The sequence below is a fragment of the Salinisphaera sp. genome, from assembly GCF_002729955.1.
GTDB lineage: Bacteria > Pseudomonadota > Gammaproteobacteria > Nevskiales > Salinisphaeraceae > Salinisphaera.
On the sequence record NZ_PBYA01000032.1, the window covers coordinates 1 to 57,671 of the forward strand.

A 57,671-nucleotide genomic window follows, 5' to 3' on the forward strand; every position below is an offset into this window, starting at 1 on the left:
AATTCGATAAGCAGCTTCCTAGGTGAAAAGCATGGCTCTCGATCCGGAAATCCTGTCGCGAATACAGTTCGCGTTCGTGGTGTCGTTTCATATCCTGTTTCCCGCATTCACCATCGGTCTGGCGAGCTGGCTGGCGATGTGCGAGGGCATGCACCTGTTCACCGGCCGCGATGTCTTTCGTCGGCTCTACCAGTTCTGGGTGAAGATCTTCGCCGTGTCGTTCGGCATGGGCGTGGTCTCCGGCATCGTGATGAGCTTCCAGTTCGGCACCAACTGGTCGGTGTTCGCGGAAGCCACGGCGCCGGTGCTCGGGCCGCTGTTCTCCTACGAGGTGCTCACCGCCTTTTTCCTGGAGGCGACCTTCCTCGGCATCATGCTGTTCGGCTGGAACAAGGTCGGCCCCAGGCTGCATTTCTTCGCCACGGCCATGGTCGCGATCGGCACCATGCTTTCGGCGTTCTGGATTCTTTCCGCGAACTCCTGGATGCACACGCCCGACGGTTACGAACTGCGCGACGGCATCTTCTACCCGGTGGACTGGTGGAAGATCGTGTTCAACCCGTCGTTTCCGTACCGGCTGGTGCATATGGTGCTGGCGGCCTACCTGACCACCGCGTTCGTGATTCTCGGCGTCGGTGCCTGGTATCGGTTGAAGGGCACGGCCCACGAGGCCTCGCGGGTGATGCTGGTCATGGGGGTGGCGTTCGTGTCGATCGTCACGCCGCTACAGATCGTCGCCGGTGATTTTCACGGCCTGAAGACGCTGGAATACCAGCCGGCGAAGATCGCGGCCATGGAAGCCCACTGGGAGACCGAAGAGGGCGCGGCGCTGGCGCTGTTCGCCTGGCCGGATGCTGCCAACGAAACCAACCACTACGAGATCGCGGTGCCGAACCTGGCCAGTCTCATTCTGACTCATGAGTGGAACGGCGAGCTGGTCGGTTTGAAGGACTTCCCGGAAAGTGAGCGCCCGCCGGTCGCGCCGATTTTCTTCTCGTTCCGCATAATGGTCGGGCTGGGCATTCTCATGCTCATCGCCGGCATGCTAGGCCTGTGGCTGGCGTTTCGCGGCCGGCTGTTCGATGCGCGCGCCTATCACCGCTATCTGGTGGCGATGATTCCCTCGGGCTTCATCGCGGTGCTGGCCGGCTGGATCACCACCGAGATCGGCCGCCAGCCCTATACCGTCTATGGCCTGCTGCGCACGTCGGATTCGCTGTCGCCGGTCGCAGCACCCAGTGTCGCGGCGACGCTGAGCACATTCGTGATCGTCTACGGCATTGTCTTCGGCGCCGGGCTCTACTACATCGTGCGCGTGGTGCGTACCGGGCCCGAAAAGGCGCCCGCGCATCCCGTGCCCGATCCCTATGCGACCTCGGCCCGGCCATTGTCGTACCCGAACGAGCCGGTGGGAGAGAAGTCATGAGCCTGGTCGAAATCCTGCCGCTGATCTGGTTCGGCATCATCGGCTTCGGCGTGATCATGTACGTACTGCTGGACGGCTTCGTGCTGGGTATCGGCATCCTCTCCGGCGTAGCCTACGGCGAGGCCGAGCGCGACATCATGATGAACTCGGTCGCGCCAATCTGGGACGGCAACGAGACCTGGCTGGTGCTGGGCGGTGTGGCGCTGCTCGCGGCCTTCCCGCCGGCCTATACGGTGCTGCTGCCTGCGCTGTATCTGCCGCTGACGGCCATGCTGATCGCCCTGATCTTTCGCGGCGTGGCGTTCGAGTTCCGATTCAAGGCACGGCGCAAGTTCGGCTGGAACACGGCGTTCTTTCTCGGCTCGGTGGTGGCCACCTTCTGTCAGGGCGTGACCCTGGGCGCGATCGTGCAAGGCATCGAGGCCGACGGCGCGCAGTATGTCGGCGGTGCCTTTGACTGGTTGTCACCGTTCAGTCTGCTTACCGGGGCCGCACTGGTCGCCGGCTACGCGCTGCTCGGGGCCACGTGGGTGGTCATGAAAACGGCGGGGCTGCTGCAGCAGCGGGCCTACGGCTGGAGCCGCATGTTGCTCACCGCCGTCATCGTGTTCATGGCGCTGGTCAGCATCTATGTGCCGTTTCTGGACGGCAACTATGCCGAGCGCTGGTTCGGCTTTCCGCATGCCTTGTTGCTTGTGCCGTTCCCGATCGCGGCGGCCGGGGTCTCCTATTTTCTGTATTGGAGCGTGATCAAACGTCACGAGTACTGGCCGTTTCTGCTCTCGCTGGCGATGTTCGTGGTCGGCTACGGCGGGCTGGCGGCGAGTTTCTGGCCGCATATCATTCCGCCGCATTTGACCATCTGGAACGCGGCCTCACCGCCGGAGACCCAGACGTTTCTGATCGTGGGCCTGGCGTTTCTGATGCCCTTCATCCTGTTCTATACGGCCTGGTCGTATTGGATCTTTCGCGGCAAGGTGGCCCGCGATATGGGCTATCACTAGCTGCCGGGAGAGACGATGCGCGAAACCGGACGCCGTCTGCTGTGGTTCGTGGGGCTCGGGGTCGCGAGCCTGCTGGTCTGTGCCAGCGCGGCCTTCGTCTTTCGCGAGGTGATCTTTTTCGTGCTCGAGCACTAGAACTACTGCCAGACTAGGAGGCCCAGCCTACTATTTCATGAGACCTAATTAGGTCCGCTATTGGCCGGATTCGGACATAACGGGCAAGTCAAAATAATGCGGTGGTTAGTCGCAGTGAGGCCAATCTTGATTACGGCGTCAACCAACGCAGGTACCTTTGAACATCAAGAGTCGCTAAAGCCTACAACGCACGAGACATATAGCTTTCAAAAATGCATGGGGTGCCATGCCAAGTAGGTTGATCGCGCCTATAGGCTGTATAAACTCCGCGTTTTCAGTTCTTTCGCATATCCCAAGCGGTCCGCTGTGCACGCTCGGGTCTGGCGGGTAGGTCGAAAACTAGCGTTTTGAGGTTTCGGCGCAGCACTCCATGGAATATCTCGTCAGAAGCGGCGGCCCGGAAAAGCAGCGTGTGGGCTGCGTGGTCGTGGGTATCTTCATCGGCGCAAGCCTTCAACGCAAGTTGAGGCGCTGGACGGCGTCAGCCTCAAGCCGGGCGCGGCCATGGACGAGATGAAATACGACATGGGCGGCGCTGCCAGCGTGTTCGGCGCCGTGCAGGCCGCCGCCGAACTGGGCAGCCGATAAACGTGGTCGGCGTGGCGCCCTCCACTGAAAACCTGCCGGACGGCAATGCCTACAAGCCGGGCGATATCCTCACTAACATTTCCGGTCAGACGATCGAAATCCTCAACACCGACGCCGAAGGCCGTCTGACCCTGGCCGATGCGCTGACTTATGTCGAGAAAAGGCGCGGCCGGAAGCCCGGTGGGTCTGCTGGTGCAGTATCTGGTCGATCGCGCAGAACGCATTGACGATAGATACCTAATTTAGTCGCGAATTCCGTGCCGTATAGGCGACGGTTACACGAATGCGCTGACTGTCTATTTACAGCTGCGTCCGGAGCCTATAGTTGCTCATATCTTTTCAACGACAAATTTCCTACATACTCAACATGACTTAGAGCGCGACTCGTCCGCGCGGACTCCATCGGATAAATTATCTATTATCGGGCAGTCGGGCCGTTCATCACCTTGACAGTTTTCCGCAAGGTGTCGAAGTGTTTCGTGCATAGCCTGCAATGCCTCAATTTTTTCTTTTAAAGCCTCTATGTGCTCTACGGCTAGGGCTTTAACGTCAGCGCTCGTGCGCCCGCGATCGCGCCATAAAGATAGAAGTTCATGCATTTTTTCGACTGAGAAGCCCAGATCCCGCGCTTTCTGGATGAATCTCAAGGTATAAACATCTTTTTCCGTGTAAACGCGATAACCAGAGTGCGTACGCGTGGCCTCTGGAATGAGGCCCACGCGCTCGTAATAGCGGATCATCTTAGCCGAGATGCCCGAGGCTTTCGCGGCTTGTCCTATATTCATGGTCGCCTCCTAACGTGGCTCGGCGCGACGGCTTACGCCCGAACTGCCGCCTCCGATTCGGGCATAAAAAGCATATCGGCGTTCAGGCCGCGCTGCGTCAGCGTATCTTGCGCCGCGTCGACCATGGCGGGCGGCCCGGCGACGTAGGCTTTCCAGCCGTCGAGATCGTTCAGGTCCTCACCGATGGCGTCCGTCACCCAGCTGGTTCGCCAGCCATACATACCGCTCGCCTCGGAAAGCACTGGTGTAAGGGTTACATTAGCGTAGCGTTCACCGAAGGCTTCGAAGTGTGCTTTGAAATACATATCCCGCGGTGTGCGCACGCCGTGATAGACATGGATCGGCTGGCGCAGTCCGCGCACGAGCGCTGTGTCCACGATCGACTTGATAGGCGTCAAGCCCGAGCCGCCGGCGATTACCACGATCGGCCCGGCATATTTCTCGCGTAGAAACGAGGCGCCGTACGGGCCGTCTACCGTCACCTCGTCGCCCAGCGAGAGTGCCATGGCCACCCGCTGGCTGGTCGCCCCGCCGCTGGTCCGGCGCACGTGAAATTCCAGCACGCCGCTGTTGGGGCACGCGGCCATCGAGTAATCGCGGGTGGGCGCCTCAGGAAACGTGACCCGAACATACTGACCGGCGGAATACGCTAGCGGCGGGCCGTCGACCACCTCAAGAACGACGCTCTTGATATCGCGCGTTGCGTCCTCGAGCTGCGCGACCCGGCATCGCAGTGTCTGGCGCGGGTGTTCGGCGCTCTCGTCATCGCCGCCCAACCAGGCCACGCAGGCATCGGCTTGTCGTTGTGCCCGGCAGGCCAGAATCAAGCCGTTCGTCCGTTCTTCCGGCGACGGCGCGAACTTCGTGTGTTCGAGTAGTGCCACATCGCCGGGAATCAAGCGCGGCTTGCAGGCCTCGCACCGCCCGGAGCGACGGCCTTGCGGGTAATCGATGCCGGCATCCAAAGCCGTTCACAGGATGGTGTCGCCGGCCGGGACCGTGATTTCGGCGTCGGCAGATTGGATGGTGACGGTTCTCGACATGATAATCGCTCCCGATCGATCGCGGTTATCGTGCCGCGGCGGCGGCTTCGGGCGCATGCTGCGGGGTTTCGTTTCCCAAGCCCATGAGCGGGGCGAACCGGCGCAGCCGCAGCGCGTTGCCCAGCACGAACACGCTGGACAGCGCCATCGCGGCTGCCGCGAAGATCGGCGATAGCAGCAGCCCGTAGAACGGGTATAGCAGGCCGGCTGCCACCGGAATCAGGCTGGCGTTGTAAGCAAACGCCCAGAACAAGTTCTCCTTGATATTGCGGATGGTGGCCCGCGACAAGCCGATGGCGTTGGGCACGTTGCGCAAGTCGCCGGACATCAGCACCACGTCGGCGCTTTCGATCGCCACATCGGTACCCGTGCCGATAGCCAGGCCGACATCGGCCTCGGCGAGCGCCGGCGCATCGTTGATGCCGTCGCCGACGAAGGCCAGCCGGCGGCCGCCCTCGCGCAGACGCTTGACCGCCTTGACCTTGCCATAGGGCAACACCTCGGCAATGACCTCGTCGATCCCCAGCCGCCGGGCGATAGCCTCGGCCGTACGCTGGTTGTCGCCGGTGATCATGGCCACGCGCAGACCCAGGCGGTGCAGCGCCTCGATGGCGCTCGGCGTCGAGTCCTTGATCGGATCGGCCACGGCGATAATCGCCGCCAGGCGGCCGTCGATCGCGGCATAAAGCGGTGTCTTGCCTTCGTCGGCCAGACGGCTCGCACTCTCGGCGAAGACGGTTACATCCAGCCCGAGCTGGCGCATGAAACGGTCCGCGCCGATCCCGACGGTTCGGCCGTCGACGGCGGCCGACACGCCATATCCGGGGATCGCCTCGAAGTTTACGGCCTTCAGGCGCGATGCGCCGGATGCGCGCGCGGCGTCGACGATCGCCCCGGCTACCGGATGCTCGGAGTGCGCCTCGACCGCGGCGACAGTTTGCAGCACGTCGTCGCGTGCGAAGCCGTCGGCGGCCACCAGATCAGTCAATTCGGGGCGCCCCTTGGTAAGGGTGCCGGTCTTGTCGAGCGCGATGGTGTCGATATCGCGCAGGCTCTGCAGCGCCTCGCCCTTTCGGAACAGCACGCCCATCTCCGCGGCGCGGCCAGTGCCAACCATGATCGAGGTCGGCGTGGCCAGCCCCATGGCGCACGGGCAGGCGATGATGAGCACGGCCACCGCGTTGACCAGCGCAAAGGTCAGCGCGGGCGTGGGCCCGAAAGCGAGCCACACCGCGAACGTCAACGCGGCCGCCGCGAGCACGGTCGGCACGAACACGCCCGTCACGCGATCAACCAGCGCCTGGATCGGCAGCTTGGCGCCCTGCGCGGCTTCCACCATCTTGATGATCTGCGCCAGCATGGTGTCACCGCCAACCTTGGTGGCGCGGAAACTGAAACTGCCGGTCTTGTTGATAGTGCCGCCCACGACCTCGGCCCCGGAATGCTTCTGCACCGGCACCGGTTCGCCCGTGATCATGGATTCGTCGACGTAAGACGTGCCTTCGGTCAACTCACCGTCCACCGGCACTCTCTCGCCCGGGCGCACCTGCACGATGTCGTCGACCTGAACGTCCTCGAGCGCGACCTCGACGGGCTCGCCGTCACGAATGACTCGCGCGGTTTTCGCCTGCAAGGTCATCAGACGTTTGATCGCCTCGCTGGTGCGGCCCTTGCTGAGCGCCTCCATGTAGCGCCCGATCAGGATCAGGGTCACGATCATGGCCGAGGCCTCGTAGTAGACGTTGACCGTGCCCTGGGGCAATACACTCGGTAGGAAGGTCGCGACCAGCGAGTAGCCGTAGGCGGCACTGGTGCCCAGCATGACCAGCGAGTTCATGTCGGGCCCGCCGCGCACCAAGGCCGGCCAGCCTTTCTTGTAGAATCTCAGACCCGGGCCGAACTGCACCAGACTCGCGAGCACGAAGAACAGATAGAATTTGCTCTGCTGGCCGAGTGTGGCCATCAGCCATTCGTGCAGGCCCACGAAGACATGACCGCCCATCTCGAGCACGAAGATCGGCAGGGTTGCCGCGCCGGCCAGCAGGATGCTGCGCTTGAGCGCGCTGATTTCCTCGGTTCGCGCCCGGGCCTGTTGATCGCCACTGGCGCTGTCCGCAACCGCTCGGGCTGCATAGCCGGCATCGGCGACCGCGCCCGTCAGTCGATCGGCGTCGACCAGGCCGGCGACATGGCGCACCTGCGCTTTCTCGGTGGCGAGATTTACGTGCACTGCCAACACCCCCGGCACGGCAGCCAGCGCTTTTTCGATGCGCGCCACGCAGGACGCGCAACTCATGCCTTCGATCGTCAGCTCGGTTGTCTCGTCGACGACCGTGTAACCGGCACCCTCCACAGCGTTCTGGATGGCTGTGGTGTCAGGCGCGGACGAGAAGGTGAGCTCGGCGCGCTCGGTCGCGAGGTTTACGTTCGCGGCCTCGACGTAATCGACACCGCGCAGCGCTTTTTCCACACGCCCGACACAGGACGCGCAGCTCATGCCGGCAATGCTGATGCTCAGCGTGCCACTGCTTGCGGGCGCGGCCGACACATCCCGATCATTCAACGGTTGGGTCGATGCCATGGTCGTTTCTCCGCTACTGGGACTGTACGTATGCGGATTTTCAACCTTCCAACAATTGGAATGTCAAGCGCCGGGTTTTGTTTCGTACTCGAGACGAACCCAAGAGGGTTTCAAGGGTTTTCGTCGAGCGTGTCCCACGAATGAGCGTACAGTGGCCTGCAGCTGCATTGACGCGTTGGCTGGCATAGCATCACGAACCGTTTTTTTAAACGTTCGGTGCAAGCTGATCGTCGCTGGGGCGCTGCAGCCGCTTAAATCGGCACCCGAGGCACGCACACCCTGGCAGCGACTGGTTGCCAAGCGCGAGTCGTAACCCAGTTGTCTGAATCATCAGATCGCGTCAAAGCACCAGCGAGTGCCGGACGCTTGCATGTCGCTGATCACGGCTCGTGTCTGGCGCTTTGACCGGAGCCCATGGCACCCGCTTGACCTTACAATGGTGGTAACGCGTAGCGTTGAGTCACTGAATATCTAATCATCGGGGCTTCGCGATGCACCACTTGTACTGGCGTTTTGGCAACGTCGGCCTTCGTTGGTCGACGGGCTGACTATCATGGATTCGGGTTTGACCGACGGGGGTGTCACGAAGCCGCAGCGACGACCTCCGCCTGGTCGCTGCGCTCCAGCGATGGAAAGTTTTGTGCACGCGCGTGCCAACGACGTCACCAAGCCCGAGGGTATCGACTCAGACGATCCGGCGTTCTACACAAGGTTCCACGGGTACGACAGCGCCTGCGTGACCGGCCACACGGCTCGAGGAAAAAGACCGACCCTGGATGGTGAACGCCCCCTGCGCCCCGAAGCTTGCAGTCCCGAATGTAGTGGACCGACAAGGGCCTGTTCTGGATCATCAAGAGCGGCATCAAGGGGACGGCCATGATCGGCCTGGTTCCACGCATACCGACAGAGACGTTTGCGGCGTTGCGGCATTCCTCCGGCAAGTGCCATCCATGAACCCACAGCGCCATCAGGAACTCGAGCACGGTGAAAAGACAAAGAAAGATCCCGCGGTGAACGATTGATATCGGCCTCGTTTGCCCGTTAGCAGAACCCAACTACTCGCGCCGCGCCACCGTTCTCAGCGAGGACTACCATGGAAACAAAACTACCCATTCCCCCGTTCACCCTGGATGCGGCAAAGAAAAAAGTTCGGGCCGCCGAGAACGCTTGGAACACATGCGATCCGGAAAAAGTGTCCCTGGCCTATACGCCGGACAGCGTCTGGCACAACCGCTCGGATTTTTTCGCCGGCCGCGAGGCCATCGTTCGATTTCTGACACAGAAATGGGAGCGCGAGCGCGGGTACCGGCTGATCAAGGAGCTCTGGGCCTACGGCGAGCGCCGCATCGCCGTACGGTTCCAGTACGAGTGCCAGGACGCGTCGGGTCAGTGGTTTCGCAGCTACGGCAACGAACAGTGGGAGTTCGACGACAACGGCCTGATGCGCCGCCGCGAGGCCAGCATCAACGACGTGCCGATCAAAGACGGCGATCGCCGCTTTCTTTGGCCACAAGGGCCACGCCCCGGGGGCCATCCAGGCCTGACGGACCTGGGCCTGTAGCCGAACGTCGTCGAAATATGTATGCACGTAGCGACGATGGCATCATCGATGCTTGGTCAGACCATGCGGACTGGTGGTCGCGCCTGGTTCGTGAGCGCAGGATCGAAAGTCGCCGGCTGGTCACGGATCAGGCGGTGTTACACACCGTACTCCGTCATCATCCCGCGCACGTGCTCGATGTGGGTTGTGGCGAGGGCTGGCTGGCGCGCCAGCTCGCCTCCGCTGGCGTAACGGTTACCGGCACTGATGCTAGTCCGACGCTTATTCGCCATGCCCGAGAACTTGGCGGCGGAGAATTCCACATCGTAGCGCACGAGACGCTCGTAAACTTCACGTGCCCAAGTCCGCCGGATGTGATCGTCTGCAATTTCTCCCTACTCGGCGAAACGTCAGTCGAAACCGTTTTCGCCGCAGCCAGATCTCTTTTGGCCTCGAAGAGCCATTTTATCGTGCAAACACTGCACCCGGTTGCCCTATGTGCGAGCGGCCAAACCTACGAGGACGGCTGGCGCGCGAGCGGCCAAATCGCACCGGAGCGTAACCCACTGGAAGGTGCACCTTGGTATTTCCGCACCCTGGCCAACTGGTTAAACCTGTTTCGCGACCATCAACTAAAGCTACAAGAAGTGATAGAACCGATAGACACGCGCCACAACCGACCCGCCTCAATTATATTCGTCGCAAAACCGTTGCTTTCCGATCCTTGAGCACGCTAGAGCGTATCCCCGACGGTAGGCGGCAAAATGACCGTAGGTCGAACATAGTACGACCATCAAGCTAGCGACATACTTGACATTCCAACCGTGGGAACCCAGACCTTAGACGCCTGTCTGTAAATCGGGAGTAACAAATGAAACGTTTTTCAGTTGAAGACATGTCCTGTGAACACTGCGTCGGAACGATCACTCGCGTGATCGAAGACACTGACCCGGACGCGACTGTGAGCGTCGATCTGGCAGGCAAGGTGGTTGCAATCCAGAGTACCGTAAGTAACGAGCAACTGCGTCAGGCTATGGGTTCAGCCGGTTATGAAGCTGAGCCCCTCGCTTAACGTGTGACCTGTTGACGCGGCGTCTCGCCCCGGCGTTTTTCCCTCCGACGTGGGGCGAGCTTTTTGCGGCGTTTCCACGAATCGATGACGTCAACGCCACAACGAATAGATAGCGCTTAGTCGTAGCCATGGCCGACGTGACGATCGAGCCACCATCAAATGGTGTTATCAATATCAATCCGAGCCGTATGCGTGACGGCCCTACCATCCGCCGGGCGTTTAGACCACAGGCAGCGTCGTGAACACATCCGCAGGCCCAACGATCAACCCGGCGATTTGTCGATCCTCGTGGATGCTTCGAAAGGCGGCAGCCAACGCGCCAACAGCAAGCCCAATAGCAATACAGCGAAATCGGTCAGCCAGACCTGTTCACCGACCCAGAGCACGAAGCCGATGCAGCGGGCCAATCCAAGCCACGAAAACACGCTCGCATGAAGTCGAGCGGGCGCAATGTCCTCCGAATCGTGGTCTCGTAGAAGATCAGGCTGGTTCGGCAGCCTGCAGCATCAGTAGAAATGAGGGATTCCCAACAACGGACTGCATTTCGCCCCGGCGACGCATTCGGGCCGAATGAGCCCATGCTGGCAACAACTTTACAAAACTACATAGCGCGCAGTGCCTGATGAGCTACGCTTAGTATCTAATCAGGTCGGCTGCTTGCGGAGTGGCAAACGAAGGCACTTCCCCCATATCATCAAGCTCTTGATCTTTCGCGTGATCGACTCTAGTTTTAACGGCATGCGCGTCCTGTTCGCTATATCTATTCTACTGGTCACATTTGCCGCTCAGGCTAGCGGACTCACGCCGCCACCTGCTTCGACTCAGTTCGCCGGGACTCATGCGCAACTCACAACCGATCGAACCTCGTCAAGCACGCTACATGCTACCAATGAGGAGCTTCATGGCAGTAGTGAGAGCCACAAGCACCACAAGTGCGCATCTGTAGGCCATTGCGCAGCCAGCGCGATAGGCGTTAGCAGCTTCTTATTTAAAACAAACTATTACTCGTCGCAAAGCCTCGCTGCCCTTTATCGGGCCGAGGTTGGCAGCGGATTTACATCACCGCCATATCGCCCTCCCGCCGCGGCACCCTAATCTCAATGTAGTTACAGCGACTACACGCTGAGGCCAGTTAAGGTTCTATTTAAACCTGATTGGGCCTTGCGCTCGCGTCGCACCCGCGCTCCTATGAACGTAGTTCGTGGCCCAAAGCTATCCAGGCTGGCCAACGCACGTTACGTTCCAGCCGATAGTCTGTATAGATCATAGGAATCAGAATTATGCGTATCTCAAAAGCCAAATCGCGCGTGTTTATTGCTGCCTCTCTAGTCCTGGGTAGCTCGATATTTGCTTCAGCCAACGCTAGCCCAGGGCATGAAACTGAATCGAGTAGCTCTGCAGCTTCTGGGAAATCACACGGCGCTTCAGCGATCAATAGCGAGGCTAAGACAAGTAATCCTCCACGCTCGACAAGCTCCGGTCCTAGAAGTGCCGACGACTATGACGTGATCGACCACTCCACCAAAAGTGGGCACACGGTGAATAAAGGCTCTTCAAGTGAATCACAAAAGAAAAGCCTCGAAGGCCAGGATCACACTGATCCGCAGGCGCATATTCACGCCGGGCCTCATAATCGCGACTGACTCTAGGTATTGAGACACCTATAAGGTCGCTTAATAAAAGGGGGCGGCTTTTGCCCGCCCCCTTCTCTACCTTCTCGCGCATCGCACACCAGCTGTCGGGTTAAGGCGGACATCCCCAGTGCGTTCAGAATTCAGTCTTGATTTCTGTCAAAACCCGAAAATCTAGACCGGAAGCATCACCCTCCCATCCTGTGAACACATATAGGCGGCGCGTTCGTTGGGTCGCCTCTGATCAATAAGGGGTATTCCTATCTCCACCATTGGCAAAACCGCACGCATACTCGGCATGTCTGTCGACACGCTGCGCTATTACGAAAAAATTGGTCTGCTACCCCCTGTTGCACGGGATAGTCAAGGACGACGACATTTTGCAGCGCGAGACCTGCGGCGTCTGCGTTTCATCCAACGCGCCCAACGCTGTGATTTCTCTCTAGACGAAATCAGGGTCTTGCTCGAATCACGAAGCTGCCGCGACGCTGCCCGGCCTGAGGTTGCGCGTTTGACCCAGCAAAAACTAAGGGATGTCCAAGCTCGGATAGCCGAGTTGAATCTGCTTCAACAGGAACTCGGAAACCTATTGCAACGATGCGAAGCCAGCGATCAGGGTTGCCCAATAATTGATCGGTTCGACGCTCCGACCAAGTAATCCCAATAACAATAATTTTGAGGCGCTAAATAATTCTTGACCTGGAGTCAACTCCAGGTCCTACGCTCTTTCGCAATGGTTCTCTATGCACAGCCCACAACAGGCTGAGGGCCAAAGACAAGGAGCCGCCTATGCAAACCACTACGCTTAACATCATTGGCATGCATTGCGATGGTTGTGTGCAAATTGTGAAGACCGTTATCGAGCAGCAACCCGGCGTCAGAGGCTGCTCGGTTTCATTAGAAGTACACGAGGCGCGCGTGGCACACGACGCAGCGGAATCATCCTCCGATGCCATTGTGGAGGCCATACGAAAAGCTGGCTACACCGCCATATTGAATCACCCCGGGATTACCGGAGGCTCGTGGTTTTGAGTCACGCCGCTTTGGCGGACTCGGAAAGTGTGGCATAGAAGTCTTCTTCAGCCTCGGCCGGCGGGATATCGCCGATCGGCCCGAACAGGCGCTGCTGATTGAACCAGTCGATCCAGTCCAGTGTTGCGAACTCGACCGCTTCGAGATGACGCCACGGGCCCATCCGGCGGATGACTTCCGTCTTGAACAGCCCGATTACGGTCTCGGCCAGGGCGTTGTCATACGAGCTACCAACGCGCCCGACCGAGGGCTTGATGCCGACCTCAGTCAGCCGCTCGCTGTAGCGAATCGACAGATATTGGACACCGCGGTCGGTATGTTGAATCAGGCCCTTGGCGGGTTGCCGATCATGGATGGCTTGCTCGAGCGCATCGAGTACGAGACTCGTGTTGGGCGCGCTCGATGCACGCCAGCCGACGATGCGTCGGGCGTACGCGTCGATGACAAAGGCGACGTAGACAAAGCCGCGCCACGTCGCAACGTACGTGAAATCCGCCACCCAGAGCTGGTTGGGCGCATCCGCCGTGAAGTCCCGACGGACGTGATCCTCGGGGACGGCCTGGCGCGGGTCAGCGCGCGTCGTGCGAGGCGCACACCCGCGGGTGACGCCCTGTAGGCCCATATCCTGCATCAGACGCTCGACCGTGCAGCGGGCGACCTGCCATTGGTCTCGCTGTAGCTGGCGCCAGACCTTGCGCGCCCCGTAAACGCACTTGTTGGCCTCCCAGGTCTGCTGAATCGCCTCACGCATTCGGGCGTCGCGCTGTTGGCGAGCGGATCGGCGCTCCGGATTCGCTTGTCTCAATTTGGCGTCGTGGTACGTCGACGATGCGATCGGCAACACCGTGCAGATCGGCCCGACACCGTAGACGTTGCGGTGATCATCGATGAAATCGATCATCACTTGCCTCGGCGGTCGAGCTCCGCCTGGGCAAAATATGCGGATGCCTTGCGCAGGATCTCGTTGGCACGCTTGAGCTCGCGATTCTCGCGCTCGAGCGCCTTGACGCGCTCGCGCTCTTCGGTGGTCTGGCCATCGCGCAGACCGCGATCACGTTCGGCCTGGCGAACCCAATGGCGCAGCGTCTCAGGTGTGCAGCCGAACTTGCCGGCGATCGAGCCGATTGCGGCCCACTGCGAGGCGTACTCGCCCTGATGATCGAAGACCATCCGGATCGCGCGATGACGGACTTCCGGGGAATAACGTTTGCTCTGTTTCATGGCTCCAGTTTCTCAAGAGTTGGAGCCTCCGACGAACCCGGGGCGATTCAATATCCTCGACGTCATAAGCGATGGCAGACCTGTCATTTCTCGCACTCGCTGCGAGCTTGGGCCTGCTTGGCTTCGTAGAGCCCTGCTCGGTTGGAAGCCATCTCCTTTTTTTAAAGTATTTAGATCGGCTACCAGTCCGCGAACAGCTGTATCAAACACTCCTATTCGCTCTGGTACGTGCCGCGTTAATGGCTGGACTCGGCGTACTCGCGGCGACGATCGGCGCGCAACTAGTAGCCTTTCAGCACGGCTTATGGATGGCTCTAGGTAGCCTTTACTTCCTACTAGGGCTAACTTACTTGGCTGGCGGTACGCCGTGGCTTACCCGCCAAAGCGACCGACTGCTGCCGCGCGTACCGACGACATCCAGTGGCGCCGCGCTCGGCGTGTTGTTCGGCTTCAATATCCCTGCTTGTGCTGCCCCGTTGCTCGCAGTCTTAATCGGCGGCGCCGCAGCTCAAGTCGCCTCCGGGGGCGGAATAGCCTATGGCGGCGTGTCCCTGTTCATCTTTGGACTCGCGTTGTCCAGCCCGCTTGTGCTCGCGGTGCTCACCCGACGTGGACGTCGGTTGTTGAATACGATCGCGCGATTCGCTGCACGGATGCCCCGCATCACGGGCGCAGTGCTCGTTCTGCTCGGGGTCTGGTCTATCGGACTGGCGTTGTAAGGACGTGTGTTGCGAGCGCCCATCGATACGGCCCTCATTTCGACACGAAAATCGCCCGTGAAGCGCATATGCATACCGTGATTCTGGAAACCTCGTTGGTTAGTCCGGCCTGCGGACATCAGGCCCAGGAAACCGTGCCAGCCGCCGCCAGTCAGTACTTTTACGAGTGCGGCGGCTGTGCAGTGCATTGCTGCGTCCCGGAGCTGATAACTGTTGCGTGTACTGCTCTTACGGACCGATGCCCTGTCTTACTAGTACGGCAGGCCGGCAACTGCTCACGCTGGGACGAACACGCGTCGGACCGCGCCATCTCCCTGAAGAGGTGATGCCATGAACGAGGCAACCGCAAAATCCGACCAATTCCACCCACGGAGCGAGGAAACCGCCGGTGATTCCGGCATCCGCCGCGTACGCGCCCACATCGGCGGGCTGCATTGCTCGTTGTGTACCGGCACCATCGAGCGAGCGCTGAGGGCCAAGCGCGGCGTGCAACGGGTGGCTGTTAGCCTGACCCACGAGCAGGCGCTCGTGGAATACGACAGCGGCGAGACCGACGCCGCCACCCTTATGGGCACCCTCCAGCAGATCGGCTATACCCTGAGTGACCCGCGCAAGGTGGAACCCTTCGAGCGCCAAGAACAGGCGTTGGCGCTCGAACGCAACCGCTTCTTGGCAGCGCTGACACTGAGTCTGGCTGCGGTGGGTCTGATCGTCGATACCACCAGCGCTTGGACTCTGGGCCTGTCAGCGCTGGTCTACATCAGTTTGATCGGCTTTGGCTATGCCGTGCTGCGAGGCCGCGGCCACGCGATCGCGCTGGCCGGCAGCGCCGTTCTCGCCGCCGGCGGAATGATCCTGTTTGCGCTGCGCGTGAGCGGCATGCTGGCCGACTACGAGCCGATGCTGGTCGCGGCGCTCGCACTCGTCCTCATGTTCGGGCTGGCCCGGCATATGTTGGTCATGGCTGTTCAGGCGCTGCGCCGTGGCATCCTCAATCAGCACGTCCTCGTCGAAATCGGTGCTTTCGCTGGCTTAATAGGCGGCGCGATAGGGCTGGTAACACAACCGCCGGGTTATCCGACCGCAGCGTTTTTCGCGGTTTCGGTGATGGTGCTGACCTACCATTTGTTTTCCGAATGGCTATCGCTGATCGTCAAAACGCGTAGCGCGCAGTCGGTCAAACGACTGCTGGATCTGCAGCCGGAAACCGCACAAGTGGTAACCGAAGATGGCGAGCAAGAGCGACCGATCACGCAGGTTGAAGCGAACATGCAGGTCCGCGTGCGCCCAGGCGAGCGCATTCCGGTCGACGGCGAGGTAATCGACGGCAGTTCTGCAGTGGACGAATCGTTGATTACCGGCGAGCCGATGCCCGTGGAAAAAGCCGCCGGCGATCAAATCGTCGGGGGCGCCATCAACAATAATGGAACCTTGCTGATCCGGGTTACTGCAGTCGGGGACGAGAGCTTTCTCCATCAAGTGATATCCAGCGTGGAAGACGCCCGTGCGCTCAAGCCGGGGTTGCTGCATATCGTCGATCGGGTGCTACAAGTTTATACGCCTACGGTACTCATGATTTCCGCACTCGCGTTTCTGGGCTGGATCCTCGGCCCGCTAGCCTTCGGCGTCGATGCCGAACTCCAGCGAGCTATATTCGCAGCACTCACAGTGCTGGTAATGGGCTACCCCTGCGCGGTCGGCATATCTGCGCCCCTGTCGATCGTGCGTGGCGCCGGTGAGGCCGCAGACAAGGGTGTCTTGATGCGTACCGGGGAGGCCTTCCAGGCCTTGCGCAAGATCGATACCGTGGTGTTCGACAAGACCGGCACCCTAACCGAAGGCCGGCCGGCAGTGCGTTCGATTCACGGCATCAACGGCAATGACGACACCCTGCTGGCCTTCGCCGCTGCGGTGGAAGCTGCCTCGGAGCATCCGCTGGGCCGGGCAGTCGTGGAGGCCGCGCTCGAACGTGGGCTGGATTTTCCGGACGTCGAGGACTTCCACGCCGAGTCCGGCCGCGGTGTGACGGCGTGGGTTGACGGCGAGTCCGTGCGAGTCGGCAGCCCGGCCTTTCTAAGCAGCGCCGGGATTGCCTTGGACGTTTTGCAGGAACGTATCGACGCTGCCGAACAACAGGGCCACACAGTGGTCGTCGTAGCCCGCGGCGATCGGTTGCTTGGTGCAATCGCGCTCGGTGACGCGTTGCGCGCCGATACTGTCGATACCATAGCCCGGCTGCATGGCGTGGGCATTCGCACTGCGATGCTTACGGGCGACAATGAACGAACCGCACGGCATATCGGCCAGCGCGCCGGCATCGACGACGTGTATGCAGGGGTCCTCCCCGATCAGAAGGCCGAGCGCTTACGCGCCATGCAGCGCAACGCACGTCTTGCGATGGTCGGCGATGGCATCAACGATGCACCGGCGCTCATGCAGGCCGATATCGGTATCGCCATGGGCTCAGGCACCGACATCGCCATCGATGCGGCTGATATCATCATTTTGAACGGTCAGCTCGGGGCAGTGATCACCGCCTGGGAAATAAGCCGGTGGGGTTATCGCAAAATGCTGCAGAACGTGAGCTTGGCCTTTTTGTTCAATGGCATCGGCATTCCATTGGCCGCCACGGGCTTGATCTATCCAGTCTGGGCCATGGTGGCCATGGCTGCCAGTGTAACCGCGATCTTCGTCAATTCGCTTTGGCAGCGGCCGGCAATGTTCTTCGATGCCGTTGCGAGCGTAGACGCTTAGCGACATCTGAACTCAGTAATGGGTCTCTATAAAAACGTAATATTAACCGGGCTTTGTCATATAGCTATGCGCAACCGCTAACTGACCTTCTATCGACGGCGGTTGGTGTCGGGCGCGCAAGGCGCGGAGTTCTGCAGGTTGGTATCGGCTGGTCGCGCTGATCACGGGCTTAGCGGCGACTGTCATCTGGATCGCCCGATCCAAGCTTTGATCACCCAGGCGAGCTTTGACTGCACACATCTGGAAACCGGCCACATAAAAGGATCGAAGCCATGAGTTACATGTACGAGGGTCGGGCCATTTCCAATAGACGCCGTATTGCTCGCGCCGCTCGTCGCAAAAAATAATGACCCCGTACCCCACTCCGGGTATTGTTTGCGGAAGAAGTGTGGCTTATATTCGCATTGTGAAAGTCCACTTGCTCCACGTGCTGATCGTGATGCTGGTATTCACCAGCGTGCTGGCCAGTCCAGCAGTTATGGCGTGGACAATGCCGGCTGAGGCTGCGGCAAGTGACTGCACGTTGTGTAAGGCTGACACCACCAATTCGCAGCATTCCACAGCAGCGACTTCTACTTGCGCAATCGCCATCTGCGGCATGATGGCTGATGTCGGGCATGATCCTGCTGGGGTTACACCTCAGCCATCTGCGTTCCCCACGTTTCATATCGAAACGCATCTGGGGCGCCAACTCGAAGGGCCCGACCCTTTCCCGCCTCGAGCTTTCCACGTTTGATCTGATCGACGCCTGAGGGCGTCACGAATCTCGGCTGAGCCTGTACATTCCGCGCTCCTGCGGTCTGTTCTGGCGCGTCATGCGACCAACCCATTCTGTCGTATGCGCGCCAAACGGCTCTCCGGCTCTCTAGATCCCGTGGAGTTATCCCATGATCCAATCACGCAAAGCGAGCATGGCGCGCCTGACGCTTATGCTTGTCCTTTTTGTCTCGACCGGCGTGGCTATAGCAGCGCCTGTAACGGCCCGCCTCTACCACAACCCCGGCTGCATGTGCTGTGAGCAGTACGCCGACTATCTCGGTAACAAGGGGTATGACGTGGAAGTGCTCGACACCGACGATATGGCGGCCCTGAACAGAAAGCACGACGTAGAACCAGCGTTGTCGTCCTGTCATACCACCCTCATCGGCGACTACGTCGTCGTCGGTCACGTGCCCGAGCCGATCGTCGCCAAATTGCTGCGCGAAAAACCCGATATCCGCGGTATTACGCTGCCGGGGATGCCAAGCGGCTCGCCGGGCATGCCTGGCAAGAAGAGCGAACCGTTCGTCATCAAAACACTGGATGGAGACGTTTACACGACGTATTGAACCTGTGTGCACAAATTACCGAGGTAAACAACGATGAAAAGCTGTCATTCCGAAGAATCGACTTCGTCATCCGACTCCCGTCATTTGGCCAGACGATGGCTTGAGCCACGCAGCATCCTTGTGGGCGGCCTCGCCGCCGCGGCGCTCGGCCTCTTATTCAACTGGAACTGGGTGGTGGCTGTCGGAATCGCGCCGCTGCTGTTCACCCTGCCCTGCATGCTAATGATGGGCTGGATGATGTGGAGCATGCGGCCGAAGCCTACTGACGATGCAACGGCCCGGCAGGAGCCAAACAAGCAGACCCGTTATTTAGAGCAGACCGCGCCGTCGAGCGCCCCTTCTGCACAATCCAAAGAGGACTAACCCATGCATACAAAAGTAAAAATAATTATCGCCGCCGCCCTGGTCGCGGCCGTACCAGCCGTATTCGCTGCCGCGCAAAGCGACGACAGCCAATCGGCGTCCGGGAACCATATGGGGCACATGATGCAAGGCCAGGACGGCAAGGGCCATGGCATGGGCATGATGGGGGATGGCGGCATGCCCATGATGAAAATGATGGGTCAGATGAACGACATGATGGAAACCTGCAACAAGATGATGCAGAGCAAAATGGAGAACATGGACGGCCCGGACGGCTCGGCCGAGAAGGGCTAAACACCAACACGCCGGCGGCCATCCGCTGTGAGGTCGCCGGCCTCTTCTTCATCGAACAGGAGTACGAAAATGAGCCTACGCCTAGGCGATACCGCACCGAATTTCACCGCTGATACCACTGATGGCGAGATCGATTTCCACGAATGGCTGGGGGACGGCTGGGGCATGCTGATGTCACATCCGGCCGATTTCACGCCGGTGTGCACCACCGAGTTGGGTGCCGTCGGCGGCCTCAAGGAAAAGTTCGCCAAGCGCAACGTGAAAGCCATCGTGGTGTCGGTGGATTCGGTGGCGGACCACAAGCGCTGGTCATCGGATATCGAGGAGACTCAGGGTCAGGCCGTGAATTTTCCGATCATCGGCGATTCCAACCGCCAAGTCGCGGAACTTTACGACATGATCCACCCGAACGCGGGCGACACCTCCACGGTGCGCAGCGTCTTCGTCATCGATCCGAACAAGAAGATCCGCATGACGCTGACCTACCCGAAGAGCGCGGGCCGCAACTTCAACGAGATCCTGCGCGTGATCGATTCGCTGCAGCTGACCGACAACTACAAGGTCACCACGCCGGCGAACTGGCAGGACGGCGACGACGTGATCGTCTCGCCCGCGCTGTCCAACGAGGAAGCCGAAAAGCACTTCCCGGACGGCTGGAACGAGCTCAAGCCCTACCTGCGCATGACCAAGCAGCCGAACAAGTAAGCGGCTAGCCCACCTCGCTGCCCCGGATACGCACGATTCGCCGTGTTCGGGGCTTTATCAGCCTGTCGGATGCAACCCGCAATATGCGCAAAGAAACTACGCAAACGCGCGCGTGGCCCGGTAATTGGCTAGATATTAGCGGTGGTTGCCAGGAGACAGAATTGTGAAAATATTCGCGACTTTTTCGTCAATGCTGCTAGCGGTTTTCTTCTTCAACATCGCGAGTGCAGCGCAACAGTCCGGCCCCGGCCGAATGGGTGAGGGTGGAATGATGAGCAGCGGCTCAATGATGCAGTGCAGCATGATGGGCGGACCCATGATGATTTTCGGGTTGCTCTTCCTACTGCTCATCTTCGTGATGCTCGTGCTCGCTACCCTGTCACTTGTGAAATACCTGCGCAGCACACGCAATTAGACCGGAAGTCCTTTGTTATTTGCCGCAGTGAATCATTGAATGGCCACTTCCCATGTTTATAAACCCGTCGATAAATCCGGTCGCGTTTTCCATCGGGCCTCTGGAAGTGCACTGGTACGGCCTGATGTATCTGCTGAGCTTTCACGTCGGCTGGGCTTTGGCTGTTCGCCGAACGAAAATGGCGCATATAAACTGGTCAAGCGAAGAGGTCGGTGACTTCCTAGTTTATGTTGTGCTCGGCGTCGTGCTGGGCGGTCGCCTCGGTTATGCGTTGTTTTATCAGCCAGGCTATTTTTTCGTCCATCCGCTACATGTGCTCTATGTCTGGGACGGCGGCATGTCGTTCCACGGCGGCATGCTCGGCGTGTTTGTTGCGTCTGGCTGGTTCGCTTGGCGTACCCAAAAGCATTTCTTCGATGTTACTGACTTCATCGCACCGATCGTGCCCATTGGGCTGTTCTTTGGGCGCATCGGCAACTTCATCAACGGCGAGCTGTACGGACGCGTCACAGATGTGCCGTGGGCGATGATTTATCCGTACGTCGACAGGTTGCCGCGTCACCCGTCGGAGCTTTACGAGGCGTCTCTTGAGGGGCTGGCGCTGTTCGTCATTCTTTGGATAGTTGCGCGCAAGCCACGCCCGCGCATGGCGATCTCAGGCGCGTTCCTACTGGGTTATGGCTGTTTTCGGTTCTTCAGCGAGTTCTTCCGGCAGCCGGATCCGTTTGCGGGCTTCGTGGCGTTCGGCTGGATGACGCTCGGACAGGTCTATTCAGCGCCAATGATCGTTGCAGGTCTGATCCTGATTTCACTGCCTTATTTGCGACCCAGACGCGATTCGCACCACATGCCAGTTTCTAGCCCTCGGGGTATCGGCCAAGTCAGCACGACACATCATGATGAATAGCCGAAACCGCGACCGATGAGGAATCGCATGAAGCGTATCGATCAATCACGCCGAAGGCTTCTCGGCCGTATCGGCGGCCTCGCAGGCGTTTCGGCTCTATCACCCACGTTCTTGCTTGCCGGCTGCGACAATGAAACGATCGCAGGCAGCGACGTGCCTGCGTCGGCCCATCCTAACGTTGAACAGGGTCCGTTTGACGTCGACTTTCGGCTGAGCGCCCAATCGGGCACGGTGCCCATACTGCCCGGGACGCCCAGCGAGGTCTGGCATTACAGAGGGGCCTTGGCCAAAGGCCCGCCAGATACGCTCGCGTCCCTCGGCGAAAGCTATCCCGGACCGCTGATTCGGCTGCGCCGTGGCCAGCGTATTCGCGCCCGGCTGGAAAACCGACTTCCCGAAGACACCACAGTCCACTGGCACGGCCTGCACGTACCGCCGAATGTCGACGGCCAGCCGCGCCTGCCGATCAAGCCGGGCGAATCCGCGACCGTCGCCTTCGACGTGGACGACCGGGCGGGGTTGTACTGGTATCATCCGCACCCGCACGGACCCAACGGCGGGCGCGTCGGCTTTCAGAGCTATGCCGGGCTTGCCGGCCCCTTGATCATCGAGGACGAGACCGAACGCGCGCTCGATTTGCCCGTCGGCGAGCAGGAAATGGTTCTGGTACTGCAGGACCGCAGTTTCGCCGGCGACAACGAACTGACCTTTGTTGGCGGCATGGGGTCGATGATGCGCGGTTTTTTAGGCAATCGTGTTCTCGTCAATGGCCGCCCGCCGGAAACCCGCGAAATCGGCCCCCAGCCTTATCGCCTGCGAATTCTCAATGGCTCAAACGCGCGTATCTACAAGCTGGCCTGGAGCGACGGCCGGCCGGTGACCGTCATCGGCACCGGCGGCGGGCTACTCGCTGCGCCGCAACGATACCCTTACGTGACCCTGGCCCCGGCGCAGCGGGTCGATCTGTGGGTGGACCTGTCCGAAGCCAGAGTCGGCGATCAACTCGCCCTTGTCAGCGATCAGTATCGCTCCGGGATGATGGGCGGCATGGGTGGCATGGGCGGATCCGGGTTACCCGCCGGTGCTCGATTCGAACTGTTGCCCCTGCGAGTCACGCATCGCGCGCACGGTGGGCAGCCGCTGCCCGAGGTCTTGGACAGCGGCCTGAAAACGCCGCCCGTCACCCCGGATACACCGATACGAACCTTTGATCTGACGATGAAAATGATGCGCGGCTTCGCCATCAACGGCCGCCAATTCGAAGGCACGACCGTGGCCGATGAGGAAGTCGTAGCCTTGGGCGACACCGAAATCTGGGAGTTCGTCAACGCCAGCATGATGCCGCACCCCATGCATGTGCACGGTCTGCAATTCGCGGTTATCGAACGCAAACGGATCGACCGTCAGCGCGGCTGGTCGGGACTCGAGGCGGGGCTGGTGGACGCCGGCCAGCACGATACCGTGCTGGTGCTCCCCGGCGAGCGGGTACGCATCGCGCTCACCTTCACCGATTTCGACGGTCTCTATCTCTATCACTGCCACAACATGGAGCACGAGGACAACGGCATGATGCGCTATTACCGAGTGCGCGCGTGACGGATTGCTCGCGAAACCCCGTCGTCGCCGAGTACGCTCGCCTCGCCGGCGGCTACGATGCGAAGTGGTCGTTCTATATTCAGGCGACTACGCGCGAGACACTCGCGCGTCTGGTTTTGCGTCCACAGGATCGCGTGCTCGATATCGGCTGCGGTACCGGCGCCCTGCTCCAGCGTCTTTGCGCGATCCACCCGGCCCCGCAACTCTGTGGCGTCGATCCGGTGTTCGAGATGCTGGCTATGGCGCGCCGCAAGCTATCGTCTGCCGTCGATTTACGTCAGGGGTGGGCCGAACGACTCCCCTTTGCCGATGCGCAATTCGACGTCGTCGTATCGTGCAGCGTGTTTCACTATCTCTACCGCCCTGACAAGGCACTGGCCGAGATCCACCGGGTTCTTCGGCCCGGTGGTCGACTGGTCATCACGGATTGGTGTGGCGACTACGTCATGTGTCGTTTGCTCGACCGATACCTGAAACTGACCGGCCGTACCCACGGCCAGGTTTATCGAGCGCAGGAGCACTTAGAACGGGTTGAAAGCGCCGGCTTCGCTACGGCCGACGTGCACCAATACAAAATCAACTGGTTATGGGGACTTATAACCGCTCGCTTTGCTCGAACGCGAGTTCAGTCCATATGACATGTCTCTATCGGATCATATGAATATGGAAATGACCCAAAGTCTGCTCTGGCTTTGTCTGGCGCTGGCGGCGATCGGTCTGCTCGTGCTGGCCTTTGCGTTGCGGCGATTGGTGGCAGCCGCAAACAACCGTTCAGCATCGGGCGCTTGGCTGCTGGCGGCCGGCGGCGTACTGACCGCCGGCCTCTTCGTCATCGATAGTGTCATTCTGTGGTGTCTTATCGAATATAGCTTACTGGGGATCGATTTCAGCAGCGAGGGACTGCGCGCTCTGATGGCTCAGGCCGGGTTCTGGGCGCCGTTAGCCTCTATCGGCTTGATGGTACTTCATTCCTTTGTTCCGTTTCCGGCCGAAGTGATCGCTATCGCCAACGGCATCGCTTTCGGCCCTTGGCTCGGCGTGGCGATTACCTGGATTGGTGCAATGCTCGGCGCGATCGCGAGCTACGAACTCGCACGCGGTTTGGGCCCTGCCGCGCGGCAACGTCTTATCCCTATTCGTTACAGCGCTCGCCTGGATACGTTTGCATTGAACATCGGTATCGCGCCGCTGCTCATAGCGCGTGTTTTGCCTATCGTGTCGTTCAATCTGATCAACTACGCGGCAGGACTCGCCGGCGTGCCACGCTTGTTATTCATCGGGACGACCGGGCTCGGCATATTGCCGTTGACCGTGCTCAGCGTATTGGTTGGCAGTCAAGCGCTGGAGCTGCCTCTTTATATATGGATTGTTGGCAGTGTCGTCTTGCTGCTTTTGCTGGTAGCAGTCCGCTTTGCCCGGCGCGCGATTAAAAGGCACAACCCGAAACGACGGACCGGGACCTCAGCGCGATATGACGCGCGCAGCGACGCACCGCAATGACGATCTGGACGAATATACTGCTCGCCACGGCAGCCGGCGTGCTTCTCAATCTCACACCGTGCGTACTGCCAGCGCTGCCCATCAAGATACGCAGCATCGCGCGCGTGGTCGGCAACGGCGCTCGCCAACGCGCTTTGGCCGGCGCGGCATTGCTGGCCGGGACGCTGACGTTCTTTGGCGGTCTGGCGCTGGCGACGGCGTGGCTGAATTGGACTTGGGGCACGCTGTTCCAAGCCACCTGGTTTCGTGCGGCCATGGCGTTCCTGCTCGCTTGCCTCGGGGTTTACAGCCTCGCGGGACGTGGCGTACAGCCGCCGCAATGGGTTTATCGACTCCAGGGCAACGGCTACGCAGAACCTTACTTTGCCGGTTTCCTGGCTGCGGTCTTGTCTGCGCCCTGCACAGGGCCTTTCCTGGGCGGCGTCATGGCGTTTGCTCTCACTCAGGCGCCGAGCACGATTTTTGTGTTGTTCATCGCGGTGGGCGTTGGATTGGCCCTGCCCTATCTCGTTCTGTTGACACATCCTGGACTGCTTACACGAATACCGCGCGGCGGCGCGTGGTTATTGCGCGTGCAGCAGGTTATGGGTTTGATTCTTCTGGCCGGCGCAACTTTTTTCGCGACTACCGTGCTCGCGGAGCGTGTTAGCACCCTGCTATGGACGGCTTGGCTCGGTGCCGTGGCTTTCTGGTTGATCCGGTCATTGGTTGTTGGACCCGGATTTGGCGCGCGTTTGGTATCGGCGTTGGTCTTGGTGGCGGGCGTGGCCGGCGGCGTCACGCTCGGCCTTGAGGAAGAGGCCGGCGCGCGCCATGAGTTGCCTTGGCAGCCGCTAACAGAGCGCGCATTGATCGAGGCCCGCACGGCCGGCGCGCCGGTGCTTGTCGAGTTTACGGCGGACTGGTGCATCAACTGCAAGGTTCTGGAACAAACCGTGTACGCGGACATCGCGATCGCGCGAGCCGTCGATACAGCCGGCATGCACGTCCTCCGTGCCGATCTGACGCGGCCGGACGCTGCGCTGGACGCTTACCTGCGCTCCTTCGGTGGGGCCGGGCTGCCCTTCGCCGTCATCTTGGCCCCGGATGGCACCGTGCACCGACGCCTACCGGATTTATTTACCGTAAACACCTTGAAAACAGCCATTGAAACCAGTGGGGAGCAGACGCGTGTCGACTAGCAAGACTTTCGTACTAACTTGGCTGTTGCCAACATTCATCGCGATCGTGATAAGCGGGTCTTTTCTTTTCTGGCAATGGACTGTGCCGACGACGGAATCCGATGAGCAGTCACTGACCAGCCCTTCGGCTGCTGATAAACGGGATAGCAAACGAGACGTCGTTGACTTTTATGCCGCATCAGAATCATCGGTGGCCGCGCAATCGGACCCCGCTCGAACACGGCAATTTAGCGCGGCTCACGTGAATCTACAGGCATCACGCGAAGCCGATACGATCAAAATAGAACTCGAAATCGATTCGGGATGGCACATCAACGCCAATCCTGCGTCTTTTGATTTCCTCATACCGACCGAGATTGAAGTACTTGCGGGTCGCAGGATGTTATCTACTAAGTTTGCATACCCATCTGGCGATGAACTCGACGTTGGCCTTGAAGAACCGATTCGGGTGTATTCAGGCGACGTCGACTTGACAACCACTCTGGAGGAAGCAGCGTCCGGATATAAACATACCGTTCAAGCCGTGGTACAAGCTTGTAATGACTCGGGGCTTTGCCTCCCACCCTCAACAATCACTACATCAATTCCTGACACAATGGATTCATCGCTACCTTGAGTCGGCTAGACAGCTCAAAAGCCATTGATGCTGGCAGCGCCAGCAACACGAGCCAAGATAGGCGCAAACCGGCATAAATCGTCTTGCGCCCTAGCGCCGCCTGAGTTGGCTGATATCGAAAACCAATATTTGCGCGAACAAAAATGTCAGCCAAAAACTGTTGTCAACGTAGGCTATTTTGATATAGTTCAATACATGCGTGCTTTCCTAGTTCTGGTTTTGCTGCTGCAGGCTCTGGTCGCCCAGGCGGGCGTGCCAGGTATATCCTGTCTGCACAACTCTGAGCACGCGAGCGCGGGAAAATCCGCGTCTATTTCTACGAGCCCAGGTGTTACGGTCAGCGAGCACTCGCACGCGACAAAGCACCAAACGGGCAGTGGCGACTCCCCATCCCATGATCGGTGCTGCTGCACCTTTATGGGTCACTGCTCGTCAAGTGCGGTTGACACCAGCTTCCCAACTGATGCGCTGTCCCCCCCTGCGGCGCTCTTGGTAAGCCGTGCGCCTGTTTCGGCCACACCTGGGTTCGAATATCCCCCCTATCGCCCGCCGTCTATTAGCGTCTAATTGAAGCTTCCGGTGCATTGGCCGTGCATCGAACATCAATAAAGACGGTGGTTGCAGCTTCTGCGAAGTTATCCACAAGGGTTTGTCGAGCGGCATTTAGAATGTTGCTGGGTCCGATATACACGCCCTAGGATATGTCGCTGCGTCACCGTTCCGACGGAGACGCAAAGTGCGAACTTTCAAAATTGTCGCCGCGACATTAGCCGTGAGCTTGCTTATTGCAGGCGGCGCTGCGGCCGGAATCATTTATTCCGGCGCCTACAACGTCGCGGCCACCAGCGAACACTGGCCCATAACGCGCTGGGCATTAAGCCAAACAGTTCATCGATCGATTGAACAGCAAGCGACTGGTATCGACGTCCCCGAGTTGGGCTCTGAAGAACAGCTGCTGGCCGGCGCGGCCAACTTCGACGCCATGTGCAGCGAGTGCCATGCCCCGCCCGGGCGTCGGCAATCCGTGGCGGCGCGAGGAATGTATCCCCGGCCGCCGGGGCTCACCCATGCGGCCGAGGAAAAGAGTCCTGGCGAAATATTCTGGGTGATCAAGCACGGCATCAAGGCATCCGGCATGCCGGCCTGGGGTGGATCGCATAGCGACGAAGACATGTGGGCCATGACCGCGTTCGTCGAGAAATTACCCGACCTGTCGGCATCCGACTACGACCGCCTTCTGGCCCGCGCCGAAGCCAGCGGCGTGGGGCATCACGCCGGCGGTGGCGGGCACGGTCACGATGACGGGCATCAGACGCACGAACTTGACGCAACCACCGGTTCTTCGAGCAAAGGTCACGACAACGCTAATGGCCATGGCTCGCGCGACGGTCATCACGACGGTGACCACGCGCCGGCCGAAGACGGCGTTGACACAACCGCCCATCGCGACGATGGACACGCACACTAGCCGCGAAACCGTAAACATCGCTTACAAACGACTCCAGACAAACTGGATCAATGAGGCTATAGACAATGACTCAGCATACATATGACAAAGACCGCCGCCGGCTGCTGCGCGCCATGGGCGCGACCGGCCTGCTGGCGGGCTTCAATGCGCTACTTCCCGCCTATGCCCGCGACGGCATGACACGCCACCTCAATAGCGCCGCCGCTCAGGTCCCGGGCGGGGCGGCCCGCGATGTCCTCATGGACGTGCATGTGCGCCGCGAGATGATCGATATCGCCGGCGGCCGTGCATCGGCCATCACGCTGAACCACACCACGCCGGGCCCGATCGTGGAGCTTTGGGAAGGCCAGAACGCCCATCTGCGCGTGCATAACCACCTGGACGAGTCCACTTCGATCCACTGGCACGGCATTCTGTTGCCGTTCCAGATGGACGGCGTACCCGGCGTGGCGTTTCCCGGCATCGACCCGGGCGAAACGTTCGAAGTCGATTTTCCCGTCCGCCAGGCCGGCACCTACTGGTATCACAGCCATTCCGGGCTGCAGGAGCAGGTCGGCCAAACCGGGCCGATCGTCATCCACTCGGCCGAGGACGACGGCATCAACGCCGATCGCGAGTACGTGATCGTGCTCAACGACTGGACCTTCGAAGACCCGCACCGGCTGTTGGCAAAGCTCAAGGAGATGAGCGACTACTACAACTTCAGCGAGCGCACGCTCGGCGATCTGGCCGAGGATTTCCGCAAGTCGGGCGTGGCCACCACGCTGAAAGATCGGCTGGCCTGGGGCGACATGCGCATGAGCCCGCGCGATATCGCCGACGTGACCGGCTATACCTACAGCTATCTCATGAACGGCGTACACCCGGACGCCAACTGGACCGGTCTATTCACGCCGGGCGAGCGGATCCGCCTGCGCGTGATCAATGCCTCCGCCATGACCTACTTCAACGTGCGCGTACCAGGTCTGCCCATGCAGGTGGTCGCGGCCGACGGCAAGGAGGTCCAGCCGGTCGAGACCGACGAATTCCAGATCGGCGTGGCCGAGACCTTCGACGTGGTGGTCCAGCCCAGGGCCGATCAGGCCTACACGATCATGGCCGAAACCATGGACCGCAGCGGCTATGCCCGCGGCACCCTCGCGCCGCGCGCGGGCATGGTCGCGCCCGTGCCGGCGCTGCGCGAACAGCCGCAGCGCACGATGGTGGATATGGGCATGGACATGAGCGAAATGGACATGGGCGGCATGACGATGCCGCACGAGAACGGCGCGAAGCCGATGGGTCATGGCCAGATGGCGATGGACCACGGCTCGATGAAGACGACGGACATGTCCAAAAAGGATGCCGGTATGGCCGGCATGTCGCATCAGGGCCACAAGATGGATGGCGCGAAGATGTCGGACAAGATGGCCGGCATGGACCATGGCCACAAGAAGATGGCCCACGGCACCGGCCCGAACGCCGGCACCATGGGCACGGGCGCGATGATGGAACAGTCCGGCCCGGTCATCGCCAAGCATGGTCCCGACATGCACGGGGCGGGCAATATCAACGTTGCCAACGTCCAGCGCGATCGCCTGGGTGAACGTGGTACCGGGCTCGAGGACGTGAACCATCGCGTGCTCACCTACAGCCAGCTGCGCAATGTCGTGCCGATGCAGGATCGTCGCGAACCCTCGCGCACGATCGAGGTGCACCTGACCGGCAACATGGACCGCTACATGTGGTCGTTCGACGGCGTGAAGTACTCGGACGCCACGCCGATCGAGTTTCCCTACGGCGAACGCATCCGGCTGGTGCTCGTCAACGACACCATGATGGAGCACCCGATCCATCTGCACGGCATGTTCATGGAGCTGGAGAACGGCCAGGGCGAGCATCTGCCGTTCAAGCACACCCTGAGCGTGCTGCCCGGCTCACGGGCGTCGCTACTGATCACGGCAGACGAACCGGGCCGCTGGGCCTTTCACTGCCATCTGCTCTATCACATGGAAATGGGCATGTTCCGCGTCGTGCGTGTGAGCGATCAATCGGGAGACCAGAATGCTTAAACAGTCGATGACCACAACGATCGGTGTGACGGCCCTCGCCCTCGGGATGACCCTGCCGGCGCATGCCGGCTCAAACGGCAAGGCCGATCTGGATTCCGTCATACCGCAGGGGCCGGCGGATCCGAACAGCGGCGCGCCGCTGGCCTGGAAAAAGCCGATCCACGACCAGCAGATCCACAAGTTCTTTTTGATCGACCGGCTCGAATACGGGGACGTGGACGGCACCAACAACTATCTCTGGGACGCCCAGGGCTGGATCGGCGGCGATTACAACAAGCTGTGGCTCAAGACCGAAGGCGAGGGTCCGATGCGCGGCGGCTCGCCCGAAGATACCGAGTTCCAGGCGCTCTATACCCGCACGATCGCGCCGTTCTGGAGTGCCCAGGCCGGTGTGCGCTACGACGTCAATCCCAACCCGGACCGCGGCTTTGCCGTACTCGGCCTGCAGGGGCTGGCGCCGTACTGGTTCGAATCCGACACGGCGCTGTTCGTCAGCGAGGACGGGGACGTGAGTTTTCGCGGCGAATTCGAGTACGAGCTGCTGCTTACCCAGCGGCTGATCCTTCAGCCTCGGGCCGAGATCAATGCCTCGGCTCAGGAGGTGCCGGAATATGGCCTCGGCCAAGGTCTCAACAACACCGAAATGGGCATCCGGTTGCGCTATGAGATGCAGCGCGAGTTCGCCCCCTACGTCGGGGTCCGCTGGGAGCAAACCTATGGCGAAACCAGGGATATCGCCCAGGCTGAAGGCGAAGAGACGTCGTCGACCGCCTTCGTGGTCGGTATCCGCGCCTGGTATTGATTAGGCCTGCGCTGTAACTACTTCATCTAAAAGGAGGAAATTTATTAAATTCTATCAATCCTTAGCCACTTTAATTGACACGAATTCTTAAGTGGGCGTTATTCGGCTATACCTTTGTCATCTAGTGAGAATTATTGGTTCTTGTAATTCTGAACTAGAAAGTTAGCAAGGCAACGATTCAGCCAATAACGCCCATAATTCAGCGACGTTACAGTTAGGTATCATTATGCAGAAGAACACTATTAAACAAAGCTTGCTTCTTTTACTTTTAGCCTCGGGCTCCTCCGCAGCCTTGGCTGAAGCGGACACTGCCATGGCCCCTGGGTTGCCAGACGGCGCTGTAGTAATAGCTCAAGCAAAAGCAGTCGATACTTTGAAAGAATATCAATCAATGTATGAAGGTCAGATGATGGATCGGCACACAATGCAGATGCTAGACGTGGATGATAACGGTGAAATCTCACGTGAGGAGTTCATGCATGTGCATGAACTTATATTCGACACTGCCGATCAAAACAAAGATGGCAAACTCGAAAAAAGCGAAATGAAAAAGGGCAGTCTGCCGAAAATGGAAACCAGCTAGCATTTTATTTATACGTCACCCTAGCTAGTTGTTATAGGGTGACGTATTTTCCGACTCAACACGTCGCACAAACTGGTCGCCTACTTGCAAGCGGCCGGGATAAAGTGCTAGCACTTGCAGCAAGATTGAATTCTGGTTCTAAAAGATAAATCGGCGCCAAGCGAGACCGAAAAATGTTCTCAAAAACACTTTTATCTTACATGGCTATTTTCTACTAAAAATATGGCGTTAACTGGGCTTGTAATCATTTTCATAACTTTCTTCGCCGGGGCACTCATTGTCCAGAAGCTGCCCACTCGCGCCGATCACCATCAATTAGCCGAATCTCAAAAGGTGCCGTTTCTTGGTGGCTCGAGCCCCAACACCCATGCCTGGCAGCGATACCACATACGCTACTACTCGATGACTCTCCTATTCATCGCGTTCGAAATGGAGATGATGTTTATGTACCCGTGGGCCGTCGTGTATGTCACCGAAGGCGTCAAGGCCCTCGCTGAAATGGGCATGTTCCTCGCCATCCTCACGGTAGGCATTCTCTATGGGTGGCGCGAAGGTATCTTTAGATGGCAGTAACCATACTCGGGCGTCTTGCAGCGCGAGCTCCGGTTCCCGTTTTCGTGGCTATGGGGCGCGACGGCGCGCCTGCGATCGAGCACTTGCTCAAGAGTGGTGATATCGACTTCACCGCAACGCCCCGACACGCCAACATTTTATTGGTCGCGGGCCGCACTCGAGAGAGTGACCAACCCTATCTAGATCGCCTCCACGACCAAATGCCGCACCCACGTGCGACATTCTGGTGGGGAGACGCGCATTCGGACGACATAGATGAAGCACGGCGCTCCGCCTCAGCTGACGATCCAGTCGCGCCACTGCGTGCGCTTTATCGCAAACTGATTGGCGGCTCCTATGCATCGGAAACCCACCGTCTGTCCGACGAGCCACCCGCCCCTTGGCGTGGCAGGGGCGATCACGGTCAAGGTGGAGAAGGGATGATGGGCGGCGTGCCTTACGGGCGCATGATGCCTATGCCCCCGACGCCAGACATTCGCGACGGGCTCGCGTTAGATGTCTACCGTACTCAGGTTGGCCCCTTCATGCCTTACTGGCCCGCTGGATTGATACTAGAGGTGACTTTTCAAGGCGACGTAATTCAATCAGCCGAAGTCGTTCAGCCACCCTATCCACCACGCGACATTGATCGTGAACCATTCGATCGCTTGCTGCACGAGCAGACGCCCCTGGCACAAATCGAGCGCACACGCGCAACGCATCACTTGGCATGTATCGCCCGGGTATTGTCGCTTGTCGAATTACCGACGCTCAGCCGGCGGGCTCAGATCGTGGCAGCACGCATACGCGCGAACGAAACTGTTGCTATCGGTCCGCTGCGCAAAGCCGCCGCCCGCGCAGGTTTGATGGCCGCGATCAAGCCGGGGCTCGGTCGGATCGATGACGATCTAGCGTGTGAACTCGGCGGCCCGGTGCGACGCGCTGCTGGACACGTGCTCGACAGTCGCAACGATGATCCGACCTACACGCGACTGGGCTTCACCCCTGTCACGCAAAAGCAAAGCGACTGTCAAGCGCGCGTGGCGCAGTGGTTCGACGAGGCCGAACAAGCGCTAGCTCTCGCGTCGGCCGCACCCCACATCCTGATCGCCCAAGGCCAACTGGCCGAGCCACCCTGGGCTCTTCGGGCACCGCCGCTTGATTATCGCGTGACCGAGCTGCTCCCAGGACTCGAATGGAGTGAAGCGCTACTCGTGCTCAACAGTTTCGATAGCGCCGCGTTATGCCGAATGGCGCCATTGGAGACGCCGTGACCCAGATCGCTCTAAGCACTGCCTGGCTTGCTTTCTTGCTTGGCATGGCATGGTATGTCGCTGTACTTGATGGGCTGTGGACCGCCGCTCGAGAACGGCGTTTACCACGCGCGCCTCTGGCCAATCCAATCTACCGATGCGCCGCAGTTCTGCGTCAACAGTCCAACCTAACCGAAACGCCGGATTTGCTAAATTGGAGGTTGGCACCTGCGTTGTATGCTGCGCTCGCGGGTAGCGGTGTCGCGATCGTGCCATTCTCCAGCGCGAGCGTTCTTGCGGATCTCGAAGTGGGCATTGTCTGGTGGGGCGCAGTCGAGGCGCTAACAGTAGTGGTTGTATTCCTGCACGGTTGGTCAGCCAATGCTCAGTTCGGCCTGATCGGTGCCTACCGCTATGTCGCCATCGGGCTGCCGGTAATGCTGATCAGCATGTTCATGCTGATCGCGGCAGCATTGCCCGCCGAGTCTTTGGCCCTCCCACAAATAGTCGAATCCCAGCGTGGCCTTTGGAACGTCATCCGCCAACCGTTAGGGCTACCGCTGTTTCTACTCCTCGGTCTGTCTCTAAGCTTCAGAGGTCCGTTCAACTACGCGGACTCGGCTGATATCGCAGGGGGAACCGCCGCTGAGGTATCCGGCGCGCCAAGGTTGGTCTGGGAGTTCGCGAGGCTCGCAATGCTTACGGCGGTGGCCGCAATGGCGGCCAGCGTCTTTCTAGGTGGCTACCTTGGCCCGTGGCTGCCCGGGCCGGCATGGTTGGTGCTCAAGACGGCTACCTTGCTTCTAGTCCTGGTATGCCTCACCGAGCAGCTGGCACGGATCTCCCCGAGCCGAATGATGACGCTGATCTGGACAACGCTCCTGCCGCTATCGTTTTTGCATTTGGTATGGGCAGGAGTACTGGCACTATGAACGTAATCGATATCGCATTCTGGATCTTCGCCGCTATCGCGGTGATAAGCGGTTGGCGTGTCTTCTGCACCGACTCGATGGTTCGCGCTTCGTTCCTCCTGTTGCTGTCATTTATCGCAGTTGGCTTGATCATGGTGTTGCTCAACGCGCCCTATCTCGGCATCGCGACCGTCTTCATGATGGCAGTGGAAATGATGGTAATGGCGCTGTTCATGGTCATGTTCATGATGAATCCGGCGGGCCTGAACCCGATGATGATGGTGCACCAGCACCGTTTTTCGATCGCGGCGGGCGTGTTTGTCTTCGCCACACTCACCGGCCTGATCTGCGTTACACGCTTTACCTCCAACCCGGTCGATCCGGGCCTCGATTCCGTTGCGAGCCTAGGCAAGGAACTGCTCGGCAATTCAATGCTGATCTTTGAAACCGCTGGGGTCACGCTGCTGGCGACCATGGTGGCCAGCGTCATTCTATCGAGCCGCAGCGGACGCTTTGGCACGGCCGATACCGGCGCCGTACCGCCGCCACTCGAACCCGGCGGTGAGCCAGCAGGGCGGCAGCCCGAGCAGCACAGTGGACATGCTCATCACCATCATTGATCGAGAAATAGCCATGACACTCCCAGCGATATTGATCGTCGCCGCCGCCCTCATCGGCATTGGGCTCTACGGCACGTTGTCGCAGCAGTCATTCGTGATGCTGATGATGGGCCTCGAGTTGATGCTCAACGGCGTGATGCTGGCGGCTGTTGGCTTTTGGTCGCTTACGGCAGGTGGCCTGCCAACAGGGCAGCTGTTGGCCATCATCGTGATGGCGGTGATGGCAGTAGAGATGGCCGTCGGCTTCGCATTGATCACTGCGGTCTATCGCAGTCGCCAGGCGGATGTCACCGAAAGCCTGACAACACTGAAACATTGATAATGCTCTGGCTTGTTGCCCTGTTCCCACTGCTCGCGGCTGTGATCGTTCACGCATCGCCGATGCGGAACCGCGCCACTCTAGGCGCTTCAGGCTGTGGTGTATTGCTGGTCACACTCGTGCTCACGGTTTTCGCCGGCCTAGAGGGTTGGGTCGGACGAATTGCCTGGAGCATACCGCTGCAGTTCGAGGTGGCGTTGACAACAAGCTCTGTCGTTATGGCTTTGCTGGTGTCGGTCATCGCCCTGCCCGTGCTCGCCTATGCCGCGGTCCACGAACGCCGGCGCGACTTGAACCGCTTGGTATCGCTGCTCTTACTGTTCGTCGGCGCCATGCTGTTACTAGTAATCGCGGCGGACCTCATTACGCTGCTTATCGGCTGGGAACTGGTCGGCGCCTGCTCATGGGCGCTGATCGGGCACGAACGACAACACGCATCCCGTGCGGCCTCGGCGCGCTATGCGTTCGTGATGACCCGTTTGGGCGATCTCGGGCTTTTCGTGGCGGCCATGGTTGCCTTCAGCGATCGCGGCACTTTCGCGTTCGCCGCGATCGAAACTCTCGGCGCACCGCAAAAGACTATTCTGGTGGCCGGATTATTGTTAAGCGCGGCCTCGAAATCCGGCCAGATTCCGTTCGCGCCATGGCTTTTCCGCGCCATGGACGGGCCAACATCGGTTTCGGCTTTGTTGCATTCCGCCACCATGGTCGCCGCGGGAGCCTACCTGTTGATCCGGCTCGAGCCGACGCTCGCTCAGGTGCCGTGGTTTGGTCCTGCGGCAATTTGTATCGGTCTCGGCACCGCGCTTGCAGGCGGTCTGACCGCCATGCTGCAGCCTCACGCAAAGAAATTACTGGCAGCGTCCACCTCCGCACACTACGGCTTAATGTTCGTCGCGGTCGGCGCCGGCTACCCTGCCGTCGCGCTGACGCATCTCGTCGCGCATGCGTTTTTCAAGGCATTGCTGTTTCTCAGTGCAGGCGTCGCCGGCCGCGAAGCCGATAGCTTCTATCTGACAAAGATGGGATTCGGGCGCGTGCTGCCGATTACAGCCTCGGCAACCGCGGTCGGCGGGTTCGCATTGGCAGGCATACCTCCGCTGGGCGCAGCGTGGACAAAGGAAATGGTCGTAACAGCCGCAGGCCATTTCAGCCCATGGCTGGCATTCGTGGTCATGCTCGCCGGCGCCTTGAGTGCGGCCTATGCCATGCGTTTCGTCTATAGCGCCTACGGCGTCGCCGTCAACGACACGAGCGCCACTACGAGAACGACAGAAACCATAGCGATCTCATCGCTAGCTGCCGCTTGTTTGGCGCTTTCCTTATATTGGCTGCCAGGCATACAGCAAACGCTGGGCGCTTGGCTCGCAACCTCGTTTCCGACGCCTCCACCCTGGGAGACCATCGGTTCACTCCTGACTGTCGGCTTTGGCCTCTACACCGGGCTGTTGATCGCACGCAAACATCCCGCGCTGGGCGAAGACGGCCCTGTTTCAGCCTACGCTGACTGGTTGGGCTTGCCCTTTGCGATCAATCGCGTCGTCGAGCGTCCTTTTTCGGCGCTCACACAGCACTGTGCCACGTTCGACGATGCCGTGATTGATGGCACCGTACGCCGGGCCGGTGCCAGCGGACTCTTCGCCGCACGCGTTGCGTATCGAGGACTGGACAGACTGGCGGACGGGCTTCCGGAGGGCGTCACTCGTTGGCTTGCTCTTAGCGGCGAAGACAGCCGCCGTTTTCAAACCGGCCTTTCACACCATTATCTCGCCTTTATGGCCGCGGGTGCTGTGGTGTTGGCAATTATTCTGTTTGCGGGGCGCTAAAATGCTCACGGCCACCATTCTCATGCCATTGCTGGGTGCGTTCGCGCTCGCTTGTACACGTCTAAAAGAACCGACATACCGATGGCTCGCATGCAGCGTCGGCAGTGTGCCCTTGGTCCTACTCGTGGCGGTCTGGATCGGCTTCGATACCAGTACGGGCGCCTCCGCGTTTCAGTACGTCGTCGAATACCCTTGGATTCCGGCGCTTGGCATCGGCTGGCGTATGGGCGTCGACGGTATCGCGCTAACGGTGGCTACGATGAGCGCGCTGTTGTTCGTCGCTGCGATGGCATGGCCCGCCGACACACGGGGACGGGCACGAGAATACTACGCGTGGTTTCTCTTTCTCGAAGCTGTGTCGCTCGGCGTATTCCTGACTCTGGATCTCGCGCTGTTCTATGTCTTTTTCGACCTGAGCCTCGTCGGTCTGTTCTTTCTTATCGGGCGCTGGGGCCACGGCGATGCCGAGCGAGCCGCGATAAAGTTTTTCGTCTATACCTTTGCCGGGTCGTTAGCCATTCTGCTGGCAATTATTGGTCTTGTTTTGGTGACCGACCCTCTTACCTTCGACATGCGTACGCTAATCGCGGATCAGCCACTCGCGGGTATGGATCTGCGTGCGACGCTGGTTCTGGCCGGATTCATCATTGGCTTTGGTATCAAGACGCCGTTCGTACCCTTGCATACATGGCTGCCCCCAGCGCACGTGAATGCCCCTGGGCCGGCCTCAGCCGTGCTCGCCGGTGTGCTGCTTAAGATGGGCACTTACGGTTTGATTCGAATCCCCTATTCGATGCTCGGCGAGACCTTTGGACGCTATGCTTTCGCCCTGGCCGTTCTGGCGGTGATCTCGATTCTATGGGGCGCGTTGGTGTCGATGGCGCAACGCGACCTCAAACGACGTATTGCTTACACCTCAGTGAATCACATGGGCTATGTGTTGCTGGGTATCGCGGCAGCCGCGACGATCGGCGGCGAGCAGGCCGCACGGCAGATGGCGTTGACAGGTGCCACCGTGGAAATGGTCGCCCACGGCCTGATCACCGGCGCGCTGTTCTTGATCTGTGGCGCGCTCTGGCAGCGCACTGGCGATTATAATCTCGAGCACTACGGCGGTCTGAGCCAGATCGCCCCGAATCTCACTCGCTTTACGATTCTCGCGTCATTCGCGAGCCTGGGTCTGCCCGGGCTCGCCGGTTTCGTGGCCGAGCTACAGATATTCGTTGGTGCTTTCAGCGTCTATCCGTGGCTGGCCGCCACCGCGCTCCTGGGTATTCTCATTACCGCTGCGCTTTTCCTACAGATGCTGCAACAGCTGTTCTTCGGAGCGCTGCCCACAGATCGGGGGGATTTCAGGGACCTCGCGCGCGTCGAGATCATCACCTTGGCGATACTCGTACTGCTGATCGTGATAATCGGAATATATCCGAATTGGCTGCTGACGCCCATCAACAGTGCAACTGGCCTATTGACGGGTGGGGTCTAGCATGCCGGTTGGCGACGTTCTCCCCGAACTCAGCGTTTTAATCAGCGCGGTCACGTTGCTTTTGGCCGCAAGTTTCATGCGCGAGCGAGATCAGTGGTTGGCTGCGCCGGGCGCGCTCATTGGCCTTACGGTGGCATTCGCGTTTTGTGTTGCTCAACTGGGCGAAGCGCCGAAATTGACTTTCTCTGGAGTCTGGGCTCTGGACGGTGCCAGCATCTGGGCTCGCCTGATCATTTTGGTCGCTGCCGCCTTGAGCGTTCTGTTGACGCCCGAGTGGCTGCGCCAAGACCGTCGCCACGGTGAATACTATGCCGTCTTAATGCTTGGAACACTCGGGGCCATGCTGCTCGCCGGGGCGACAGACCTGATGCAGTTGATCATCGCCGTTCTGCTGTCCTCCGTCACGGGGTACACGTTAGCCGCTTATCATCGCAACTGGCCGCTGTCGGCTGAAGCCGGCATGAAATATTTCTTGGTCGGCGCGCTGGCCAACGCCCTACTCGTGCTCGGTGTGACGCTGATGTTCGGGCTGTTTGCCACCACGGACTACGGCGAGCTGGCGTCGCGTACGAAAGACGGCGCCCAATCAATGACGCTCGTCGCATTCAGCCTCGTCATTGTAGGTGTGGCATTTAAACTTGCAGCAGTACCGGCCCATACCTGGATGCCGGATGTCGCTGAGGGCGCCCCGCCGCCGGCGGCTGCCTTCCTCACTATTGCACCTAAAGTAGGCGCCGCCATTGCGCTTGCCCGCTTCGTCGATCTGTTCCCTCAAGACATCCCTTGGCGCACCGTGGTTGCCACGATCGCGATCGCGACCATGTCCGTAGGCAATTTGGGCGCACTCGGGCAGAACGATGTGCGGCGAATGCTGGGCTGGTCTTCGGTATCGCAATCTGGCTACGCGCTGATGGCGATCACTGTTCTCGGTCTGGATCCCTACGCGCTACCGGCCTTGCTGTTCTTTCTCGCAAGTTATGCGGTCGCGAATCTCGCAGCATTCGGTGTTGTGACACAGCTGCGCGGACGCACGAACCTAGACGACTATCGCGGCCTCGCGATCGCCCATCCACTACTCGCGGCCGCACTGATCCTTAGTTTTCTTTCGCTGGTGGGTATCCCACCGCTGGCAGGCTTTGTGGGCAAGCTGGCACTGTTCGTCACGACGATCGAATCGGGTTACGCATGGCTGGCTGTCGTGGCTCTGATCAACACCGTCGTATCACTAGTTTATTACTTACGTGTGCTTGCGCCCGTGTATTTCGCCGAGCCGGCGAGGCCCATGCATACGCTCGGCTACTCTGCCGCCGCCGCTGTGGTGCTATGCGCGTTCTTCACCGTCACTCTTGGTGGTTTGGCAGAGCCATTCTGGCGAATGCTCGCTGAGACGACTCTTCTCCCATAGGCTGCTTGCGAATCGGTGTTAGGTTGCAGCGCGACATAGCGCGTCAACGATAGCGTGTCCGATTCAGCACCTTTACCCCTTTTCCTATGCGTGCTTTCGTAGAAGCGAATCTGATCTTCAATCGCGTCCCCGCAGACGCGCATGCCGAGATTCACATAGCAATGCCCGTCATTTGCTACTGAGGCTCATGGCTATCTTACAGGCCGCGTCACGATCTAGGGATCCATGTCGGTGCTGCGCCTTTTGCGTAGCGTGACTCTAATTTGGTCATATCCGGTATGAAAGTGTTCGAATATATCTGCATTAGCCGGAAAACCTACTTCTCTCGTTACAGTTGCTCGTTGTCGAAATCGATCTAGAAATTTTCAGAGCGCTAAAATAGGGATCGGCTTCGAATTTGATACGCCAATCGTTGGCAGAGTTCGATTACTCCACGACCATCCCAATATCGAACAGTCGCCAATCTAAGGTTAGCGACCCATCTAGAATTACAGCATCCTAGCTGAATAGAAGGTCGAGAGGGCTCGTCTCTAGCCGCTCAAAGCGGTTCGTCGCAAACTGCTTAGTACCAATCGAAAATTGAACGCAGCTACACAGTCGCCATTCAGTTCGCCCATTGCTGAGTGTCTGCAGCATTCCCGCGAGCGCACGTGAGTTCGGTGGTCTGCAACACCGCTCTTAGCGGGTCGCGGCAACTACGATTTCCGTAGTCCACGCCGCAAAGCAGCCGTGCTTAATGAACTAATGCACATGGTGATAAAGCGCAAGCCTCTGGCACCCAGTAAAAGCCTCAAGCGGCAAGCCATCTGACGCCGTTGCCAAGCAGTTGACGCGGCGCAAGCAGCCCGCCACGCTTAATCTGTTGGCGCTGATCGTTTGTCGCAAAACAGATCTCCTATGCGCCGGCAGCGCCCGGGGTGTTTTCATTTCGCCCCGGGCGTCCCTCCTTGGGTCTTGGCCGGCCCGGCAAGTATCCAAACGCCGTACGAGTACGTATGGTAGCGATTGCTTTTCAAGTTAAGTAGTTGTGAAACCCAGCGACGAAGCAGCGACCGGAACCCACACATTCCCGTACGACGGCGAGGCATTGCAGACGGTGTTGGCCCATACGTTTGCCTTGATGCCGGAAGCGGTCCTGCTCGCCGACACAGACCGCCGGATCATCATGGTCAACGACGCGGCGGTGGCGCTGTTTCGCTACGCGCGCGAAGAGCTACTCGGCCGCACCACGCAAATGCTCTACGCGCATCGGGCCGACTTCCAGGAAACCGGCCGCACCCGCTATAACCGGCGCGCCGCGCACCATACACAGACCTATCTCATGCGCTACCGGCGCAAGGACGGGAGCGAGTTCGACGGCGAAACGATTGGCGGGCCGATTCTGGGCGCCGAGGGCGATGGGCCCATGTTTCTCGGCATCATCCGTGACCAAAGCGCCCGGGTGGCGAATGAACATGCCCTGCACGGCCTGCATGCCATCACGTCAGATCAGTCACTGAGCTTCGCCGATCGACGTCACGCCATCCTGGAGCTTGGATGTGAGCATTTTGGCATGCCCATCGGCATGGTCAGCCATATCGAAGACCAGGCATACCAGGTCGTTGATATCGTCGATGGCGTATCGGATATCAAGCCCGGCCAGGTGTTTCCGGTTTCGGAAACCTATTGCTGCCATACGATCGTTGCCGAGGGGCCGTTCGCCGTGGACCGGACCGGCGAGGGCGAGTTGTGCGAACACCCTTGTTATCAGCGTTTCGCGCTGGAGTCTTATATCGGCGCCCCGCTCACGCTCGACGGCCAGATCGTGGGCACGCTGAATTTCTCCAGTACCGAGCCGACCGGCGAGTTCACCACCTACGATCTCGACCTCATCGGCATGTTCGCGCAGTGGCTGGATCACGAGATTGCCCGCGAGCGTGATCTACTCGCACTGCGCGGCGCCCAGGACGAACTGGCACGGCTGGCGCTCACCGATGAGCTCACCGGGATATACAACCGGCGCGCGATCGGCGCCCGCATGCAGGAAGAATTGAACCGCGCCCAGCGCTACGCCCAGCCGGTAAGCGTGGCGCTGGTGGATTTCGACCGCTTCAAGCAGCTCAACGACCAACACGGGCATATCGCCGGCGATCGGGCGTTGCAGCTGTTCGCAGAACTGGCCACGAAACAGCTGCGTAATCTGGACAGCGTGGGTCGCTGGGGCGGCGAGGAATTCGTTTTGCTGCTCCCGAACACGGACGCAAACGCGGCGATGACGACCGCACAGCGGCTGCTGGAAACCATCCGAGGGGCAGGCTGCACGGTCGATGGCACCGCCGTACCGCTGACCGTCAGTGCCGGTCTCGCCACCACGCAGGGTGACGAGTCGATCGAAACCCTCATCGATCGGGCAGACCAGGCCCTGTACGAAGCGAAGGCAAACGGCCGCGATCAAGCGATCGCCGGCAGTGCATTGTCTGGCCCGAGCCGGTCTATTTGACGCAACAGCGCCAACTGGCCACGCTCAGATGGTCGGCGCTGATCTTCGTTCGCAAAACAGATCTCCGTTGCGCCGACAGCTCCCGGGGTGTTCCAACAACACCCCGGGCCTTTTACCGCCAGAGCGACACGCGGCAGATCGCGCATCGTAGATGCGCCTGACCGTCCCGGCGCGCGCTGATGTCCGGGTGTGCATAGCCACACTTCGGGCAGCCGTCATCGATCGCGGCCACGCCTTCGAATAGATAGGCCGCCTCAATCTCGTCTGCCAACATCCGGTAGCCCCGCACCAGCTTGCCGAGTGCGTCCGCGACGCTGCGCCCGCGCCCAGTCGGCCCGGCGGTTTTCCAGCCCTCGTCCACCCGCCGCTGCAAGCGCACCGCGTACTCGTAGGATGTCGGGACGGACTCCAATGCAATCCGCCATCGGTCATCGACGAGCGGGTAGTAGGACGGCATCGGGCGGTGCTTGGGGTTCGGCATCCGCGAATGATTACTGTACGCGCATACAGTTCGCAAGGGCGACGGCACCGGGCTATGCTTCCACCATGTGTGGACGCTACGGTCGATTCAGCGCCGTCGAGGCCTACGCGGCAATCATCAAGGCAATGGTGTCGCCGCGTTTTGAAGACAGCGCAGGCTATAACCGCCCGCCGGGCACGTTCCAGCTCATCGGCCTCGTCAATCCAGACGACGGCGCTGTCACGCTCGGGCCGGCCTGGTGGGGCTTCGTGCCCAACTGGGCGACCGATACGAAACTCGCGCCGATCAATGCGCGCTCTGAAACCGCCGACGAAAAGAAGCTCTTCGCCAAGGCGTTCGAGCAGCAGCGGTGCCTGGTCGCGGCCGACTACTGGATCGAGTGGCAACGCAACGGCGACAACAAGCAGCCGTATGCCATCCGCCCCAGCGCCGGCGAACCGTTCTTCTTCGCCGGCATCTGGAGCAAAGCATCACGGCTGCCCGAAAATCACGCCGCGGCCGGCCAGGTCACGTTCGCAATCCTGACGGGCCAGCCGAACGACGACATAGCCCACATCCACAACCGCCAACCCCAGGCGCTCACCGCCAAGGGCGCCCGCCACTGGATCGACCCGGATCTAGACGCAGCGCAGGCGCAGAAAGTGCTCGATGAACATCGGCACGGGCAATACGACGCCTGGCCAATTGACAAGCGCGTGGGCAGTCCGGCGAACGATGGGCCCGAGACCATGGAACCGGTCGACGTTGGATCGGAATGATGCCCGTTTCTCCGAGCGGGCCAGGGAGCTTGTAACGGGGGTTAGGTGCCCTTTTCGTCTCGCCGACCATGCGCCGTGGACTCGCAAAGTAGCCGACTCGCTACACTTTTCTTCCTGCGTGGCCTGCTACTAAGAGTACGGGCGGTGATCGACTTCCTCGCCGAGCGTTTCGCGGATCAAGACTTCATGACAAGCGCCTGCGGCAATGAAGCACGTTGATCTCGCACGCGATGCAGTCAAGGCCGTTGAGGAGAAAACGAATCAACCCGTCGAATCGATCCGTCGCGCGCCTGTACTCTAAACGAGAGCTGAACGTGGGCGCGTGTGGACACGCACTATACGGCTTTCGGCCTGGGGTGTAACGCTATCTACTGTGACTATGGTGCTGCGCCTGTAGCCCGTTCCAGCAAAAGCGATACGCTCTTGCTTGGTAATATCCAGTGGTTATTACGATCGATAGCGATATGAAAAAGAACAGCTGCGCCTTAGCGCTCACGGTGCTCTCTACGCTAGTGGCAGGTTGCGCGAGTACACCTCAAGAAACATTCTCCGTCGACCGGGACACAGAAGCCGAAACCGTCGCCTCGCATATCTACACGATGGCACAGCGTTGTTGGAACAAAGACGATGGGTTCCTGGTTGAAGGGCGCGGCAGTCGTTCGCTGATCACGCCGCGCGGTGACTATGCGGTCGAGCTGTTTTGGTATGCCGCCGATACGGGCGATCAGCGGCCTGTGATCGTCGCCGACGTTGTGAATACCGACCACGGCGCCCAGGTCAACATCGAGAAACAGGGATTCCCATTCTATGGCGCCCGCGGCAAAGTCGAGGCCACCGACGCCGGTGCACGTCGTGTTCGCGCGTGGGCACGCGGTGAAACCGCATGCGGTGACAGCCTCTAGGGATAGGGCATCTTTTCCCGCGGCCGATCAAATCGATCGTGTTACTCGAACGCGTCGCGTTGGTCGAGATCGTAGACCAGGTTATTCGCGATCGAGACATACGCATTGCGTCGATAGCTCGCGTAATCGATAGGCAACCACTGCCACTCACTTGATTCACGCGTGTACTGGAACATGTCCACGGGCTTGTTCCCCTTGAATAGGGTCACATTCGCGCTGTAAGTCTGGCTGTAATGCATCGGCAACGCGAAAAGCGTGGCGGCACCGAGCAGCATCTTGGTGAAACCCAGAAAGCCGCTATCGTGAAATACCGAGTCGGTTTCGATGACAAGCTTGTACGGCGCAAAGGCATTGTTCAGTTCGACGGTCTGGAACTTCCCACTACGCTGTAGCGTTTTCAGGAATCGCTCATGCACATCATCGCGCGTGGCGTAGCAGCCATATTGATGACAGGTCGTGCTCGTCGGCACCTCGCCATTGTTCACCTGCAAACCCACGGAAGGCCAACGCCCATCTGGGTTCTTTGTGATCTCATACGTTGGATACGGACTGCTCACGGCGCAAGCCGAAAGCGACAGCGCGCCCCCTATAACAGACAACCGCTTCATTCGATCCCCCTATGCGGACAACGCGTCCGCGCAGAATTAAACGAGGTTGCGGGTACCAGGTCAAGCGTTTTTTACAGGCTTGGATAAGGTGTCTCAGGTGATTGTATTTGCGGATCTTTTCGCCGCATAGCGGACGCACTGCTGATCCCTCATACAAACCTGTCTCGAAGACTCACGCGTGCGTTTTCGGGGTCGAGCCTCTCAACCGTTTCGCATAGGTTTTCGCCAGCAACGCGCCCACCACGATCTGGATCTGGTTGTAGACCATGATGGGCAGCACGATCATGCCGAGTGCCGGGTTCCCGGCAAAAAGCACGTTCGCCATGGGCAGACCCGAGGCCAGACTTTTCTTCGAGCCGCAAAATACCGCGGCGGTTTCGTCCGCGAGGTCGAAGCCGAGTCGTCGCGAAAGCACCATCGCGATGCCGATCATGGCCGCGAGCAAGACCGCGCAAAGGCCGATTGCGAGTGCAATAGCCGTGACCGGCAAGTCCCGCCAGAGACCGCTGGCCACCGACTTCGAAAACGCGGCGTAGACAATCAGCAGGATTACCGCCTGATCATACCGAGCAGACAGCGTGTGATGCCGGTCCATGAAGCCGGCCACCCACGGCCTGATCGCCTGGCCCGCGGCGAAAGGCATGAGCAATTGCAAGACGATATCCCGCAAGGCATCGCCCACGGCGAACGCGTCACCGCCGGCCGTCTGGGCGAGAAGCATCAGCAGAAAAGGGGTCATCATCATGCCGAAGACATTCGAGGCCGCTGCACTGCAGACCGCCGCAGGCACATTGCCGCCGGCCATGGCCGTGAACGCGATCGACGAAGAAACAGCAGACGGCAAGGCACCAAGGTACAGAAAGCCGAGGGCCAGTTCGGGCGGTATCCAGACCGGCGCCAGCGCCGATGCGGGCAGCACAACGATCGGAAAGCAGACAAAGGTGATCGCAAAGATCAGCAGGTGCAGCCGCCAGTGTGCGGCGCCGGCGCGCACCGACGCGCGCGACAGCGCGGCACCGTGGATAAAGAACAACAGCGCGACTGCGACCTTCCCGGCGAACCCAATCATGGCCGCGGCGTTGCCGTGCGCAGGCATGAGCGCAGCGAGCACAATCGCGCCCAGCAAAAGCATCGTGAACCCGTCGATATAGCGACGCATCGCCTAACCCTCGGAGGTCAGCGCCGCGAGCGACGGCGCCAACAGCTGTCGAGCTGCGGACTCGGCGGCTTCGATGTCACCAGCGCTGATCGCATGCAGCAGCACTTCGTGATCGGCCTGTGTCGGCTCGGGCAGATCGAGGTCGATCTCCGTGCGTTCGATCGTGTTGCGGATCGCGCGGGCAAAGTAGGCGTAGAGATCGGCCAGCGCGCTGTTGTGTGCGCTGGCCACCACGGCATGATGAAATCGCTCGTCGTGATCGATGCGCTCACACAAGTCCATGCCGGCATCGCGTCGCGCATCTAGCGAACGGCGCATTTCCTGCAAGTCGGAATCATCTCGTCGCGCGGCCGCCAGTCTTGCGGCCTCTACCTCCAGGGTCAGCCGTACTTCGATCCGATCCCGCAACGCCGCTCGATCGATCCGGCGCAACGTCTCGCCCGGATCGTATTGAGCACGCACGTAGGTGCCATCGCCCTGCCTGACACGGAGCAAACCGACATGCGCCAGCACTCGCACGGCCTCTCGGACCGTATTCCGGCTCACCCCCAACTGCTCGGACAAAACCGACTCCGTTGGAATGCGTTCGTCGACGCGCCACTGCTTCGTCTCGATCGCCTGCCTGATGCTGGCGATCACGGTTTCGACCAACGACCCACGCTGTACCGGTGCCAGACCCATAGCGATCTCCAATAAGCCTATGAGCCAATCATCCTACCTTTAGATCGAAAACGCAACGGACTTTGGTCGTGGTGAGGCTGTCGAAACGTGCCGAGTGACTATGCGGCCAAGAAAAACACCGAATAGGCTTAATTTTCCTGACGTTCGGGCGCGTGCGCCCATGGCCGATTGCGACCCACAGCGGACTACATTGATTCCTTGGCCGACCCGACGCTTGACACGATAGGCGGATCTGCGAGATATAGTTTGGCACCCCATGCCCGCTACCTGAATTCGGCGAATTGAGTAACGGCGGTCAGAGGCTTAAGAACGCTACCGAAAGCGCCCGGCTTGGTAGACACTACCGATCCTCTTATAGGGTGCGCCCTCTACCCACCAGCGCCTCAGCATCGACATCTTGAAGCGTGATTCGTGGTGTGTAAGTCGCCCGATCCCATCGACCCAGCCCAAAGCGGTGCAACCATGTGGATCAGCAGTGGCATTCGAGCCGCCGTGTCCCCACGCGGGCTTAGCCATCCTCGACGGCGCAATCGTAGTGATGCGACTTGAGTTCTCGGAACGTGGTCTGTTCCTCAATGTCGCTCAGTTGCGGCAAGCCCTTCTATAGTTCGTTCCTTCCATTGAAGCACTAGGCGCAGCCCATCGTGGCCGCAGATCAATAGCACTCCAGGCATGAGGAAGGGCTGTCTGCGTTGTGCGATCCAAGTCAATAGGTCTAAATCTTGATTGCTTGGATTGCTATTCGCGCCGGACGGATGAGTGTGCCATTCACCAAGGTAAGTGACATGACGCCTACTTACGCGCTCGGCCTCGCCGATTGAGTGTCGAACGCCTCGCACACCTCGGTCGAAATATGAGCGATCGGTCTTACTATCTGTTGGACTCAATAAGGCCACTGTAATGAAGAGTGTCCGGCGCGATAAATCATAACTGCCCAAAAGTATTCCGCCAGTTTCAACCGCGCCATCCGCTCGAGCCGTCTCTACAGCAGCCCTTACACTTGATGAAACTAAGACTTTCCAGTCGCCGAGATCGAACCGATCGAATGGATGTATATGTTGGCGCTCAACCGTTACTGCCCCGGTAGCGTTTAGTGACCAGATCTTGATACTCGTCTCTTCTGATTCGTGTGTCGCAACGATGTCTTCAGCAGCAAGACCGGCAAAAATTGCCATGCGCGCTTGTGGAATCGTAACGCTAAGATTCCGACAACTACCGAGTTGAACCTGGCCAGGCGTGGCCAAGTGATCTTGCAGATTTTCGTTCTCGACAAGCATCGCGTAGTAAGCGGCCTCGATCTCACCGCCTCGGCCCCGTCTACCAATTCCTTCATGCATTGCGACGAGTGCCGTCCCGCTCGGATTAACGAAGTAGGAACTGACGGGAGACTCGAAATCCGTACTGGCGGCAAGCCAACGCGCCGCACGAACTGACGCGCTGAAGTCGATGACTCGCTCTGCGGTCGACAGCGCCTCTAGCGCAGGCGGCGGCATATTTTCATAACCAACCGCTGCGTGAAAGCCGGTCGCGAGCTTGGTTTGAAACAGTTGACAGATCTCCTCGCCAACAACTTCTGCCTTCGAGTATCCGATCCAGCTACCCGACGCGGCATGCCGTGCGAGGTTGTGCGGCGCGATAAAGTCCTGATCGATCAATGAGCATGTCGATTGACCCATTCGCGCAAGGTTCATAACGGCTTGGGACCCGAGCGCACCAAGACCGATCGCTGCCAAAGTCGGAGTTGGCGCTTCGGCGTACCCGCTCGTGCGGCGCGCCAGACTCGGCGAGAATCCATCGACAACATCGAGAGGCAAGACCTGTTGCGATTTTTGCAACTCGAAATCGGGCTGCTTTTGAAGCAGACGTGCTATCTCACCGCCGCCTTGGGCCACGAGGCCAAGCGACTTGGCGACATCGAGTAGCGTCAGCTTAGAATTGAGGAAAGCTCTTGTCGTGGTCGCGCCAGCTCTCCGTCCGGCATCGGTCAACGGCGTTGTAATTAAAAGTAAAAGGCTTTGCTGTATCAGCGTTCTAGCCTCTGGATCGGTTAAATCGGCTGGTAATATTTTCTCGATTTCACTGGTTAGGTCGACTCCAAGTTCCCCGTATATCTCGATCAATTCGGACAAATTCGACGGCAGATCGATCATCGACCCATGCCTCGTCGACTTAGTGAGTATGTGGCTGCAGGCGTATTGAGGAATACCCGCATTCGGGGCGCAAGCCGAGGGACATAGAATAATCGGCGAATAAGGATGCTCAGTACGACGAAATGCGACGTATGAGCGGCTCGCTGCTCGATCGAAATCCGGCGGCAAGAACAGTGTCAAGAATGACGGCGCCAATGCCGGATCGAGTGGCTGATCCTCGCCATGGAGCTCGCCGTAAGCACTCTTTTTCATCCACCATCGCACACGCTCGACTAGCATGGCAGGGTTATACAAGTGAGCGATATCTTCTGCCGGCGCGTCGAAGAGACAAAGAGATCGCCGCAGCCCGCGAAGGTTCAAGTTCAGATGCGGCAGTTGCTGCGGAAAGTCCGAACGAATCGGAAAGACTGACGGCATGGTTCGATGGCCGCCCGTGACCATTGCAACCGGTTCCCATTCACGCACATCGTTTAGGCATTCAGCTTGGCCAAGCTCGATGTAGACTTGGACGACGACAGCTTCTGCTGGGTCATCGGCACTTCGATAGCAACTGACTAAAGAACAGCCTTCATAGCTTTCCAATGACGCCAATTCGACGAGCGCCCGCAAGCCGTCGTCCGACAGATCATCGGACGCAATTTCGCGAAAACTAGCGCCGGTTAGTCCAGATAGATCAGTAGCCATGTCCGGCTCGCGGTGCGACTTCGTCGCCCGCTATGCCTGAGGCCGGAACGCCAAGCGCCTTTTTCGAAGCCCCCTTCGAACCGATTTCTATTTCGATCGGCTTAGGCTCGCTGTTATTAGGGTGCTCCATCGTAACCAGCATATGCTCTCGCTTAACGACATCCTCTCGGTAGTAGTTGGCTGCCTGACGATGCGGGGGTTGATCATCGTCTGCTTCAGACCCTTCGGACGGAATCGGCCAGCTGGACGAGACTACGTAGCCATTCTTCTCGCCTTGGTCTTCGCAAAGCCAGCGGATTTGCTCGGTCGGCTCCGTCTTCCGAGTCCCTTTGTTCGGACCGATCGATAAGTAAGAACAATGGTGTGGTAGCTTGTATATATTCCAGTGCAAACGATTATCGTTTTCGTGGTGTTTCGTAATATCCACGATCTCGGCCAAGACTTCGTGCTTTACATCGGCAGCAAAAAGCACGTCGGTGTCATAGGAGCCTTCTCGGAATCGCATCTGGAATACAAGCGAATCACCATTGCGATCTTCGATCCCATTCTCGTCGCTACGCGTCGCGTGCGGCGAATGTGCGAAGGCTTCAACCGCATCCTGCGCGATCGTAAGACCAGGCACCCGCTTACCGGCATCGACGATACAGTCCTGACGATCTTCAACTGACAAACCGTTTTCCTCGAGCCAATCTCTCAGTCGCGCTGGCCTCGAGAAAACAACGATCCCTTCACCCTTTCTTAGACGGTGCCGAGCTTCTTGGCGAATTGCCCGAGCATCCCCGGCCACGCCCTCTTCGGTTATAGCAGCTGCAGGAACCCAGAGCGTGCGAATTTTCTTCCGTCCTTCACCCTGATACTTCTTAGCGTGATCCAGCCAAAAGTATTCGGAAGAACGCTTGCAATGGTCCGTGTCGAGATGACTGAAGGCTACAATACGGTACTCCTCGACACCGGCTTCTTCGAAATCCTCTGACAAAAGCGAAGTCAGGTCGCAACGTTTATCGCTGTCGTCGCCTGTATCGGCCATATCCGCGAAATCGACGAGCATACGCTCTCCGCTTTGCAGCTCAATCAGACAAGTGTCTGCGCTCCCAACCGGGAAAAAAGTTAGCTTAGTCATACACTATCATTTTTATTTTCGGTCTTAATGCATGTTTTTGGGCATTGTTAGCCAATATTCAAGACGAATTCCTTGGCTGGCCCCTATTTTCTACAAGTTCCGGATTGTGCTGACGCAAAACAGCTAGCGTCACTTGCTCGCCGCGCTTCGAAAGCCGATCGATCCACACATCTGACATCGCATTGAAATTCGTAGGGTAGGCGTCAACTTCTTCGCGTTTCACCAGATCGGAAGGAGCATTTTCGAGTCGTTCGTCAGCTTGGCCGAGATACGGCAGAACGATGGCGGACAGCCTGCCGGCATCGCGTAAGTCGTAGAGGCGATTTAATGCCGCATTTTGAGCACGGTCGAACGTCGTATAAAAGCTTGAGATGATTCGGCCCCAGAACGTGACAGTCGGCGCCCCAAGCCGTAATCCGTAACCTGCGCGGCAGGCGATAATTATGTCGGGCTTCGGAATTGAAACACTGATTGCAGGATGGCGATCTGGCCATAGCGGTGCGAGGCCCAGATTGTCGTAAATTCCGCCGTCAGTCAGAGTCACTCGTTCAGTTCGCGAGCTGCCATCACGACTATTGAATATGTAAGCGTCATCCAACGCCGGCAGCAGAAGCGGATAGGCAGCCGATGCAACCACTGCACGCGCAATTCGGATTCGGTCAGGATTGACTTTGCCATAACGCCAGCAACCACTCTGTTCTGGGCTGAAATAGAACGCCGTACCCGTTCGCAGTTCAGTTGCGACGGCAACGAATTTCGGCTTTCGGTCAGAAATGTCTTTTAGTTCCTGGCCATGAAAGAGAAAACGGTCGAAGGTCTCTTCTAAGATCGTTGTTCGGCTCGCTGTTCGGCGCGGAACAGACCGTGGCATACGCTGTTCCTTCGCTAAGCCGATCAATGTGAACAGCCGAAAGGAAATCCAACTTAACGGCGCCATCGAGAGCCGGAGCAGGCTTCGTACCGCGAGTTCAAGCCGGCATAGCACAGCTTTGAGACCTTCACGTGACGTCAGCGCAATGCGAATAGAAGGCTTGACGAATCCGCGACGCAGAGTTCGTCTTACCTCATTCTCGAAACTCTCGAAGGAGCCGTCGTGTGTGACGTAGATCGCTCCGATGACAGAACCGCCCGAAACGCAAGATAAAACATCCAGGTCCGTTAGCAGACCACACTTATTCAACGCCCGTAGGCAGCCTAGATGGAAGGCCATCGCACGCGCGCCCCCGCCGGAGAGACTCACAGCGATGATTGGTTTCGATTCGGCGTTAGACGCGGTCAAAAGAACTCCCCCCTAGAATCAGTCGTTGTTGCCAACCGTCTCTCGGATTGCTAGCCGAGCAATCTCCTATCCCAGAACATTGGTACTACTGATACAAATCAGGCTTTTGGGTTTTGGGCAAACTATCGAGGTTCAGACCCTAAGGGATCCCAACACAATCTTGCTAAATATGAAGCAGCAAGGTTTCTTAGTTGGACTTACCCCTATCCGTAAACAGTCACTTGAGTGAGATCGACCATCCGCATCGTGACACGCGCAGCCATCAAGGACTCTTGCGAGACCCCACCGCCGGCCTGACCCAGCCAGTCGATATACTCGAGAAGCGCTGGACAGGTGGATTGTGCGCGAGCATGCAGCCCATGGAATTGACGCATCTGGCGCAGCATCAGATCACGAGAAGGTGTGATCTCCGATCGACCGAGGGCGGCCAGGTCGGGCAACCAGGCGTGGTCAGCCTGCATCGAAATCAGATCAGAAAGACCCGCCGGATCGAAGTCGGGGGCATGGCGCAGTTTCACCTGAAACTCTGGCCGCATACGCGTCGCCCAGACCTGCCCATAAGGAAACGCTGGCGCACTGCGCAGCACCAGAAGCCCGCGGCCAGACCGGGCCCCACCCAATTCAGCGTCATCTAGCGTTAAGGCAAGAAAGGGCTCGTAGTTCTCGACGAGGAGCAGCCAATCAGCGTCAAGCTCGCATGGCACCTCATTTCGCAGGACATGGAAACGACCGCCACCGCGACTGACGCCCTCCCCGTTCAGACGCGCTGTGCCGTCGCCGGCCGCCGCCACGGCCACCAGGCCCGAACTACGCGCGACTGGGCTCGCGCCGATCTTCTCGCGAACCAGGTGTCTTGCCGTCTGCGTGCGGGTGCCACCCGGCACCATCTCGATCGCCCCGGAGGCGTCATGAGTCTGCCCATCCAGCCAGCGGCGTATGATCCGAATGTCTGTGTCGTCGAAGGTCACCGCTCGACCGGCAATGCTGCCGACTTTTGCGTTAGACACCAGCGCACGCGTACCGCCGCTATAGGGCACGCGTTGAGGCACACCGGCCTCGTGATCGCCAAGGATCTGTCGGGCGGCGTCGATCGCCTGGTGCAGGCGTGTCATGCCGTGGCCCGCGCGCGCAGGGCCTGAAGCGCCGCGGTACGCATCTGCACGACAACATCGCTCACTCGCGGGGTATGCAGCCCCTGTGCCCCATCCTGATCGTTTGCGCGCACCAGATCCATGGTGAAGCGCTCGAAAAAATCCTGATCACTGATGACGCGATTGTTCAACGCCATGTTCACGATCTCGTTCAGCCAGCCGCGCGCCGTGGGCAGATCAAGGCCGATCTGCTTGTCGGAGGAATCGCTGGCCACGCGCCGACGCCAGTACGTCATCGCAGACAGCCCCTCAGCATGGCCATCCAGCGCCAGGCGCGCGACCTGCTTGATGTAATCGTCCGCCCAGGCTTTCGAATTCCATCGTTTGGCGCGAGCAGCCAGTTGTTTTCGCTTCGCGGACGCCATGTCCGCAGCGGTGTCGCGCCGGGCCCCCGAGGCCGGTCGGCTGACCCGGCGCCCGAGCGATCTGGAGGCCTTGAAGCGCTTGACCACATCGCGCGCTATCTCGGCGGTCTGCTCGCGAACCACCGGGTCATTGAGATCCGGGAAGCCGGCGATCGGGATCGCGGGAAAACGATACGCCGGCGCCAGCTCATCCGCGGCGGCCTCGGCCAGCGGGAAGTGCAGAGGCTGGGGTTGGCGCTGGAGCCAGCGAAGAAAAATGACGCTGCGGCGAGTCAGCTCCTGGCGCTGGCGCAACTGAGAAATGTACTGGTTCAGCTCCCCGATCAGGTTCGTCATGGACACGGCGTGGCGCTGGAACCGGACATTCATCCGGTTCGACATCCGGTAAAGGAACCACACCTTGCGGTACTCCTCGCCGCCGAGACGCCCCGTGAAGTCGCGCGCGGCGTCATGCAGCTCGTGGATTCGCGCCACGTAGGACCGGAATCGCTTGATATGCGTTTCGGCACGCTCGTCGAAGCCGTATTCGACCTTGATCTCGTACTGGACACGCTCGATCTTCTCGGCAAACCAGTGCTCAGCATCCTCGAGCGCCTCCTCGGCCAGATCCCGGTACTCGGCAGCCTCATTATCGCGCCCCGCCGCGTCGTAGTCGTACCAACGCTCCAGGCTGGCATCGACGCTGCTAAACACCTCGTCAATATTGATGGACAGCCGTTCCAGGCGTGCGCGCTGGGAGTTCAGGCGACAGAACGCCTGGGTCGCCGTGGTCAGCCGAACGATCCGCCCGCCACGCTGAACCTCGGTGCGAACGATTCGCGCGCGCTTGAGGCGCTCGATTCGCGACATCATCTCCGTTTCTGAAGAGGCGACGAACAGCTCACGATTCTCGAAGATCCGTTCCACGAGATCCGCGTTGTCGTGGAGCAGCTTGATCTGGCGTTTCAGGCCCTTGTCAGAGTCACGAGTTTTCATGACGGCTTACTCGAGCAGGCTGGCCTGGGTGGCCCCAGGCGCCCCGGCGCCGTCGGCCGCCGGGGCCTCGTCACCGAGGCTGACGCCCTCGATGCTCATCACGAAATCGCGGAATGCGTCGAACAGCGCCAATTCGCCGGCAACGATATAGTGCTGGTTGTTGCCCGAACTCTCGACGAGATAACCCTCCGCGAGCAGCTCCTCGACCGCGCGCCGAAGCACCTTCTCTGGATTCGGGTTCTGGAAATTGGCCACACGGCTGACCGTGACAATCAGCCGCTCCGTCAGCTCGGCACTGCTCATGATGGCGTCATTCACGCGAGAGAATTCGAACCGGTCGCCGGGTGCCAGTGCCTCGCCACCCCGGTGCGCCTCGCGCAGGATGTCGAAGAACTCGGCGATGAATGGTGCTTGCTTCGTGTACTCCGCAAAGCGCGCTCTGACCGCATCAGAGGCGCGGGCGTCGAGGCGCTCATAGACTGCGTAGAACACGCCATCTGTTTCCGCCAGCCGGCGGCCCAAGGACTGAAGTAACGCTTCGGCGGCAACGCGATCATCACTGCGCCGGTCGATAGCCTCCTCTTCCTGCTCGGAGGTCTCATCAACCCGATCCACCCGGTCGCCCTGGGCCAGCAGCCGATAGAGGCCCGGACGGGAATGGCGACAGATCGCCTGCCCCGCCAGCAGTGTTTCAACCAGCTCTGGATATTGTCCGGACACTTCGGTTTGGGTGCTCATGCCTGATCCTCCACAGCCTGGGTATGTTCGGCTAGCGCAGCCATTACCGGGTCATCCTCGGACCGCGGGGCGTCGAGCTCGACGAGCAGGGCTTGTTCAAGCCTGCTGCCTTCGCGATCGACAGACTCGATCACATAGCGGCGGCTGAATGCCGTATCCAGGGCCGCGCCGACATCGGGCGATGTGCTGACCAGAAATATCTTCAACTGCTTCAGTGCGTCGGCAAGACCGCGCGTGTTGCGCTCATCGAGCTTGAGCAGCTCATCAAGCATCCAGGGCACTGCGATGGGCAGTTCACGACGGGACCCCTCGAGGAAACCGACCAGCACCGTCGCAGTGACGATCGCACGCTGGCCTTCGGAGAAGGCGTCCTTGAACGAGGCGCCGCGCAGGCAAACGATATCGGGCTGGTCCGGCTCGACCTTGACCCGGAATTCCAGGTGCAGTGCTTCGATGAGGCTGGCGGACGTCAGTCGCGGCCGCGACCGCAGGTTCTGCAGGAAACGCTCAGCGGAGCGGGCGAGCGAGTCTTGCGGCATCAGGCGCTGATCCGCGTTGACCTGTCGATCCTCCTGGAATTGCAGGTACGCATCGTGGACCGCCTTGGTCGCCTGAAACCCTTCAAGCTCTGTGAAATCGAACTCCGCGGAGACTCTGATGGACTGGAAACTGTCGAGATGCGCGATCACGCGCTGGCAGTTGCGGGACAGCATCGTGCTCTGTCGCGCGACCTGCTGTCGCAGGCTTTCCATCTGATTGACGTATTGCTCGATCGCCAATCCGAAGGTGGGCTCGCGCAGAGTCGATTCGTGGTCTTCCCCCAGCGACCCGAGCGGGAAAGCGCCTGTTGCGCTCACGTCCTCTTCCGGGCGTTCGCCGAAGAACCGGGCGGCAAAGCGACTGGCCGCCACCAAGTCACCGGCGTCATTACCCGAAACCAGCCGCGCCAAGCTCGACTGCAGTGCCGCCTCGCGCACCAAACGGCTCGACGAGGCGGCAAATTCACGCGAAATATTGCGCATTGCCACCTGCGTGGCCACCAGATGCGAGCGTCCCGATCGGCGACACTCCTCGTTGTTTTCGATCAGCGCCGGTACCGACTGTTCGACCAATGCCGACACGGTGGCCTCGTCGAACGCTTCATTCGTAGGCATCTGAGGCGCAATCGACAGATGCTGCAAAAGCATCTCGTGGAACTTGGACGCACTGACCGCGCGGTCTCGTGCTGCGCTGAGCAGCGTACCGATGTCGGACATCTCGGCTAGATGCTTACGCTTGGTGCCCGACCACGCGCGCTCAATCGCATCGACGGTTTGGCTCGCCTCAGCGAACTCGGTTTGTTTCAGGTGATACTCAGCATCGTAACGGCGGCGGAACACCTGGTATTCATCGACCAGATCTTGCGCATCGCGTGCTGAATCGAGGTTCAGTCGTGCGATCCGAAGGTTGGACTCGGCTTTGCTGACCTGGCGAGAATCGACGCCCTTTTCTTCAAGCCGCGCCTGACGCAGGCCCTCCAGGTCATCGAGATCCTTCTGGTATTGCGCCCTGAGGCCACGCAGATCCGACCGGCACCGGTCCTTGATTTCCGACTCCCGCGATTGGAGTTCACCGCGCTCCGCGCGCTGCCGCTCGCCCAACGCCGAGAGCGATTGATTGCCCTCGGCCCTGCCCCGATCTAACGCCTGTTCGCCATGTGCCGCCCGATCTCGGGCGGCCTCGAGCTCAGCGTCGAATGCAGCCTTGCGACGCTCTTTGGAATCGATGATCTGATCGCCGATTTCACCCAGGGCGGTCTTGAGGCTGGCATACCGACCCTCGACCCGGCGGTACGCGGCAAGCGCTTTTCGCTCCGCCGTCTCAGCAGACTTGATCCGCTGCTTGTCGTCGGCGACCGCCTTTTCGTATCGGGAAGCCTCGCTCGCCCAGTGCCCGACGGCCCGAGCCAGCTCAGCGAGATGCACCTTATCGGCCGACTCAACATCAACAGGACTCAACCGGCTGGTGTCGATCTGCACACCGAACAGGCCATGCTCGCCCGATTCCGAAAGGCGGGGAGACAGGTTGGTCTCATAGAGCAGGCCGCGGCCATTACTCAGCGTTGCAGCGATTGTGGACTGCCAGTCCGGCACATTCTCACGGACGAAGGCGAGCAGCGTGCCGGCGCGCTCCATCGCCTTGGCGAGCTGTTCGTGTTCATCGGTGGCGACCTTGTGTTCTCGCCTGGCGTCGCTGAGTGCGCGAGCGTTGCGGTCGGCGGCCATGCGCACGTCGCTAAGATGCTTCTCGGCGTCGGCATGCGCCTGGCGGAGCGCAGCAACCTCTTTCTCTGCATCGTCACGTTCCGCTGCGAGACGATCTCGACGCCCCAGCAAGGCCGGGTCCGCATCCACCGCGCTTATTTGGCCCTGGATTTTCGATAGCGCGCT

The 57,671-nt window shown here is 59.6% G+C and carries 51 protein-coding genes, 2 pseudogenes and 1 other annotated feature (1 of these 54 running past the window's edge); of the genes and pseudogenes, 38 read left to right on the plus strand and 15 right to left on the minus strand.

The window, feature by feature from the left end:
* Positions 1–31 precede the first annotated feature (31 nt).
* The 3 genes and pseudogenes from CMN27_RS09155 to CMN27_RS09165 all read left to right on the plus strand — a co-directional run.
* A complete protein-coding gene (locus CMN27_RS09155) occupies positions 32–1,426 on the plus strand; it encodes a cytochrome ubiquinol oxidase subunit I (RefSeq protein ID WP_293626043.1) in 1,395 nt (464 codons plus the stop codon).
* Positions 1,423–2,430, plus strand: coding sequence for a cytochrome d ubiquinol oxidase subunit II (gene cydB / locus CMN27_RS09160; protein WP_293625783.1), 1,008 nt, complete (start codon positions 1,423–1,425; stop codon positions 2,428–2,430). The genes CMN27_RS09155 and cydB overlap by 4 nt, the downstream gene beginning before the upstream one ends.
* A 612-nt stretch (positions 2,431–3,042) precedes the next feature.
* Positions 3,043–3,314: pseudogene (locus CMN27_RS09165) on the plus strand (leucyl aminopeptidase); the annotation flags it as partial.
* A gap of 201 nt (positions 3,315–3,515) precedes the next feature.
* On the opposite strand, the gene cueR reads toward CMN27_RS09165, so the two are convergent.
* From cueR to CMN27_RS09180, 3 genes are all read right to left on the minus strand, one after another.
* Entirely contained in the window at positions 3,516–3,938 is a 423-nt protein-coding gene (gene cueR, locus CMN27_RS09170) for a Cu(I)-responsive transcriptional regulator (protein WP_293625784.1), read from the minus strand.
* A gap of 32 nt (positions 3,939–3,970) precedes the next feature.
* Positions 3,971–4,903: an FAD-binding oxidoreductase gene (locus CMN27_RS09175; protein ID WP_293625785.1), complete on the minus strand. Its 933-nt coding sequence runs from the start codon at positions 4,901–4,903 to the stop codon at positions 3,971–3,973.
* A 103-nt stretch (positions 4,904–5,006) separates the two neighbouring features.
* Complete coding sequence (locus CMN27_RS09180; protein ID WP_293625786.1) at positions 5,007–7,562, minus strand: heavy metal translocating P-type ATPase; 2,556 nt, start codon at positions 7,560–7,562, stop codon at positions 5,007–5,009.
* 1,093 nt (positions 7,563–8,655) lie between these two features.
* Between CMN27_RS09180 and CMN27_RS09185 the strand changes: the two genes are divergently transcribed.
* The 6 genes from CMN27_RS09185 (at position 8,656) to CMN27_RS09210 (ending at position 12,837) form a co-directional block, all read left to right on the plus strand.
* Complete coding sequence (locus tag CMN27_RS09185) at positions 8,656–9,123, plus strand: nuclear transport factor 2 family protein (protein WP_293625787.1); 468 nt, start codon at positions 8,656–8,658, stop codon at positions 9,121–9,123.
* A 17-nt stretch (positions 9,124–9,140) separates the two neighbouring features.
* Positions 9,141–9,830 (plus strand): class I SAM-dependent methyltransferase, encoded by a 690-nt coding sequence (locus tag CMN27_RS09190; RefSeq protein ID WP_293625788.1) that lies wholly within the window; start codon positions 9,141–9,143, stop codon positions 9,828–9,830.
* A 143-nt stretch (positions 9,831–9,973) separates the two neighbouring features.
* Positions 9,974–10,174, plus strand: a complete 201-nt coding sequence (locus tag CMN27_RS09195; RefSeq protein ID WP_293625789.1) for a heavy-metal-associated domain-containing protein — start codon at positions 9,974–9,976, stop codon at positions 10,172–10,174.
* Positions 10,175–11,454: 1,280 nt separating this feature from the next.
* Positions 11,455–11,817 (plus strand): hypothetical protein, encoded by a 363-nt coding sequence (locus CMN27_RS09200; protein WP_293625790.1) that lies wholly within the window; start codon positions 11,455–11,457, stop codon positions 11,815–11,817.
* A gap of 259 nt (positions 11,818–12,076) precedes the next feature.
* A complete protein-coding gene (locus tag CMN27_RS09205) occupies positions 12,077–12,463 on the plus strand; it encodes a MerR family DNA-binding protein (RefSeq protein WP_293626045.1) in 387 nt (128 codons plus the stop codon).
* Between the two features lie 131 nt (positions 12,464–12,594).
* On the plus strand, positions 12,595–12,837 hold the full coding sequence (locus CMN27_RS09210; RefSeq protein ID WP_293625791.1) for a heavy-metal-associated domain-containing protein: 243 nt from the start codon (positions 12,595–12,597) through the stop codon (positions 12,835–12,837).
* Between the two features lies 1 nt (position 12,838).
* On the opposite strand, the gene CMN27_RS09215 is transcribed toward CMN27_RS09210, so the two are convergent.
* A protein-coding gene (locus CMN27_RS09215) for an IS3 family transposase (RefSeq protein WP_293625792.1) occupies positions 12,839–14,058 on the minus strand; the annotation gives its coding sequence in 2 pieces (ribosomal slippage) (positions 12,839–13,773 and positions 13,773–14,058; 1,221 coding nt in all).
* Positions 13,664–13,780, minus strand: a sequence feature (AL1L pseudoknot). Its footprint overlaps the gene before it by 117 nt.
* 71 nt (positions 14,059–14,129) lie before the next feature.
* Here CMN27_RS09215 and CMN27_RS09220 point away from each other — a divergent pair.
* The 27 genes and pseudogenes from CMN27_RS09220 to CMN27_RS09345 all read left to right on the plus strand — a co-directional run bounded on the left by CMN27_RS09220 (position 14,130) and on the right by CMN27_RS09345 (position 42,191).
* A complete protein-coding gene (locus tag CMN27_RS09220; RefSeq protein WP_293625794.1) occupies positions 14,130–14,777 on the plus strand; it encodes a cytochrome c biogenesis protein CcdA in 648 nt (215 codons plus the stop codon).
* A 68-nt stretch (positions 14,778–14,845) separates the two neighbouring features.
* A pseudogene (locus CMN27_RS17435) lies at positions 14,846–15,111 on the plus strand (GDCCVxC domain-containing (seleno)protein).
* On the plus strand, positions 15,108–17,531 hold the full coding sequence (locus tag CMN27_RS09225) for a cation-translocating P-type ATPase (RefSeq protein WP_293625795.1): 2,424 nt from the start codon (positions 15,108–15,110) through the stop codon (positions 17,529–17,531). Before CMN27_RS17435 ends, CMN27_RS09225 begins: the two are co-directional and overlap by 4 nt.
* An 887-nt stretch (positions 17,532–18,418) precedes the next feature.
* Positions 18,419–18,859: a DUF411 domain-containing protein gene (locus CMN27_RS09230; RefSeq protein ID WP_293625796.1), complete on the plus strand. Its 441-nt coding sequence runs from the start codon at positions 18,419–18,421 to the stop codon at positions 18,857–18,859.
* Between the two features lie 33 nt (positions 18,860–18,892).
* Positions 18,893–19,222: a hypothetical protein gene (locus CMN27_RS09235; RefSeq protein ID WP_293625797.1), complete on the plus strand. Its 330-nt coding sequence runs from the start codon at positions 18,893–18,895 to the stop codon at positions 19,220–19,222.
* Between the two features lie 3 nt (positions 19,223–19,225).
* Positions 19,226–19,516 carry a hypothetical protein gene (locus CMN27_RS09240; RefSeq protein WP_293625798.1) on the plus strand — a complete coding sequence of 97 codons (291 nt, stop codon included), beginning with the start codon at positions 19,226–19,228 and terminating at the stop codon, positions 19,514–19,516.
* Positions 19,517–19,585: 69 nt separating this feature from the next.
* On the plus strand, positions 19,586–20,221 hold the full coding sequence (locus tag CMN27_RS09245; protein ID WP_293625799.1) for a peroxiredoxin: 636 nt from the start codon (positions 19,586–19,588) through the stop codon (positions 20,219–20,221).
* A 163-nt stretch (positions 20,222–20,384) separates the two neighbouring features.
* Positions 20,385–20,636, plus strand: a complete 252-nt coding sequence (locus tag CMN27_RS09250) for a hypothetical protein (protein ID WP_293625800.1) — start codon at positions 20,385–20,387, stop codon at positions 20,634–20,636.
* A 52-nt stretch (positions 20,637–20,688) separates the two neighbouring features.
* Positions 20,689–21,543 carry a prolipoprotein diacylglyceryl transferase gene (lgt, locus tag CMN27_RS09255; RefSeq protein WP_293625802.1) on the plus strand — a complete coding sequence of 285 codons (855 nt, stop codon included), beginning with the start codon at positions 20,689–20,691 and terminating at the stop codon, positions 21,541–21,543.
* A 282-nt stretch (positions 21,544–21,825) separates the two neighbouring features.
* A complete protein-coding gene (locus tag CMN27_RS09260) occupies positions 21,826–23,139 on the plus strand; it encodes a multicopper oxidase family protein (RefSeq protein ID WP_293625804.1) in 1,314 nt (437 codons plus the stop codon).
* Complete coding sequence (locus tag CMN27_RS09265; protein ID WP_293625806.1) at positions 23,136–23,777, plus strand: methyltransferase domain-containing protein; 642 nt, start codon at positions 23,136–23,138, stop codon at positions 23,775–23,777. Before CMN27_RS09260 ends, CMN27_RS09265 begins: the two co-directional genes overlap by 4 nt.
* Before the next feature lie 25 nt (positions 23,778–23,802).
* On the plus strand, positions 23,803–24,639 hold the full coding sequence (locus CMN27_RS09270; RefSeq protein ID WP_293625808.1) for a VTT domain-containing protein: 837 nt from the start codon (positions 23,803–23,805) through the stop codon (positions 24,637–24,639).
* Complete coding sequence (locus CMN27_RS09275) at positions 24,636–25,820, plus strand: thioredoxin family protein (RefSeq protein ID WP_293625809.1); 1,185 nt, start codon at positions 24,636–24,638, stop codon at positions 25,818–25,820. The genes CMN27_RS09270 and CMN27_RS09275 overlap by 4 nt, the downstream gene beginning before the upstream one ends.
* Positions 25,810–26,436: a protein-disulfide reductase DsbD domain-containing protein gene (locus tag CMN27_RS09280; protein WP_293625810.1), complete on the plus strand. Its 627-nt coding sequence runs from the start codon at positions 25,810–25,812 to the stop codon at positions 26,434–26,436. The genes CMN27_RS09275 and CMN27_RS09280 overlap by 11 nt, the downstream gene beginning before the upstream one ends.
* Positions 26,437–27,172: 736 nt before the next feature.
* Positions 27,173–27,904: a cytochrome c gene (locus CMN27_RS09285; protein WP_293625812.1), complete on the plus strand. Its 732-nt coding sequence runs from the start codon at positions 27,173–27,175 to the stop codon at positions 27,902–27,904.
* 65 nt (positions 27,905–27,969) lie between these two features.
* Entirely contained in the window at positions 27,970–29,955 is a 1,986-nt protein-coding gene (locus CMN27_RS09290; RefSeq protein WP_293625814.1) for a copper resistance system multicopper oxidase, read from the plus strand.
* A gap of 7 nt (positions 29,956–29,962) precedes the next feature.
* A complete protein-coding gene (locus CMN27_RS09295; RefSeq protein ID WP_293625816.1) occupies positions 29,963–30,757 on the plus strand; it encodes a copper resistance protein B in 795 nt (264 codons plus the stop codon).
* A 226-nt stretch (positions 30,758–30,983) separates the two neighbouring features.
* The gene (locus CMN27_RS09300) at positions 30,984–31,340 is read left to right on the plus strand and encodes a hypothetical protein (RefSeq protein ID WP_293625818.1); all 357 of its coding nucleotides are present in this window, start codon (positions 30,984–30,986) and stop codon (positions 31,338–31,340) included.
* Between the two features lie 222 nt (positions 31,341–31,562).
* Positions 31,563–31,913, plus strand: coding sequence for an NADH-quinone oxidoreductase subunit A (locus CMN27_RS09305; protein ID WP_293625820.1), 351 nt, complete (start codon positions 31,563–31,565; stop codon positions 31,911–31,913).
* Entirely contained in the window at positions 31,904–33,166 is a 1,263-nt protein-coding gene (locus CMN27_RS09310; protein ID WP_293625822.1) for a hypothetical protein, read from the plus strand. Before CMN27_RS09305 ends, CMN27_RS09310 begins: the two co-directional genes overlap by 10 nt.
* Positions 33,163–34,077, plus strand: coding sequence for an NADH-quinone oxidoreductase subunit H (locus tag CMN27_RS09315; RefSeq protein WP_293625824.1), 915 nt, complete (start codon positions 33,163–33,165; stop codon positions 34,075–34,077). Before CMN27_RS09310 ends, CMN27_RS09315 begins: the two co-directional genes overlap by 4 nt.
* A complete protein-coding gene (locus CMN27_RS09320) occupies positions 34,074–34,676 on the plus strand; it encodes an NADH-quinone oxidoreductase subunit J (protein WP_293625826.1) in 603 nt (200 codons plus the stop codon). Before CMN27_RS09315 ends, CMN27_RS09320 begins: the two co-directional genes overlap by 4 nt.
* 13 nt (positions 34,677–34,689) lie before the next feature.
* Positions 34,690–34,995, plus strand: a complete 306-nt coding sequence (gene nuoK, locus CMN27_RS09325) for an NADH-quinone oxidoreductase subunit NuoK (RefSeq protein ID WP_366515438.1) — start codon at positions 34,690–34,692, stop codon at positions 34,993–34,995.
* A 2-nt stretch (positions 34,996–34,997) separates the two neighbouring features.
* Positions 34,998–36,821, plus strand: coding sequence for a proton-conducting transporter membrane subunit (locus CMN27_RS09330; protein WP_293625829.1), 1,824 nt, complete (start codon positions 34,998–35,000; stop codon positions 36,819–36,821).
* A 1-nt stretch (position 36,822) separates the two neighbouring features.
* Complete coding sequence (locus CMN27_RS09335) at positions 36,823–38,307, plus strand: NADH-quinone oxidoreductase subunit M (protein ID WP_293625831.1); 1,485 nt, start codon at positions 36,823–36,825, stop codon at positions 38,305–38,307.
* 1 nt (position 38,308) lies between these two features.
* Positions 38,309–39,712, plus strand: a complete 1,404-nt coding sequence (locus CMN27_RS09340) for an NADH-quinone oxidoreductase subunit N (protein WP_293625833.1) — start codon at positions 38,309–38,311, stop codon at positions 39,710–39,712.
* 1,027 nt (positions 39,713–40,739) lie between these two features.
* Positions 40,740–42,191 (plus strand): diguanylate cyclase, encoded by a 1,452-nt coding sequence (locus CMN27_RS09345; RefSeq protein ID WP_293625835.1) that lies wholly within the window; start codon positions 40,740–40,742, stop codon positions 42,189–42,191.
* Positions 42,192–42,303: 112 nt separating this feature from the next.
* On the opposite strand, the gene CMN27_RS09350 is transcribed toward CMN27_RS09345, so the two are convergent.
* Positions 42,304–42,648, minus strand: coding sequence for a hypothetical protein (locus CMN27_RS09350; RefSeq protein ID WP_293626052.1), 345 nt, complete (start codon positions 42,646–42,648; stop codon positions 42,304–42,306).
* A gap of 89 nt (positions 42,649–42,737) precedes the next feature.
* Here CMN27_RS09350 and CMN27_RS09355 point away from each other — a divergent pair, with 89 nt between their 5' ends.
* Both CMN27_RS09355 and CMN27_RS09360 read left to right on the plus strand, forming a co-directional pair.
* Positions 42,738–43,430 carry an SOS response-associated peptidase gene (locus tag CMN27_RS09355; RefSeq protein ID WP_293626047.1) on the plus strand — a complete coding sequence of 231 codons (693 nt, stop codon included), beginning with the start codon at positions 42,738–42,740 and terminating at the stop codon, positions 43,428–43,430.
* A gap of 464 nt (positions 43,431–43,894) precedes the next feature.
* A complete protein-coding gene (locus tag CMN27_RS09360; protein ID WP_293625837.1) occupies positions 43,895–44,332 on the plus strand; it encodes a hypothetical protein in 438 nt (145 codons plus the stop codon).
* 41 nt (positions 44,333–44,373) lie between these two features.
* Here CMN27_RS09360 and CMN27_RS09365 read toward each other — a convergent pair whose 3' ends face one another.
* The 10 genes from CMN27_RS09365 to CMN27_RS09410 all read right to left on the minus strand — a co-directional run.
* Complete coding sequence (locus tag CMN27_RS09365) at positions 44,374–44,940, minus strand: hypothetical protein (RefSeq protein ID WP_293625839.1); 567 nt, start codon at positions 44,938–44,940, stop codon at positions 44,374–44,376.
* Positions 44,941–45,112: 172 nt separating this feature from the next.
* Positions 45,113–46,099, minus strand: a complete 987-nt coding sequence (locus tag CMN27_RS09370; RefSeq protein WP_293625841.1) for a bile acid:sodium symporter family protein — start codon at positions 46,097–46,099, stop codon at positions 45,113–45,115.
* Positions 46,100–46,102: 3 nt separating this feature from the next.
* Positions 46,103–46,780, minus strand: a complete 678-nt coding sequence (locus CMN27_RS09375; protein ID WP_293625843.1) for an FCD domain-containing protein — start codon at positions 46,778–46,780, stop codon at positions 46,103–46,105.
* Between the two features lie 572 nt (positions 46,781–47,352).
* Positions 47,353–49,614, minus strand: a complete 2,262-nt coding sequence (locus CMN27_RS09380; protein ID WP_293625845.1) for a ThiF family adenylyltransferase — start codon at positions 49,612–49,614, stop codon at positions 47,353–47,355.
* Entirely contained in the window at positions 49,604–50,662 is a 1,059-nt protein-coding gene (locus tag CMN27_RS09385; protein WP_293625846.1) for a hypothetical protein, read from the minus strand. The genes CMN27_RS09380 and CMN27_RS09385 overlap by 11 nt, the downstream gene beginning before the upstream one ends.
* 130 nt (positions 50,663–50,792) lie before the next feature.
* Positions 50,793–52,013 carry a patatin-like phospholipase family protein gene (locus CMN27_RS09390; protein WP_293625848.1) on the minus strand — a complete coding sequence of 407 codons (1,221 nt, stop codon included), beginning with the start codon at positions 52,011–52,013 and terminating at the stop codon, positions 50,793–50,795.
* Between the two features lie 203 nt (positions 52,014–52,216).
* Positions 52,217–53,125, minus strand: coding sequence for a hypothetical protein (locus CMN27_RS09395; RefSeq protein ID WP_293625850.1), 909 nt, complete (start codon positions 53,123–53,125; stop codon positions 52,217–52,219).
* The gene (locus CMN27_RS09400) at positions 53,122–54,504 is read right to left on the minus strand and encodes a hypothetical protein (protein WP_293625852.1); all 1,383 of its coding nucleotides are present in this window, start codon (positions 54,502–54,504) and stop codon (positions 53,122–53,124) included. The genes CMN27_RS09395 and CMN27_RS09400 overlap by 4 nt, the downstream gene beginning before the upstream one ends.
* 6 nt (positions 54,505–54,510) lie before the next feature.
* Positions 54,511–55,242 (minus strand): hypothetical protein, encoded by a 732-nt coding sequence (locus CMN27_RS09405; RefSeq protein WP_293625854.1) that lies wholly within the window; start codon positions 55,240–55,242, stop codon positions 54,511–54,513.
* Positions 55,239–57,671 carry the 3' portion of an ATP-binding protein gene (locus tag CMN27_RS09410; protein ID WP_293625856.1) on the minus strand. Its footprint extends 1,578 nt past the window's final position, so the window shows 2,433 of its 4,011 coding nt (coding positions 1,579–4,011); its start codon lies off the right edge, out of view; the stop codon is at positions 55,239–55,241. The genes CMN27_RS09405 and CMN27_RS09410 overlap by 4 nt, the downstream gene beginning before the upstream one ends.

Coding starts and splice junctions, on each gene's coding strand:
- CMN27_RS09300 (WP_293625818.1), top strand. CDS start 30,984: ATGCAGAAGAACACTATTAAACAAAGCTTGCTTCTTTTACTTTTAGCC.
- CMN27_RS09335 (WP_293625831.1), top strand. CDS start 36,823: ATGCTCACGGCCACCATTCTCATGCCATTGCTGGGTGCGTTCGCGCTC.
- CMN27_RS09155 (WP_293626043.1), top strand. CDS start 32: ATGGCTCTCGATCCGGAAATCCTGTCGCGAATACAGTTCGCGTTCGTG.
- CMN27_RS09235 (WP_293625797.1), top strand. CDS start 18,893: ATGAAAAGCTGTCATTCCGAAGAATCGACTTCGTCATCCGACTCCCGT.
- CMN27_RS09350 (WP_293626052.1), bottom strand. CDS start 42,648: ATGCCGTCCTACTACCCGCTCGTCGATGACCGATGGCGGATTGCATTG.
- CMN27_RS09245 (WP_293625799.1), top strand. CDS start 19,586: ATGAGCCTACGCCTAGGCGATACCGCACCGAATTTCACCGCTGATACC.
- cueR (WP_293625784.1), bottom strand. CDS start 3,938: ATGAATATAGGACAAGCCGCGAAAGCCTCGGGCATCTCGGCTAAGATG.
- CMN27_RS09290 (WP_293625814.1), top strand. CDS start 27,970: ATGACTCAGCATACATATGACAAAGACCGCCGCCGGCTGCTGCGCGCC.
- CMN27_RS09395 (WP_293625850.1), bottom strand. CDS start 53,125: ATGACACGCCTGCACCAGGCGATCGACGCCGCCCGACAGATCCTTGGC.
- CMN27_RS09210 (WP_293625791.1), top strand. CDS start 12,595: ATGCAAACCACTACGCTTAACATCATTGGCATGCATTGCGATGGTTGT.
- CMN27_RS09275 (WP_293625809.1), top strand. CDS start 24,636: ATGACGATCTGGACGAATATACTGCTCGCCACGGCAGCCGGCGTGCTT.
- CMN27_RS09370 (WP_293625841.1), bottom strand. CDS start 46,099: ATGCGTCGCTATATCGACGGGTTCACGATGCTTTTGCTGGGCGCGATT.
- CMN27_RS09405 (WP_293625854.1), bottom strand. CDS start 55,242: ATGAGCACCCAAACCGAAGTGTCCGGACAATATCCAGAGCTGGTTGAA.
- CMN27_RS09240 (WP_293625798.1), top strand. CDS start 19,226: ATGCATACAAAAGTAAAAATAATTATCGCCGCCGCCCTGGTCGCGGCC.
- CMN27_RS09185 (WP_293625787.1), top strand. CDS start 8,656: ATGGAAACAAAACTACCCATTCCCCCGTTCACCCTGGATGCGGCAAAG.
- CMN27_RS09360 (WP_293625837.1), top strand. CDS start 43,895: ATGAAAAAGAACAGCTGCGCCTTAGCGCTCACGGTGCTCTCTACGCTA.
- CMN27_RS09180 (WP_293625786.1), bottom strand. CDS start 7,562: ATGGCATCGACCCAACCGTTGAATGATCGGGATGTGTCGGCCGCGCCC.
- CMN27_RS09365 (WP_293625839.1), bottom strand. CDS start 44,940: ATGAAGCGGTTGTCTGTTATAGGGGGCGCGCTGTCGCTTTCGGCTTGC.
- CMN27_RS09310 (WP_293625822.1), top strand. CDS start 31,904: ATGGCAGTAACCATACTCGGGCGTCTTGCAGCGCGAGCTCCGGTTCCC.
- CMN27_RS09200 (WP_293625790.1), top strand. CDS start 11,455: ATGCGTATCTCAAAAGCCAAATCGCGCGTGTTTATTGCTGCCTCTCTA.
- CMN27_RS09340 (WP_293625833.1), top strand. CDS start 38,309: ATGCCGGTTGGCGACGTTCTCCCCGAACTCAGCGTTTTAATCAGCGCG.
- nuoK (WP_366515438.1), top strand. CDS start 34,690: ATGACACTCCCAGCGATATTGATCGTCGCCGCCGCCCTCATCGGCATT.
- CMN27_RS09195 (WP_293625789.1), top strand. CDS start 9,974: ATGAAACGTTTTTCAGTTGAAGACATGTCCTGTGAACACTGCGTCGGA.
- cydB (WP_293625783.1), top strand. CDS start 1,423: ATGAGCCTGGTCGAAATCCTGCCGCTGATCTGGTTCGGCATCATCGGC.
- CMN27_RS09400 (WP_293625852.1), bottom strand. CDS start 54,504: ATGAAAACTCGTGACTCTGACAAGGGCCTGAAACGCCAGATCAAGCTG.
- lgt (WP_293625802.1), top strand. CDS start 20,689: ATGTTTATAAACCCGTCGATAAATCCGGTCGCGTTTTCCATCGGGCCT.
- CMN27_RS09320 (WP_293625826.1), top strand. CDS start 34,074: ATGAACGTAATCGATATCGCATTCTGGATCTTCGCCGCTATCGCGGTG.
- CMN27_RS09230 (WP_293625796.1), top strand. CDS start 18,419: ATGATCCAATCACGCAAAGCGAGCATGGCGCGCCTGACGCTTATGCTT.
- CMN27_RS09385 (WP_293625846.1), bottom strand. CDS start 50,662: ATGCTCGTCGATTTCGCGGATATGGCCGATACAGGCGACGACAGCGAT.
- CMN27_RS09375 (WP_293625843.1), bottom strand. CDS start 46,780: ATGGGTCTGGCACCGGTACAGCGTGGGTCGTTGGTCGAAACCGTGATC.
- CMN27_RS09270 (WP_293625808.1), top strand. CDS start 23,803: ATGGAAATGACCCAAAGTCTGCTCTGGCTTTGTCTGGCGCTGGCGGCG.
- CMN27_RS09305 (WP_293625820.1), top strand. CDS start 31,563: ATGGCGTTAACTGGGCTTGTAATCATTTTCATAACTTTCTTCGCCGGG.
- CMN27_RS09355 (WP_293626047.1), top strand. CDS start 42,738: ATGTGTGGACGCTACGGTCGATTCAGCGCCGTCGAGGCCTACGCGGCA.
- CMN27_RS09225 (WP_293625795.1), top strand. CDS start 15,108: ATGAACGAGGCAACCGCAAAATCCGACCAATTCCACCCACGGAGCGAG.
- CMN27_RS09220 (WP_293625794.1), top strand. CDS start 14,130: ATGGCAGACCTGTCATTTCTCGCACTCGCTGCGAGCTTGGGCCTGCTT.
- CMN27_RS09295 (WP_293625816.1), top strand. CDS start 29,963: ATGACCACAACGATCGGTGTGACGGCCCTCGCCCTCGGGATGACCCTG.
- CMN27_RS09380 (WP_293625845.1), bottom strand. CDS start 49,614: ATGGCTACTGATCTATCTGGACTAACCGGCGCTAGTTTTCGCGAAATT.
- CMN27_RS09190 (WP_293625788.1), top strand. CDS start 9,141: ATGTATGCACGTAGCGACGATGGCATCATCGATGCTTGGTCAGACCAT.
- CMN27_RS09330 (WP_293625829.1), top strand. CDS start 34,998: ATGCTCTGGCTTGTTGCCCTGTTCCCACTGCTCGCGGCTGTGATCGTT.